The sequence below is a fragment of the Microcoleus sp. PH2017_24_DOB_U_A genome (genome assembly GCF_020738205.1).
In the GTDB taxonomy this organism is placed as follows: domain Bacteria; phylum Cyanobacteriota; class Cyanobacteriia; order Cyanobacteriales; family Microcoleaceae; genus Microcoleus.
Genome location: NZ_JAEQCT010000047.1, coordinates 1 through 57671 on the forward strand (window position 1 = coordinate 1; position 57671 = coordinate 57671).

At 45.5% G+C, this 57671-nt stretch carries 50 protein-coding genes, 1 tRNA gene and 1 pseudogene (1 of these 52 running past the window's edge); 25 read left to right on the forward strand and 27 right to left on the reverse strand.

Features of this window, described 5'->3' with window-relative positions; translation table 11 throughout:
- Window positions 1–171 precede the first annotated feature (171 nt).
- Window positions 172–837 carry a response regulator gene (locus JGK07_RS13955; protein WP_293177811.1) on the forward strand — a complete coding sequence of 222 codons (666 nt, stop codon included), beginning with the start codon at window positions 172–174 and terminating at the stop codon, window positions 835–837.
- A 143-nt stretch (window positions 838–980) separates the two neighbouring features.
- Here JGK07_RS13955 and JGK07_RS13960 read toward each other — a convergent pair whose 3' ends face one another.
- Both JGK07_RS13960 and JGK07_RS13965 read right to left on the reverse strand, forming a co-directional pair.
- Complete coding sequence (locus JGK07_RS13960; RefSeq protein ID WP_293177786.1) at window positions 981–1706, reverse strand: pentapeptide repeat-containing protein; 726 nt, start codon at window positions 1704–1706, stop codon at window positions 981–983.
- Window positions 1707–1871: 165 nt separating this feature from the next.
- Complete coding sequence (locus tag JGK07_RS13965; protein WP_293177783.1) at window positions 1872–3071, reverse strand: phosphoglycerate kinase; 1200 nt, start codon at window positions 3069–3071, stop codon at window positions 1872–1874.
- A gap of 185 nt (window positions 3072–3256) precedes the next feature.
- Between JGK07_RS13965 and JGK07_RS13970 the strand changes: the two genes are divergently transcribed.
- The 3 genes from JGK07_RS13970 to JGK07_RS13980 all read left to right on the forward strand — a co-directional run bounded on the left by JGK07_RS13970 (window position 3257) and on the right by JGK07_RS13980 (window position 6587).
- A complete protein-coding gene (locus tag JGK07_RS13970; RefSeq protein WP_293177780.1) occupies window positions 3257–3667 on the forward strand; it encodes a universal stress protein in 411 nt (136 codons plus the stop codon).
- 376 nt (window positions 3668–4043) lie between these two features.
- The gene (gene ylqF, locus JGK07_RS13975) at window positions 4044–4901 is read left to right on the forward strand and encodes a ribosome biogenesis GTPase YlqF (protein ID WP_293149305.1); all 858 of its coding nucleotides are present in this window, start codon (window positions 4044–4046) and stop codon (window positions 4899–4901) included.
- A gap of 72 nt (window positions 4902–4973) precedes the next feature.
- Window positions 4974–6587 carry an adenylate/guanylate cyclase domain-containing protein gene (locus JGK07_RS13980; RefSeq protein ID WP_293177777.1) on the forward strand — a complete coding sequence of 538 codons (1614 nt, stop codon included), beginning with the start codon at window positions 4974–4976 and terminating at the stop codon, window positions 6585–6587.
- 225 nt (window positions 6588–6812) lie between these two features.
- Here the strand turns inward: JGK07_RS13980 and JGK07_RS13985 are convergent, their stop codons facing one another.
- On the reverse strand, window positions 6813–7634 hold the full coding sequence (locus tag JGK07_RS13985; protein ID WP_293190001.1) for an MOSC N-terminal beta barrel domain-containing protein: 822 nt from the start codon (window positions 7632–7634) through the stop codon (window positions 6813–6815).
- 215 nt (window positions 7635–7849) lie between these two features.
- Between JGK07_RS13985 and JGK07_RS13990 the strand changes: the two genes are divergently transcribed.
- Window positions 7850–8563: a carbonic anhydrase gene (locus tag JGK07_RS13990; RefSeq protein ID WP_293177771.1), complete on the forward strand. Its 714-nt coding sequence runs from the start codon at window positions 7850–7852 to the stop codon at window positions 8561–8563.
- Between the two features lie 127 nt (window positions 8564–8690).
- Here JGK07_RS13990 and JGK07_RS13995 read toward each other — a convergent pair whose 3' ends face one another.
- Window positions 8691–9878: a glycosyltransferase family 2 protein gene (locus JGK07_RS13995; RefSeq protein WP_293242112.1), complete on the reverse strand. Its 1188-nt coding sequence runs from the start codon at window positions 9876–9878 to the stop codon at window positions 8691–8693.
- 461 nt (window positions 9879–10339) lie between these two features.
- On the opposite strand from JGK07_RS13995, the gene JGK07_RS14000 reads away from it, so the two are divergent.
- A complete protein-coding gene (locus tag JGK07_RS14000) occupies window positions 10340–10609 on the forward strand; it encodes a GlsB/YeaQ/YmgE family stress response membrane protein (protein WP_293177765.1) in 270 nt (89 codons plus the stop codon).
- Window positions 10610–10895: 286 nt separating this feature from the next.
- Here JGK07_RS14000 and sppA (JGK07_RS14005) read toward each other — a convergent pair whose 3' ends face one another.
- The 3 genes from sppA (JGK07_RS14005) to JGK07_RS14015 form a co-directional block, all read right to left on the reverse strand.
- On the reverse strand, window positions 10896–12716 hold the full coding sequence (gene sppA, locus JGK07_RS14005) for a signal peptide peptidase SppA (protein WP_293242115.1): 1821 nt from the start codon (window positions 12714–12716) through the stop codon (window positions 10896–10898).
- Window positions 12717–13102: 386 nt separating this feature from the next.
- A complete protein-coding gene (gene fni / locus JGK07_RS14010; RefSeq protein WP_293242127.1) occupies window positions 13103–14152 on the reverse strand; it encodes a type 2 isopentenyl-diphosphate Delta-isomerase in 1050 nt (349 codons plus the stop codon).
- A gap of 65 nt (window positions 14153–14217) precedes the next feature.
- The gene (locus JGK07_RS14015) at window positions 14218–14901 is read right to left on the reverse strand and encodes an SDR family oxidoreductase (RefSeq protein WP_293224873.1); all 684 of its coding nucleotides are present in this window, start codon (window positions 14899–14901) and stop codon (window positions 14218–14220) included.
- Window positions 14902–14979: 78 nt separating this feature from the next.
- On the opposite strand from JGK07_RS14015, the gene JGK07_RS14020 reads away from it, so the two are divergent.
- Together JGK07_RS14020 and fghA are read left to right on the forward strand one after the other, a co-directional pair.
- Entirely contained in the window at window positions 14980–16089 is a 1110-nt protein-coding gene (locus tag JGK07_RS14020; protein WP_293190009.1) for an S-(hydroxymethyl)glutathione dehydrogenase/class III alcohol dehydrogenase, read from the forward strand.
- Between the two features lie 90 nt (window positions 16090–16179).
- Window positions 16180–17034, forward strand: coding sequence for an S-formylglutathione hydrolase (gene fghA / locus JGK07_RS14025; protein WP_293190011.1), 855 nt, complete (start codon window positions 16180–16182; stop codon window positions 17032–17034).
- Between the two features lie 139 nt (window positions 17035–17173).
- On the opposite strand, the gene JGK07_RS14030 is transcribed toward fghA, so the two are convergent.
- Complete coding sequence (locus tag JGK07_RS14030; protein WP_293190013.1) at window positions 17174–18088, reverse strand: branched-chain amino acid transaminase; 915 nt, start codon at window positions 18086–18088, stop codon at window positions 17174–17176.
- A 288-nt stretch (window positions 18089–18376) separates the two neighbouring features.
- On the opposite strand from JGK07_RS14030, the gene JGK07_RS14035 reads away from it, so the two are divergent.
- The gene (locus tag JGK07_RS14035) at window positions 18377–18745 is read left to right on the forward strand and encodes a Lin0512 family protein (RefSeq protein WP_293177745.1); all 369 of its coding nucleotides are present in this window, start codon (window positions 18377–18379) and stop codon (window positions 18743–18745) included.
- Between the two features lie 259 nt (window positions 18746–19004).
- On the opposite strand, the gene JGK07_RS14040 is transcribed toward JGK07_RS14035, so the two are convergent.
- Window positions 19005–19421, reverse strand: a complete 417-nt coding sequence (locus JGK07_RS14040; protein ID WP_293177742.1) for a hypothetical protein — start codon at window positions 19419–19421, stop codon at window positions 19005–19007.
- A gap of 78 nt (window positions 19422–19499) precedes the next feature.
- On the reverse strand, window positions 19500–19802 hold the full coding sequence (locus tag JGK07_RS14045) for a hypothetical protein (protein WP_293177739.1): 303 nt from the start codon (window positions 19800–19802) through the stop codon (window positions 19500–19502).
- Window positions 19803–19946: 144 nt separating this feature from the next.
- On the opposite strand from JGK07_RS14045, the gene JGK07_RS14050 reads away from it, so the two are divergent.
- Window positions 19947–20411, forward strand: a complete 465-nt coding sequence (locus JGK07_RS14050; RefSeq protein ID WP_293177736.1) for a YqhA family protein — start codon at window positions 19947–19949, stop codon at window positions 20409–20411.
- A gap of 198 nt (window positions 20412–20609) precedes the next feature.
- Window positions 20610–20852 (forward strand): ChaB family protein, encoded by a 243-nt coding sequence (locus JGK07_RS14055; RefSeq protein WP_293190017.1) that lies wholly within the window; start codon window positions 20610–20612, stop codon window positions 20850–20852.
- 21 nt (window positions 20853–20873) lie between these two features.
- On the opposite strand, the gene JGK07_RS14060 is transcribed toward JGK07_RS14055, so the two are convergent.
- The gene (locus tag JGK07_RS14060; RefSeq protein WP_293190019.1) at window positions 20874–21041 is read right to left on the reverse strand and encodes a hypothetical protein; all 168 of its coding nucleotides are present in this window, start codon (window positions 21039–21041) and stop codon (window positions 20874–20876) included.
- 286 nt (window positions 21042–21327) lie between these two features.
- Here JGK07_RS14060 and JGK07_RS14065 point away from each other — a divergent pair, with 286 nt between their 5' ends.
- Window positions 21328–22047: a methyltransferase gene (locus tag JGK07_RS14065; RefSeq protein ID WP_293177730.1), complete on the forward strand. Its 720-nt coding sequence runs from the start codon at window positions 21328–21330 to the stop codon at window positions 22045–22047.
- Between the two features lie 123 nt (window positions 22048–22170).
- Here the strand turns inward: JGK07_RS14065 and JGK07_RS14070 are convergent, their stop codons facing one another.
- Window positions 22171–23271 carry an iron-containing redox enzyme family protein gene (locus JGK07_RS14070; protein ID WP_293224867.1) on the reverse strand — a complete coding sequence of 367 codons (1101 nt, stop codon included), beginning with the start codon at window positions 23269–23271 and terminating at the stop codon, window positions 22171–22173.
- A 309-nt stretch (window positions 23272–23580) separates the two neighbouring features.
- Here JGK07_RS14070 and JGK07_RS14075 point away from each other — a divergent pair, with 309 nt between their 5' ends.
- From JGK07_RS14075 to JGK07_RS14095, 5 genes are all read left to right on the forward strand, one after another.
- Entirely contained in the window at window positions 23581–24141 is a 561-nt protein-coding gene (locus JGK07_RS14075) for a Uma2 family endonuclease (RefSeq protein ID WP_293177724.1), read from the forward strand.
- Window positions 24142–24474: 333 nt separating this feature from the next.
- Window positions 24475–25533 (forward strand): TrkA family potassium uptake protein, encoded by a 1059-nt coding sequence (locus tag JGK07_RS14080; RefSeq protein ID WP_293177721.1) that lies wholly within the window; start codon window positions 24475–24477, stop codon window positions 25531–25533.
- Window positions 25534–26003: 470 nt separating this feature from the next.
- Window positions 26004–29288, forward strand: a complete 3285-nt coding sequence (locus tag JGK07_RS14085; protein ID WP_293224863.1) for a BPTD_3080 family restriction endonuclease — start codon at window positions 26004–26006, stop codon at window positions 29286–29288.
- On the forward strand, window positions 29272–29679 hold the full coding sequence (locus tag JGK07_RS14090) for a DUF5615 family PIN-like protein (protein WP_293177715.1): 408 nt from the start codon (window positions 29272–29274) through the stop codon (window positions 29677–29679). Before JGK07_RS14085 ends, JGK07_RS14090 begins: the two co-directional genes overlap by 17 nt.
- Window positions 29672–32473 carry a site-specific DNA-methyltransferase gene (locus tag JGK07_RS14095; protein WP_293224861.1) on the forward strand — a complete coding sequence of 934 codons (2802 nt, stop codon included), beginning with the start codon at window positions 29672–29674 and terminating at the stop codon, window positions 32471–32473. Before JGK07_RS14090 ends, JGK07_RS14095 begins: the two co-directional genes overlap by 8 nt.
- A 26-nt stretch (window positions 32474–32499) precedes the next feature.
- Here JGK07_RS14095 and JGK07_RS14100 read toward each other — a convergent pair.
- Window positions 32500–32571, reverse strand: a tRNA-Thr gene (locus tag JGK07_RS14100).
- Window positions 32572–32663: 92 nt separating this feature from the next.
- Window positions 32664–34451: a pyruvate kinase gene (pyk, locus tag JGK07_RS14105; RefSeq protein ID WP_293224859.1), complete on the reverse strand. Its 1788-nt coding sequence runs from the start codon at window positions 34449–34451 to the stop codon at window positions 32664–32666.
- Between the two features lie 428 nt (window positions 34452–34879).
- On the opposite strand from pyk, the gene crtR reads away from it, so the two are divergent.
- Window positions 34880–35770 carry a beta-carotene hydroxylase gene (gene crtR, locus JGK07_RS14110; RefSeq protein WP_293177805.1) on the forward strand — a complete coding sequence of 297 codons (891 nt, stop codon included), beginning with the start codon at window positions 34880–34882 and terminating at the stop codon, window positions 35768–35770.
- Window positions 35771–35903: 133 nt separating this feature from the next.
- Window positions 35904–36479 carry a Uma2 family endonuclease gene (locus JGK07_RS14115; RefSeq protein WP_293219123.1) on the forward strand — a complete coding sequence of 192 codons (576 nt, stop codon included), beginning with the start codon at window positions 35904–35906 and terminating at the stop codon, window positions 36477–36479.
- Window positions 36480–36822: 343 nt separating this feature from the next.
- Here the strand turns inward: JGK07_RS14115 and aroH are convergent, their stop codons facing one another.
- The 3 genes and pseudogenes from aroH to JGK07_RS33195 form a co-directional block, all read right to left on the reverse strand.
- Complete coding sequence (gene aroH, locus JGK07_RS14120; protein WP_366934289.1) at window positions 36823–37230, reverse strand: chorismate mutase; 408 nt, start codon at window positions 37228–37230, stop codon at window positions 36823–36825.
- A gap of 227 nt (window positions 37231–37457) precedes the next feature.
- Window positions 37458–38276, reverse strand: coding sequence for a signal peptide peptidase SppA (gene sppA, locus JGK07_RS14125; protein WP_293177588.1), 819 nt, complete (start codon window positions 38274–38276; stop codon window positions 37458–37460).
- Window positions 38277–38737: 461 nt separating this feature from the next.
- Window positions 38738–38797, reverse strand: a pseudogene (locus JGK07_RS33195) (hypothetical protein); the annotation flags it as partial.
- Between the two features lie 76 nt (window positions 38798–38873).
- Between JGK07_RS33195 and JGK07_RS14130 the strand changes: the two are divergent.
- A complete protein-coding gene (locus tag JGK07_RS14130; RefSeq protein WP_293177802.1) occupies window positions 38874–39944 on the forward strand; it encodes a DMT family transporter in 1071 nt (356 codons plus the stop codon).
- Here the strand turns inward: JGK07_RS14130 and JGK07_RS14135 are convergent.
- From JGK07_RS14135 to JGK07_RS14145, 3 genes are all read right to left on the reverse strand, one after another.
- Window positions 39941–40390 carry a PIN domain-containing protein gene (locus JGK07_RS14135; protein ID WP_293201069.1) on the reverse strand — a complete coding sequence of 150 codons (450 nt, stop codon included), beginning with the start codon at window positions 40388–40390 and terminating at the stop codon, window positions 39941–39943. The two genes, JGK07_RS14130 and JGK07_RS14135, sit on opposite strands and share 4 nt — an antisense overlap.
- Window positions 40357–40647 (reverse strand): hypothetical protein, encoded by a 291-nt coding sequence (locus JGK07_RS14140; protein ID WP_293177582.1) that lies wholly within the window; start codon window positions 40645–40647, stop codon window positions 40357–40359. Before JGK07_RS14140 ends, JGK07_RS14135 begins: the two co-directional genes overlap by 34 nt.
- A gap of 81 nt (window positions 40648–40728) precedes the next feature.
- Window positions 40729–41895: an AAA family ATPase gene (locus JGK07_RS14145; protein ID WP_293242131.1), complete on the reverse strand. Its 1167-nt coding sequence runs from the start codon at window positions 41893–41895 to the stop codon at window positions 40729–40731.
- 47 nt (window positions 41896–41942) lie between these two features.
- Between JGK07_RS14145 and JGK07_RS14150 the strand changes: the two genes are divergently transcribed.
- Complete coding sequence (locus JGK07_RS14150; RefSeq protein ID WP_293242133.1) at window positions 41943–42803, forward strand: M20/M25/M40 family metallo-hydrolase; 861 nt, start codon at window positions 41943–41945, stop codon at window positions 42801–42803.
- Window positions 42804–42873: 70 nt separating this feature from the next.
- The gene (locus JGK07_RS14155) at window positions 42874–46821 is read left to right on the forward strand and encodes a hydantoinase B/oxoprolinase family protein (protein ID WP_293242135.1); all 3948 of its coding nucleotides are present in this window, start codon (window positions 42874–42876) and stop codon (window positions 46819–46821) included.
- A 155-nt stretch (window positions 46822–46976) separates the two neighbouring features.
- Here the strand turns inward: JGK07_RS14155 and JGK07_RS14160 are convergent, their stop codons facing one another.
- The 3 genes from JGK07_RS14160 to JGK07_RS14170 all read right to left on the reverse strand — a co-directional run bounded on the left by JGK07_RS14160 (window position 46977) and on the right by JGK07_RS14170 (window position 49361).
- Window positions 46977–47588 carry a HEAT repeat domain-containing protein gene (locus JGK07_RS14160; RefSeq protein ID WP_293177573.1) on the reverse strand — a complete coding sequence of 204 codons (612 nt, stop codon included), beginning with the start codon at window positions 47586–47588 and terminating at the stop codon, window positions 46977–46979.
- On the reverse strand, window positions 47572–48501 hold the full coding sequence (gene rpsH / locus JGK07_RS14165; RefSeq protein ID WP_293190039.1) for a 30S ribosomal protein S8: 930 nt from the start codon (window positions 48499–48501) through the stop codon (window positions 47572–47574). Before rpsH ends, JGK07_RS14160 begins: the two co-directional genes overlap by 17 nt.
- 137 nt (window positions 48502–48638) lie before the next feature.
- The gene (locus JGK07_RS14170) at window positions 48639–49361 is read right to left on the reverse strand and encodes a DUF5131 family protein (protein WP_293177567.1); all 723 of its coding nucleotides are present in this window, start codon (window positions 49359–49361) and stop codon (window positions 48639–48641) included.
- Between the two features lie 223 nt (window positions 49362–49584).
- On the opposite strand from JGK07_RS14170, the gene JGK07_RS14175 reads away from it, so the two are divergent.
- Window positions 49585–50232 carry a sigma-70 family RNA polymerase sigma factor gene (locus JGK07_RS14175; RefSeq protein WP_293177564.1) on the forward strand — a complete coding sequence of 216 codons (648 nt, stop codon included), beginning with the start codon at window positions 49585–49587 and terminating at the stop codon, window positions 50230–50232.
- 233 nt (window positions 50233–50465) lie between these two features.
- A complete protein-coding gene (locus JGK07_RS14180) occupies window positions 50466–50786 on the forward strand; it encodes a 2Fe-2S iron-sulfur cluster-binding protein (RefSeq protein WP_293157012.1) in 321 nt (106 codons plus the stop codon).
- Window positions 50787–51036: 250 nt separating this feature from the next.
- Here the strand turns inward: JGK07_RS14180 and treS are convergent, their stop codons facing one another.
- Window positions 51037–54414, reverse strand: a complete 3378-nt coding sequence (gene treS / locus JGK07_RS14185; RefSeq protein ID WP_363319173.1) for a maltose alpha-D-glucosyltransferase — start codon at window positions 54412–54414, stop codon at window positions 51037–51039.
- Between the two features lie 471 nt (window positions 54415–54885).
- On the opposite strand from treS, the gene JGK07_RS14190 reads away from it, so the two are divergent.
- On the forward strand, window positions 54886–55113 hold the full coding sequence (locus tag JGK07_RS14190) for a hypothetical protein (protein WP_293177558.1): 228 nt from the start codon (window positions 54886–54888) through the stop codon (window positions 55111–55113).
- 171 nt (window positions 55114–55284) lie between these two features.
- Here JGK07_RS14190 and JGK07_RS14195 read toward each other — a convergent pair whose 3' ends face one another.
- The 3 genes from JGK07_RS14195 to JGK07_RS14205 all read right to left on the reverse strand — a co-directional run.
- Complete coding sequence (locus JGK07_RS14195) at window positions 55285–55656, reverse strand: DUF5615 family PIN-like protein (protein WP_293177555.1); 372 nt, start codon at window positions 55654–55656, stop codon at window positions 55285–55287.
- Window positions 55653–55883, reverse strand: coding sequence for a DUF433 domain-containing protein (locus JGK07_RS14200; RefSeq protein WP_293177552.1), 231 nt, complete (start codon window positions 55881–55883; stop codon window positions 55653–55655). The genes JGK07_RS14195 and JGK07_RS14200 overlap by 4 nt, the downstream gene beginning before the upstream one ends.
- Before the next feature lie 81 nt (window positions 55884–55964).
- Window positions 55965–57671: the 3' portion of an AAA family ATPase gene (locus JGK07_RS14205; protein WP_293177549.1), read on the reverse strand. It continues 1215 nt past the right edge of the window; the window shows 1707 of its 2922 coding nt (coding positions 1216–2922); the start codon falls outside the window, past its right edge; the stop codon is at window positions 55965–55967.

Here is a 57671-nt window from a genome sequence, read left to right on the forward strand (position 1 = left end):
CGCACGTAATATCCTGTTACGTGCTTTGTCGGATTCGACCTGTTCTGTCAGCCATGACGGAATTGCGATCGTTACATCTCCAGCATTGCACAGCTATGTAGAGAAATGTTCAGCGTAAAAGAATCAGCCGCAGTTTCAAGAACTGTCAACTGGAATTGGTGCAAGGCCCTCATGGAAAGAATATTAGTAGTTGACGACGAAGCAGACTGTCAAACAGTCTTGGCAATGTATCTCGAAAGCCAAGGATACCGGGTTGAATGCGCTAATTCAGGAGTTGAGGCGCTCTCAATTTTTGAAAATGCCCCCCCAGATTTGGTGATTTCAGATGTGATGATGCCGGAAATGGACGGGTTTGAGTTTTGCCGGCGCTTGCGTACTACACGTTTGGGACAGTTGGTGCCGTTTATATTTTTGTCTGGTCAAGGCGAAATTGAGGCAAAAGTTGAAGGTCATGCGATCGGCGCTGACGATTATCTGGTAAAACCTTTTCAGTCTGAAGAAATCTTGGCTAAGGTGAAAGCTCAGTTAGAGCGCTCCCACCGCATTCACGCCGAGATTGTCCGACTGCTGCAAACTTCTACCGCCCTGGCGGTGGAGCCCAAAGTTGTCGCAGTATTGCCACCACTAGCACCTTTGCCTCTAACACCAGCCGAGGAAAGAGTTTTTTGGGAGGTGATCCAGGGTTATACTAACAAACAAATTAGCGATCGACTGTTTATTAGCCCCCGCACCGTCCAAGCTCATTTAGGCAGCATATTCAGCAAACTACAGTTAGAAAATCGCGCCCAGCTTGTGAGATTTGCCCTAGAAAGGGGATACAAACCACCTCAAACTTAGCTCCGGTCTCAACTTACGGTGTACCAGCCCTTAATTACCCGCAATAAAAACGGTTTGTAGTGAGGACTTTAGTCCTCATAATCTGAGGACTAAAGTCCTCACTACAAACCCATCTGATTGTCGTCGTTCGAGAGAACCTGATATTATTCCAAATTCAAAACACAATAAGGAAAACTCGTCGTCACGCAAACCATCGGCCCCAAATTTGTACCCCGCAAATTTGCACGTTCCAAATCAGCCTGCCGCACGTCCCTCGCCGCATCGATATTTGTCCCGGTCAATTGAGCTCTAGGAAGCCTGGTATTTGACAGAATAGCATTCTGCAAATTAGTATCGCGCACGTCAGCAAAAGACAAATCAGCCCCGCTTAAATTAGCGCGATTCAAATTCACTCTAAACAGCAGCGAACGTCGCAAATCTGCATTCGACAAATTAGCTTGCAGCAAATAAGCTTCGCCCAAATTAGTATTAAAAAGCTTAGCACCGCGCAAATCAGCTCTCGTCAGATTTGCCCGCCCCAAAAAAGCATTAGACAAATCCGCATTTCGCAGATTAGCGCTGTCCAAGTCGGCACCATACATTTCAGCATTAACCAAGTTAGTATTTGCCAAATTAGCACCACTTAAATCTGCTTCTAGCAAATTAGCTTCGTAGAGATTAGCTCCGCTTAAATCAGATCCTCTTAAATTAGCTCTGTACAAACTCGCCTTAAACAAATCAGCATTTCTCAAATCGCAGCCCTCACACTCCTTAGTTTCTAGCAACTGTTGGACGTGATCGGGATTTTGAGCTTTCACGGGGGGTGCCAGCAAAAACGGCGCTAAAACTGCTACAGTTGCCGTTACACTTGCCAAGATTTTAAATTTCACAAACAAACCTCACTGCCACTTCAGATCGATCGTACTCGCAAACAGTAAAATTTCAACCCATTTCCCTCACTCTTTTCTCCCTCTCTGCGTTCTCTGCGCTCTCTGTGGTAAAAAGAATAGCATTCGCCGCAAGGCGGGCAACAAAGCCCGCCCCAGTCAACTTAATTAAGCCTCATCTAAAGCCGCAACACCAGGCAATTCCTTACCTTCTAGCAGTTCCAAACTAGCGCCGCCACCAGTAGAAATGTGGCTCATTTCTGGCCCCAGATTCAACTGTTCCACAGCCGCCACCGAGTCACCGCCACCGATAATCGTGGTAGTACCAGTCTTAGTAATTCCAGCCAAAGAATGAGCAATTCCTTCAGTTCCCGCAGCAAACTTTTCCATCTCAAACACGCCCATCGGCCCGTTCCAGATTACCGTTTTGCAATCAGCCAAAGCATCTTGGAAAGTTTTCACAGAATCCGGGCCGATGTCCAAACCCATCCAACCGTCGGGAATGCTCTCAACGGAGACAGTTTGAGTGTTGGCGTCAGCAGCAAACTTGTCAGCAACTACCACATCAGTAGGTAACAGGAAAGTAACTCCCCGTTCCTTTGCCTTCGCTTCCAAAGACTTAGCCAGTTCGAGCTTGTCATCTTCCACCAAAGACTTGCCAACGTTCAAACCGCGAGCTTTGTAGAACGTGAACACCATGCCGCCACCCAGCAGCAATTTGTCGCACTTTTCGAGCAGTTTTTCGATGACTCCAATCTTGCTGGAAACCTTAGAACCACCGATGATAGCAGCTAAGGGACGTTGCGGATTGTCGATCGCACTACCGAGATATTGCAACTCCTTCTCCATCAAAAACCCAGCCACCGAAGGACTCAGATACTTAGTCACACCCTCAGTCGAAGCGTGAGCCCGGTGAGCCGTACCAAAAGCATCATTGACATACAAATCAGCAACAGAAGCTAACTTCTTGGCAAATTCTGGGTCATTTGCTTCCTCTTCAGGGTAGAAGCGGACATTTTCCAGCAAAATCACATCGCCATCAGCCATCGCCGCCACAGTAGCAGCCACTTCATCACCAATACAGTCGTTAGTCTTTTTGACTTCCTTCCCCAACAATTCCGACAGCCGCTTAGCAACCGGAGTCAAGCGCAACTTCTCCGTCACACCCTTGGGACGCCCGAAGTGACTGCACAAAATGACCTTAGCGCCCTTCGACGCTAAATCCTGAATAGTCGGCAGAGCAGCCCGGATGCGAGTATCATCGGTGATATTGCCGTTGTCGAGCGGCACGTTAAAGTCCGCGCGCACCAATACCCGTTTGCCCGATAAGTCCGATGCCGATAAATTTGCTACAGTTTTTTTTGTCACAGGATTAACCTCCTAATATTTGTGTTTTTGTCTAATTCCGTTGAAATGGCGGCACTCGTCACTTGCACTTGGGGCCTCGGGCGCATTCAACCGCGCCCGTACAAAAAACGGAAGATGAAACAAACGGCACTGATTTGGCTCAACGTAAACATTTTATCGGAGTCCGTGTCCGGGAAATGCGAACTATGTTCAAGACTGTCTTATTTCCTGTAGATCAAAGCCGAGAAGCCCGCGAAGCGGCGGAAAAGGTTGTCAATATTGTGAAAACCTACGCTTCTCGTTTAGTTATTCTGTCGGTAGTCGAACCCCCAGCCGAGGAGGGTGAGGCACCGCGAGAGGTGATGAGTTCCCCCGAAGCAGTCGCCAAACTGCTGTCTGAAGCCCAGTCGATGTTTTCCCAGCAGGGAATTGAAGCTGAAATCATCGAACGAGAAGGCAAACCTGCTTTCACGATTTGTGATGTGGCTGACGAAGTTGGGGCTGATTTGATTGTGATGGGCTGTCGTGGGATGGGTTTAACTGATGATGGTGCGTCTGACAGCGTTACCAGTCGGGTGATCAATCTGTCTCCTTGTGCAGTTTTGATTGTGCCTTAGTCAGTTGACAGTTGACAGTTGACAGTTGACAGTTGGCAGTTGACAGTTGGCAGTTGACAGTTGACAGTTGGCAGTTGACTCCGAAAGCAGTTGACAGTTGGGGCGGTGCCCCGCCTTGCTCGCCCTCTTAGTTGACTCCGAAAGCAGTTGACAACTAACAACTGACAACGAACAACGAGAGCATCTCAGTTTTGATTTTGTAGTGCGAGCTTAAGAGCTCGCTTGCTGTTAAAACCAAGCGAGCTCTTAAGCTCGCACTACAACAAAAAAATGCTTTTTGCAAAAATTGAGATGCTCCCCGAACAACTGACAACGAACAACGAACAACTGATAACTGACCACTAACAACTAACAACTAACTAATAACTAATAACTAATGAAAATTCACTGGTATCCCGGTCACATTGCCAAAGCTGAACGGGCATTAAAAGAACAGCTAAAGCGGGTAGATGTGGTGCTCGAAGTCCGAGATGCCCGCATTCCACTAGCGACTTACCACCCCCAAATGCCTACCTGGGTGGGCGGTAAGGCGCGAGTGTTGGTCATCAACCGCATGGACATGATTACGCCTAGAACCCTCGATGCGTGGGAAACCTGGTTTGAATCTCAGGGCGAAACTGCTTATTTTACTAACGCCGAGCACGGTCAAGGAGTACACGATGTTTCCGATGCTGTCCAGGAGGCTGGGGTGCAGCTAAATAAACGCAGATTCGATCGAGGAATGCTACCCCGTCCAGTCCGCGCCGTGGTGATGGGCTTTCCCAATGTCGGCAAATCTGCTTTAATTAATCGCCTTTTAGGGCGCAGAGTAGTAGACAGTGCCCGCAGAGCTGGAGTAACTAAATCGCTCCGATGGATTCGCATTTCTGACGAAATTGAGTTACTAGACGCCCCCGGAGTAATCCCCACCCGGATTAACAATCAAGAAAATGCCATAAAATTAGCTATTTGCGAAGATATTGGCGAAGCAGCTTACGACAATCAGGTAGTAGCAGCAGCTATGGTTGATTTGCTCCTCGGGCTGGAGGCGGCTGATGACACATTGATATCAGTATCTGGTTTCAAATCTCGGTATAAATTAGATATAGGATCTAGCAATGGTGAAGATTATTTGCACGAAGTAGCAAAAGACAGGTATAAAGGAGATGTCGAACGAACGGCGCGGCAGATGTTAAACGATTTTAGAACTGGTGTGTTGGGTCAGCTTACTTTGGAGTTGCCGCCAGCTTTATAAGACTTGTAGGAGATTTGATCTGATGAATTCAAGTCTTATCAAAGCCTTGAAAATTCAACAGCGGTGCTGTCTATGAATGAACTGAATCTGGAACTTCAAATTAATGGAATCATCGAAAAAACCGTGCCTGTCGAAGGCGAGCAATTTATTATCGGTAGGTTGCTAGAATGCGATTTGCAACTGCCTTTTTCTGACATTTCCCGGCACCACACCCGCTTGTTTAAAATAGCTTCAGGGGAGTGGCTAGTTGAGGATATGGGCAGTACCAACGGGACGCTACTAAACAACAGTCCCCTCAACCAACCTCACTTAGTCAATCAGGGCGATGTGATTTATCTGGGACACCGGATTAATTTGATTGTCGTTTTGCCCGATCGCTCTGACCCCCAACTTCCTGAAATCGGCACCATGCCCGAAGGAGTGACTATCCTCGGCAAAGCTAAAGAACTGCAAAAACAGTGGATAGAACCAGACACAAAACTTGAAAAAAATTACGAACAAGCTATCTCGCGTTTAAAATACTTAGTCGATATTGCGAAGTATTTAAACACCGCTGAATCCATCGAAGCAATTTTCGATCAAGTCCAGCAAATCGTGTTCCGCGATATCAAAAATATCGAACGTTTGGCACTATTAATAGACTTTCAAAATAACGGCGAACTCGAAGTAGTTAAGACTGCCGCCAGACCCACTGCCAAAAATAAATATATCCCTGCTGACGGCAGTTGGATCGGCCGGACTATTTGCCGCAAAGTATTAGACGAACAAGTTGCTCTCAAAACTGCCGACGCTCAGTTTGACGAACAGTTTGACGACAATATAAGCATGATCGATAAAGGAATTCGCACGGCGATAGCTGTTCCTCTCTGGGATGAAAATACAGTTTTTGGAGTGCTTTACGGCGACGCTCAACTGACTTCTAGAGAGTGGTATCTGGGCGGAGATGAAGACTTGAGCTTTTTTTCAGCTTTAGGAAATATCGCTGCTTCTAGCGTGCAGCGGTGGCTGCTGACACAAAAACTCCGCACCCAAGAAACTATGCGGCAAAGATTGGAACGCTATCACTCTCCGGCTGTGGTGCAGCATTTAATGAATACGGGGACTTTAATTGACCACCGCCTGCCGCCTGTGGAACGCGAAATCAGCATTTTGTTTGCAGATATTGTGGGCTTTACTGCGATGTCTGAACGCTTGAGGCCCCCTGAAATTGCCCGGTTGCTGAACAATTTCTTTGAGGAAATGCTGCAAGAAGTTTTTGGGGAAGGAGGAACTTTAGATAAGTTTATTGGAGATTGTATTATGGCATTTTTTGGAGCGCCGGAACCTCAACCGGATCATGCCGATCGCGCGGTGGCTGCTGCTTTGGGAATGCTCAACCGTCTTGACGAACTCAATGCAAATAAGAGTTTGGGCGAACCGCTGCAATTGCGGATTTCTATTAACAGCGGCAAGGCAATAATTGGTGATGTCGGCAGTTCTAAAAGAGTTGATTATACTGTGTTGGGTTCGACTATTAATCTGGCTGCTCGGATGGAGGGAATTTGTCAGCCTGGGGAATGCGTGGTGAGCGAAGCTACTTACACGTTGCTGCGATCGCCCCAAAGTTTTGAGCCGATGGGAGATTTCCGCTTTAAAGGAATTGACAGACCGATCGTGGTTTATAGTACCAACAGAAATTTAAGGTAATGGGGCATGGGGCATGGGGCATGGGGCATGGGGCATGGGGCATATTGATTTGGACTAACGGAGGACACTCCAAAAGCCGTTTCCCTACCCCAAAATAATCGTCATGCTTGCAAGAGATGTAACTAACGCCCACTTAATTGTAGGGAAACGGCACTGCCGCGTCCTGACTCTGGGTAATATTAATTCCGGTGTTACCGGATTTGATATGAAGTCATCATAAAACTTTTATAACTGATCGGGAATGGTATTAAATAGGGAGTTTTTGACGCTGAGGATTTGAACTTCATCTCCTATGTGTACTATTTTTCCGGCTGATTGAAGTGGCACTCGCGTGTTAACGAGCAGCCGACTAAAGTGATTGAAATGCCCTTTTTTTTGCAATTCAGGCATGATTTCATTTTGCTTGGCTGTTAGCATAGTTTTCAAGTTTGGATAAGCTTCTTGAGCAGCAGAATTTCGGTTGGATTGCAGACAGGGCTGACCGGGATTAATACCTTCAAATATTACTGGCCCTATTTTAAACCTGACAACTTCATCGGCTGCTCCGAAAAGTCGATCTTCCCAAAAAGCCGGGACATCTCCTATTTCAATATTAGCTCGCAAGCGATGGCGCATTTCGTTAACGCAAACTCTCGGAAACCAAGATGCTACTTCGGCTATTGTTGCGGTACTGATAATGCTTGGCCCGGGTGCTGCGGTATCATCGGGAAAGCCTGCGAGCAAGTTTTCAATTAACTTGACCGGGAAACCGAAGTAGTTGCTCAACCAAGATTCTATTGCGGGGCGTTCTCTATCTACATGAAAAAATATTTCTTGTTCGGTGTCTTGAATTTTCAGACCGGCGATTCTCTTTTTTATGTCAAATGATAGGCGCAGAAAATGGACTCCGCTGTTGCGCTTAGCGTTAACAAATGCTCCGGAAAGATCGCAGATGGCAAAAGAGCGATCGCCTGCTAGAGCTCCGCTGGCAAGAATATTAGCTTGACTGACAGCTATGCCGTCAAGGGACTTGACCGGATAGATATGAATGCTGGCGACGTAAGACATTGTGATTCATTGATAAATAATTGTTGTTTTAGATACACTATAGCATCCTCCGCAGGCAGAATGATGACCGCAGTTAATTCCATGAAATTACAAGGGGCGATTTTTTATTAGTTTATATTTGGCAGCTACTTGTAAAGAAAAAGTAAAGAATTTTTGCTGGGCTGATGGCAAATATTATACTAATAAATATAAAACAATTAACCGAGTTGCAAGCAATGACCGACTCAAAAAAAATAGGCAAGATGTCGAGGCGGAGTGCGATCTGGATGTCAAGTGCAGGGGCGCTGGTGGCAACCATGGCCCCAGGGCTGTTCAAAACTGAACCGGCCTATGCAGAAGGAGTAGTCTCAAACATCACTCCTGAGGCCGCACTCAAGAAATTGATGAACGGGAATCAGCGGTATATTCACCAAAAACGGACATTTCCCGACCAAAGCCGATCGCGAATTACCGAAGTAGCAAAGGGTCAACATCCGTTTGCAACCATCCTTGCTTGTTCTGATTCGCGGGTAACACCCGAAATTATTTTCGACCAAGGATTGGGGGATTTATTTGATATCCGAGTAGCTGGAAATTTTCTCGACGACGGGGTTCTCGGAAATATGGAATATGCCGCATTAGAATTAGGCGTTCCGCTATTAGTAATTCTGGGTCACGAACGCTGCGGTGCTGTGAAAGCGGCTTTGGATGGTAAAGCTGTGCCGGGTCACATTAGCACTTTGGTGGCGGCGATTAAACCAGCCGTTGATGCTACAAAAAATCAATTGGGCGATGCTTGGGATAACGCAGTCAGAGCTAATGTAAAAATGAATGTAAAAAAGTTAAAATCTGCGTCGCCTATTTTGGCTGAAGCAGTGAAAGCGGGAAAGCTTAAAGTTGTTGGGGCGCGCTACGATTTGGACAGCGGCAAAGTAGAGATAATTGCTTGATTTTGTTGGTATTTTTCGCAATTTGTAGGGTTAATGCCAAGAGTGCTTACCCCTCTGGGATCGATGGGAAACTACCGACGATTGCCCCTACAAATGACCTACTTAACGAGAAAGTAGATATGCAGGTTTAGATTAAACCCATTTCTTGCAGTCCGCGGCGCAGGCGTTCTGCTTCAAAGGGGCGGCGCTGTTCGTGAAGGGCGATCGCTCTTTTGAATTCTGCTAAACTTTCGGGCATTTTGCCAATTTTCAGCAGCGCTACTGCCAAGTTTTGATGGGCTTCGGCGTGTTCGGGATCGATTTTAATGGCTTGTCGGTAATAGGCGATCGCATCTACCAAATTTCCGGTTGCTTTCAGTGTGAGTCCTAAATTGTAGTGACCTGGTGCAAAATTGGGATCTATTTTTAAAGCTGCTTTGTAAGCTTTTTCTGCTGCTGGCAAATCTCCTTCATCTTTGAGCAAATTGCCCAAATTATTGTAAGCACCTAATTTGAGCGCCGGGAAAACATCTGTATTAATTGCGAGTTGATAGTGTTCTTTGGCTTTGGCAAATTGCTGTTGCTGGCGGTAAGCAATGCCTAAATGATAGTTAAGTTCGTAAACAATAGAATCATCAATTGTCGCCGCAGTCAATCCCCTAGTTAATAAATTAATGCCCCGCGCGATTTGCCCGCTTTCTACGTACAGCGCGCCTAATTTGCTGCACGCATAAGCATCGTTTGGATAATAAGCTATATAGCGTTCCATTGCTGTTTGAGCTTTTTGGAATTTGCTTTTTGCTGCGATCGCATCTTTGTGATAACCAGAGTGCCAAATCGCCACATCGGGGAGAGAAGCTATTTTCCACTCTGGTTCGCGCTGCAAAATCTCAGCCACGCTGTCGTCTACCATGGCGTGGTAAGGGCGAGAAAAGCGGATGCCGGGGCGATTGCGAAACAAACGCGACACTAGGGAATAGGGTGATTGAGATGCACCGATTTCTTGGCGGATGAGATTGATTAGCAACAGTCGATCGCTCTTAATTGCCTGCTGGATCTGAGGTACAATCTCCGGTACCAGCACCTCATCGGCATCCAACACCAAAATCCAGTCGCCCTGGGCGTGCTTCAGAGACTCGTTGCGCGCCGCTGCGAAGTCGTCGCACCATTCAAAGTCATAAACCCTCGCCCCGGATTCTCGGGCTATTTCACGAGTGCGATCGCGCGAACCGGTATCTACCACCACAATTTCGTCAACAACACCCTTCACGCTGTCCAAAGTCCGCGACAGTGTTGCTTCTTCATTCTTGACGATCGTGCACAGTGTCAGATTCATCGGGGGCCAACTTTCCTAATTTGACAAAAATATTGTAATTTTTTTACCAGTAAAACACAAAAAGTCCCAGAAAAATTTTTCCTATTGCCCTTCGGCTTTGAGCATAGGTACCTTTCTTCCTTAGAAAAATTTGGTTGTACCAACCGCACCCAACGGTTGGGACGTTCTGAAATTGCACTTTATATGAGTAGTCGATTGCTTCTGTCCTAAATAAATAAAGCCTTCTATCCTAGATAATTAAAGGCTTCGTTCTTAGTTGTGCGCTCTACGTTATGCATTCTTAGTTGTGCGTTCTTCAATAACTCTTTTGACATATTAAAAAGCCTTAAATTAGGACGATTCATGAGAAATTCTACCTCTATCGGTTCATCCCTACGGTAGAGGAAAGGACGGGATATCAGTTGTTATTCTTAGAACATAAGACAAGGCAGACGAAAGTTAAACACTCAGGAGAAAAAGAAATGGGAATTATTGCTTGGATCGTTTTAGGACTGATTGCTGGTGCGATCGCCAAAGCCATTTATCCGGGAACTCAAGGTGGCGGTTTTGTCGCAACAACAGTTTTAGGAATTATCGGCGCGCTGGTGGGAGGTTATTTAGGCCAAGTCTTTGTGGGGACTAGCGCGGGAGCATCCTTCGGAGCATTAACTGTACCCAGCATAGCTTTTGCAGTCATCGGCGCGATCGTGGTACTTTTCATCTGGGGATTGTTGACTCAGCGTGCTGCATAATAAATATTTCCAATTCCCAGTCGATCGTATAGGGTATTCATAAACCCGGTTTCTTGAGGAAACCGGGTTTTTCAATATCGGAGTCGGCGGTTGAAACTCGGCGGTTGAAACTCGGCGGTTGAAACCGCTACTACACAGACAAAACCCGCCGACGCGGGTTGAAGAGTAAAGACAAACTCGGCGGTTGAAACTCGGCGGTTGAAACCGCTTCTACACAGACAAAACCCGCGCGGTTGAAACCGCTTCTACACAGACAAAACCCGCCGACGCGGGTTAAAGAGTAAAGTTAATTAATCCGCAAGTCGAAAGGTAAGCGAACGTAAATCCCTTGCGGGTCATTCATCGACTTGATAACAGCCAATTCATCCTGCATTTTCTTAACTTCTGCACTCAGCGGATCGAGTTTGGTGGCTGGTTTCAAAACGCGAACGCCGGATATTCTTTCCAAAATTTGCTCTTCCAAACTGCGGCGTTTTGGATATTCTTCTAACTGCCAATCGTCGCCTAGCTTAGCTTGCTTAGCTGCTTCTCTAACGGCATCTTCTAGGCCGCCAATTTCATCGACTAAGCCCAACTGTTTCGCAGCCGTACCAGACCAAACTCTGCCTTGAGCAATTTCTTGCACCTTGTTTTTTGGCAGTTTGCGGGAGTCGGCGACTTTGGTGATAAATAGATCGTAAATGCGATCGACTATTCTCTGAATATTCGCCAATTCTTGAGGATTTTTGGGGCGGGAAACCGTGTTAGTATCCGCAAAACGGGCGGTTTTTACCACGTCCCAAGTTATGCCGTTGTTAGCAGCCAACTTTTCGGCATTGAATAGCATCCCAAAAACGCCGATGGAACCAGTAATCGTACTGGCTTCGGCAAAGATTTTGCTAGAACCCATCGAAATCCAATAGCCGCCGGAAGCTGCTAAATTGCCCATCGATACGATAACTGGCTTTTTTTTGCCTGTCAGCGCGACTTCGCGCCCGATGACTTCCGCAGCCGTCGCGCTGCCTCCAGGGCTGTTGACGCGCAGAACTACTGCTTTTATGTCGTCATCTTCTCGGATTTTACGCATTTCTTCAGCGATGCGATCGCCCCCTACTTGAGTCGGGCCGCCTTCGCCGTCTACAATCTCACCTTCAGCGTAAAGGACAGCAATTTGGTTTTTCTTGTGAGCGCGAGTAGAGTTTTTACTCTCAGCAACTCTTGCGTAGTTTTTCAAACTTATTTGCTTGAAAGATTTATCTTCTGCATCGGTTCCTGTTAGTTTTTTCAGTTCTGTTGCAATTTCATCAAAGTAGACAACTTTATCAACTAACTTGCCTTTGAGAGCTTCGTTAGCCATCAAAGTTCCGCCATTATCTGCAACTGCTTGCAGTTGGGGAACGCTCAATTTGCGGCTCGGCCCGACAGTTTTTAAGTATTCGCCCCAAATATCTCCCAGCAATTTTTGAGTTTGCTGGCGATTTTCCGGGCTCATTTTTTTGAGCAAAAACGGTTCGACGGCTGACTTGTATTTACCGACGCGAGTGACTTGCACTCCGAGGCCGTATTTCTCGAAAGCACCGGTTAAGAACATTGCTTGACTGCTAAAACCGTTGATTTCAAGAGATCCGTAAGGATTGATAGCAATTGTGTTAGCAACGGAACCGAGGTAATAATCTCGCTCATTCCAGTCCATTTCGTAAGCAAAAATGGGTTTTTTGGCATCTCGGAAACGCTGTAATGCCGATCGAACTTCTTTGAGATTAGCAAACCCGCTGCTGCTGGAATCCGAACTGCCTTCGAGATACATCCCCACGATTTTCGGGTCTTTTTTCGCAGATTCGATCGCATCTAAAACAGTCCGCAGCGTCACAGCATCGCCGGATTCATCCGAAAGTGCTTCTTGAATCGCCGCGCTCGTGCTGCGGCTCGGTTTGCTATCGGTGATATTTAGAGAAAGGTCTAATACCAATACAGACTTATCTTTAACTTGCGGGCCTGAATCTTTAGACGACGATGCCGCCAGAGCAATTAGCAGTACCAGTCCTCCCAATCCGATGCCGCCCAGCAGCAACAATCCCAGGAAGGTTCCCAGCAAACTTGCACAAGTATATTTTAGGAAATCTTTCATTTAGATAATTAGTCAGTTGACAGTTGACAGTTGACAGTTGACAGTTGATAGTTGATAGTTGACAGTTGATGGTTAACAGTTACAGTTGGTAATTGGTAATTAGCAGTTGGTAATTAGCAGTTGTTATTTGTTATTTTTGAATCTCTCCCAATAATCAGTAACTACTGACTACTGACTACTGCCAACTGCCAACGGGAGCATCTCATTTTTGAAAAAAGCATTTTTTATATATAGTGCGAGCGTCCCCGCTCGCGAGTATTATACCGCTCGCGAGCGGAGACGCTCTATAAATGCAAAACTGAGATGCTCCCACTGCCAACTGCCAACTGCCAACTGCCAACTGCCAACTGCCAACTGTCTACTGCCAACTGCCAACTGACATACTTTTATCTTAACCTTTCCAAAACCCCAGAATGTTTTAACTCATCTAAGTTAGCGCAGCCCGTACAAAACATCACAGTAGCGATTTCTGCAATTAAAACCTCAGCTAGAACACCTGCTGCTGATTCCGATGCTGCGGCTGCTTCCAGAAACGGCCGCGCCAGCCCCGCCACATCCGCGCCGAGGGCGATCGCCTTGGCTGCATCCAAGCCGTTTTGCAAGCCCCCAGAGGCAATCAGGGGAACATCTGGCGCTACGGCGCGGGTGCTGACAACGCACTCGGCTGTCGGGATTCCCCAGTCGGCAAAGGTGGCGCCCAACCTCCGCTGCTTGCCGTCTTTGGCTCGCTCTCCTTCTATTTTGGCCCAAGAAGTGCCTCCGGCTCCGGCAATGTCGATCGCGCTTACCCCAGCCGATCGCAATTTCTGTGCCATTTTTCCAGAAATACCGTTGCCTACTTCTTTCGCAATCACCGGTACTGGTAATTTATCGCACAATTTAGCAATTTTTTCGAGCAGTCCTTTAAAATTAGTATCGCCTTCAGTTTGAACGCACTCTTGCAGCGGATTGAGGTGTAAAATTAGGGCATCTGCTTCCAGAATATCGATAATTTTTTGACACTCTTCCAAACCGTAATTGTAGTTTAATTGAACCGCTCCGATATTAGCAAATAGCAGAATATCGGGAGCGCGGCGGCGCACTGCAAATGTAGGAGCAAGTTGAGGGTTTTCTACGATGATGCGCTGGGAACCGACTCCCATCGCCAGTTTGTATTCCTGAGCGACATCGGCGAGGCGATAATTAATGGTCTGGGCTAGTTCTGTGCCACCTGTCATTGAGGAAATTAGCAGCGGAGCGCCTAGTTTTTTGCCGAGAAATGTGGATGTGAGATCGATTTGGGTGCGATCGATTTCTGGCAAACAGCAGTGAGTAAAACGGTAGTGTTCCAGTCCGCTGGTAGTTTCGCGAAATTGTACGTCTTCTTCGAGACAGATCCTGAGGTGGTCTGCTTTGCGGGTTTCGGTTTGCGAGGGCGAGGTTAATGGCAAGTTCACAGTGGCTGTTGGGGGAAAGAGTTATTAGTTGGATCATACAGGAATCTTATTTTACTATTTTATTGTTATCCTGGAACGGTCATCGGCATTCCATTATCCGAAGGTTTCAATTTCAGTAAAAAAGGCACTGCTTTTTGCACCCATGCTTTGACAGGCGTATAACTTGCCGCGTGTTCTCCGAAAGAAATTTCCAGCATATCGGTGTGAATTATGCCCGGATTCAAAGGAATCGCTGCCATGCCTCGCGGGAGTTCTTGGGCGAGCGATCGCGTCAATCCTTCGATCGCCCACTTAGAAGCGCAATAGGGCGCGACTTCCGGCGAAGTTGACCTTCCCCAACCCGAACTAAAGTTGACAATTATGCCACTTTTTCGAGCAATCATTGCCGGGACAAAGTGGCGAATCACATTAGCTGTACCTTTAATATTAACATCAATTACCTGAGAAAATTCTTCGCTGGTGATATTCCAAAGAGGCGCGGAATAATTAGTTATAGCTGCATTGTTAATCAGCAAATCTGGCAGTTGCTGCTTTGCCAAAATTTCTGTAGCCCAAGCTTTGACTTGCTCGTCGCTAGCGACATCCAAACAAGTAAAATGATGGGGCGCGCGATATTTTTGTTTTAGTTTTTCCACTGCTTCCGAAGAGCGGGCGCATCCTAAAACTGTGTGTCCCAATTCAATAAACTTTTCGGTCATCGCGAGACCGAGACCGCGACTGACTCCGGTAATTACAATTAATTTTGTCATAGAATTGGTGCAATTTTTAGATTAAGTAATAGAATACATATTGACGGAGCATTTAACAAATCATCCCAGGGGGAAAGCATGAAAGTAAAAGCAGCAGTTGCTCGCAGTGCCGGCCAACCTTTGACCATTGAAACGGTCGATCTAGATGGGCCGCGAGATGGTGAGGTGCTGGTAGAAATTAAAGCGACGGGTGTTTGTCACACCGATGCTTATACTCTTTCCGGCGCCGATCCCGAGGGTTTGTTTCCGGCAATTCTCGGCCACGAGGGAGCCGGGATTGTTGCGGAAGTTGGGGCGGGAGTGACAAGTGTCAAAAAGGGCGATCGGGTAATTCCACTTTACACTCCCGAATGTCGCAACTGCGCGTATTGTTTGAGCGGCAAAACGAATCTCTGTCAAGCAATTCGCCTCACTCAAGGGCAAGGCGTAATGCCCGATGGCACGAGCAGATTTTCAATTAATGGCGAGAAAATTTTCCATTACATGGGAACTTCTACCTTTGCTAATTATACAGTATTGCCAGAAATTGCGGTAGCGAAAATTCGCGATGACGCTCCCTTTGACAAAGTTTGTTTGATTGGCTGCGGCGTTACAACTGGCATCGGCGCTGTCATCAATACTGCCAAAGTAGAACCAGGTTCTAATGTCATAGTTTTTGGTTTAGGCGGCGTGGGTTTGAATGTAATCCAAGCAGCGCGCCTGGTGGGAGCCAACATGATTGTCGGCGTAGATATGAATCCCGACAAACGAGCAATGGCGAAAAAATTCGGCATGACTCACTTTGTAAATCCCCGCGAAGTTGAGGGCGATTTAGTGCCTTATTTGGTAGATTTAACCAAAGGCGGAGCTGATTACACTTTTGAATGTATCGGCAACGTTAATGTGATGCGCCAAGCTTTGGAATGCTGTCACAAAGGTTGGGGTGTGAGCGTGATTGTCGGAGTAGCGGGAGCCGGGCAAGAAATTAGCACCCGCCCGTTTCAATTAGTAACTGGTAGGGTGTGGAAAGGCACGGCTTTTGGTGGCGCCAAGGGCAGAACCGATGTTCCGAAAATTGTTGATTGGTACATGGATGGTAAAATTGATATTGATAGTTTGATTACCCAGATTATGCCGATCGAGCAAATTAATGACGCCTTTGATTTGATGCACCAAGGAAAAGTAATACGCACAGTTTTAACATTTTGAACAAAAATATTTCTCTCTTCTCTCTTCCTCTGCGCCCTCTGCGCTCTCTGCGGTAAAAAAAATCTAATTCACAAATGAAATAAAATTAACATGATCTCAAAATCCCTAAAACTGGAAAAACAATATAAAAGTTTGGGTGGCAAACTCGGCTTTTACAGCCATCAATCATCCGCCTGCAACAGCGAGATGAAATTCACTGTCTACCAGCCACCACAAGCCGAATCACAACCCGTACCAATCCTCTATTACTTGTCAGGATTAACCTGCACGGAAGAGAATTTTATGGCAAAAGCGGGGGCGCAACAATGGGCAGCCAAATATGGGTTAATGCTGGTGGCGCCCGACACTAGCCCGCGCAATACTGGCATTCCAGGGGAAGCGGACAATTGGGATTTGGGAAGCGGCGCGGGTTTTTATGTGGATGCGACAGCCGCACCTTGGAATTCTCACTATCGAATGTACAGTTATGTGGTTGATGAGTTGCCGAATTTAATCGCGTCAAACTTTCCGGTGATACGTGAAAAACAGGGAATTTTCGGGCATTCGATGGGCGGACACGGGGCTTTAATTTGCGCGTTAAAAAATGGCGATCGCTATCTTTCTGTTTCGGCTTTTGCGCCTATTTGCGCCCCTGTCCGCAGCCCTTGGGGACAAAAAATATTTGGACACTACCTCGGTGGCGATCGGGAGAATTGGAAGGCTTGGGATGCTAGCGAATTAGTTTTGGAACAGCAATACAAGCGCCCGATTTTGATTGACTGCGGTACGGATGATTCGTATCTAGCTGACGGGCAATTGTTGCCGGATGCGTTTGCGGTTGCTTGTGCAAAAGTGGGACAGATGCTGACTTTAAGGATGCAGGAAGGTTACGATCACAGCTATTATTTTGTGGCGAGTTTTATGGAGGATCACATTCGCCATCATGCGGCTGCCTTGTGCGAGTAAAAAAGTGACTCGGCGGTTGAAACCGCGACTACACACACGAAGTCTGCCTCCGCAGACTAAGAGATCGAGGGGGTATTTAACCGGATTTGGTATTTAACCAAATCCGGTTAATTTACTTCATGGATCCTTGAGTATCGCGTTAATTCAGACTAATCGCAAATACCCACTCTTTGTACTTGCTATCGCGATTTTCGATAATCCCCGTCAGTTTGTCCAAAATCTTTTCGGTGATGGGTCTGTTTTTAGGCAATTGATAGTTTTCTACTCGGTTAATTGGCGTAATTTTGGCGGCGGTTCCGCACAGAAAAATCTCGTCTGCAATCAACAGTTCTGATTTGTCAACTGGTCTTTCTGTGACTTCAATTCCTAAGTCTCGGGCGATGGTGATTACGCTGTCTCTGGTGATTCCTTCGAGAATATCTTGCTCGAAACCGGGAGTAACTAATTTGCCGTTTCTGGCGACAAATATGTTCATCCCAGAGGCTTCGCTGACTTTTCCTTGGGTGTTCATCATAATCGCTTCGTCGAAGCCGGATTCTACTGCTTCTGTTTTAGCTAGGGCTGAGGTGATGTAGGCGCCGCTAATTTTTCCTCTTAAGGGTAAGCTGCGGTCTTCTTGACGGTACCAAGAGCTAATTCTACAGTTGACTCCTTCTTTGGGTAAGTAGTCGGAAAGTTCTAATCCGTAAACAAAGAAGTCTGTGTCTACGTTGTGGAGTCTGGGAGCTATTCCTAAACTTGATGTGTAGATAAATGGACGGATGTAAAATGATTTTGTTGGCTGATTTTTTTTAACAAAATCAGTGATTACTTGTTGGATTTTGTCCGGGGGAATATCGCAGTGGAGGAAGCTGGCACTTTGACTTAATCTTTGACAGTGGCGGTCTAATCTAAATAGTAAGATGCGATCGCCATTTTGGGGGTCGGGAATTCCTCGCAACCCGCCTAAAACTCCGGTTCCGTAGTGCAGGGCGTGGGTGGCGATGGAGATTTTGGCGTCGGTAAATGGGAGAAATTGGTTTTGAAAGTAGGCGATGGGGAGAAAACTATCCATGATTCAAGCTGGCGATGAGTTGGGCAGTCCGCGAGGAATGGTGATTTTGGTTATATTACCATAAGTTATGCGATTTTAAATTTGGGATTTGGGATTTGGGATTTGGGATTGACTGATGAACTATGAGTTTTGAGATGGTCTGCTGTTGGATTGTTTTTTTTGAACTGGGATGATTGTTGTGTTGCGATCGTGATTTATAAAATAATATAAATTGCGGTCGGTTTGGTTGATAATTGTTTTGAGAAAGAGTGCGCTCGACTGCGAGCAAAAATCAAGGAAGGAGTAACTGTGGCACGTAAATGTTTCATCATTGAAATGGGGATGGGTATCGACCAGCACGGGCAGGAACCGACTGTCGCGGCGGCTAGGGCTGTACGAAATGCGATCGCCAATAATGCTCTGCTAGGCGTCTGGGAAGTGGCGGGTTTGACTGACCCCAATCAGATGATTGTTGAGGTAAAGGTGGCTGTTCCTTACCCGGAACAAGTGCGGCCGGATGATGTGTTGGCGGTGCTGCCTTTTGGTAGCAAAACTCTGATTGTGGAGCAAGGGGGCATGATTGTGCCAGGAAGGGCGATCGCCTCTCTGAATGATAAAAATGATGAAATGTTAATCGCTGTGGCGGCTGTGACTGTTTTTGTGGACAATCAGCAGTAACTAATAGTGTGTTGTTTGAATAAATCGGCGGGCGCGCAAGTGCGATCGCCCGTCGGTGAGAAAATTATTAATTTAGCCTAAGTTTAACAGCAGCAAAAATAGAGTCCGATCGCGTGAAAGTGCGATCGGACTCTAGCTAATTATTGCGGCTGAAGGACTGGATTATTAGACCTCTTGCAAAAATAGTTAGGACGGGCTAGAAGCCCATCCCACAAAAATCTTTTTTCTTGTGGGATGGGCTTCTAGCCCGTCCCAAAATTTAGTTGCTGGGGCTATTGCGAGTGTTGCTAGGGCCGCCGGCATCGTTATTGTTGCTGGGGACAGTAGAGTCGAAAGGACGGCCGCCCGGATTGGTATTGTTGTTCGGATCGCTCACAGGAGCTTCCGAAGAACGATCGGGATTGTTATTGTTGCTGGGGCTATTTGTAGAGTCCGAAGGACTGCCCCCCAAATCGTTAGTGTAGTTCGGATTAGTCGAGTCAAAAGGACGGCCGCCGGGATTGGTATTGTTGTTGGCGTCGATCGCAATCAAGCCCGCAGAATTAGAATTGTTCGAGTCGTTAGTCTGGCGGTTCAATTCTGCGAATCCGGGCACGGCGAGCAAGGAACTAACGCCGGCAATTCCGGCAACAGTAACCAATTTTACGAACAAATTTTGGCGATTTGGTGAAGTCATGAATTTCTAAGCCTCTATGTTTTCAAGTTTTCAATAGTACGCGCGTGCGAATCTATCCCGAGCGTGAATCGCCCGAAACTACCGACGAACCGACGCTGCATCGTCTTTTTTGCGAAACAAGTTGAGCAAACCTAACGCGCCCAAGGCACCCAGCCAGCCCAGATTGTTGGGGCGATCGCGCCGATCGCTCAAAACTCCAGAATTAGTCTCAGTCGGCGCCGAAGTTGTACCGCTGGTACCGGTTGTACCTGTCGTACCGCTAGTACCCGTGCCTGCACCGCCTCCCGACTGGGCAGAAGCAGGCACTGCTAAGGAAACCGTTGCTAAACCTAAAGTACAAGCCCCTGCTAAAACAACTTTCAACAATTTAGAAGATTTCATGGTTATGCTTGCTTTTGCCTTGTAGAGTCCTGCGATCGCTTTTGATTGCAAAACCTTATGGTCAAATTGACAACGGAACGTACAACTCTTTTCATATTCGCTACGGGATAATGAAGGTAAGAGAGCAAATTTAGTCCCGTTCCCTTGATTGTTTTTCCAATTGAAACTTACCCCACAGACTCAATAGTTTCTAAGCTATTACCTTTGGTCTACGGCGCGCTGGAAACAGTCGCTACCATCGGCCACATTCTAACTACAGGAGCGGTTTCCAGCGAAAACTCCAAACAACTGATTCTGTCCTTGATCGAAGTTGTAGATTTGTTTCTGTTAGCCACAGTATTTTACATTACTGCCCTCGGACTTTACGAGCTGTTCATTGACGAGCGCATAAAAGTACCCCACTGGCTGGAAATTCACAGCATCGAGGATCTCAAAACCAAGCTCACCAGCGTGATCGTCGTTGTATTGAGCGTATTGTTTCTCGCTGAGGTAGTTAGGTGGAAGGGCGATCCGAACATCCTTCCCTTGGGAGGGAGTATCGGTTTAGTAATCGCTTCGCTGACGTATTTTCTAAGTTCGCAGGTGAAAAAGCCGAAGTCAGATTTATAGCTGTGCGATCGGGTAAATTACCCAAATTCCGTGCCACCAGCAACGGCAAGCAAGTTCCTTTTTCTGAAACTAATAAATTTAAGATTACATCGGTCTTCGGACTGAGATAAATGCTGTCTTAAATTTGCTTTTAGAGAGAGGAAGGTAGTTGTTTATTCTATATAAAATAGCATTTATGTTAAAAAAAAGGAGACCATTATGCCAGAACAACAATTTGACACATTACCTTCAGAAGCACAAGAACTACCCCAAGGGGCGCAGAATATTTTTAAAGCGGCTTTTAAGAGCGCTAGCGAAGATGGAATGAGCCAAGATGCTGCTACTCGCGTTGCTTGGAACAGCGTAAAATCAGAGTATGTTCAAGGTGACGGTGGCACGTGGCATCACAAGGGCGACGATACTAACCAAACTCGCAAATCTGTACAGTCTGGTGGTAATTAGTCATTAGTCATCAGTCATGACTCAGAAGTGCGAGCGTCCCCGCTCGCGAACGTTATCAGTTCTATCGTGTCCGCTAAAATAACCTCGATCGGGTTTGAGCGTTGGGACTTGAGTCATCTCTCGTCTGATGAGGAATGAATTCCCAACGATCGAACCAATATGATTGAGGTTCGATCGTTGGGAATTCATTCCGCATTTTCCGAGGAATTAAGTCCGCATTTTCCGAGTAATGAATTCCTCACTACCAACCAAGCAGTGTATTGATAAGTTATAGCCTTTCTCAAAAAGGTGAGGTATGACTGACAGGTTATATAACCACTGAAACCAAGAGGGCCCAAGCCCAACAACGTCCGCGAATCTTTCTGAGAAAATAGCAAGAGAGAGATTTAAAAAGTTTATAAATAGCTCTTGCGACAGATGGCTTCACAATTATTTATTAGATAACTTTAAAAAAGTAAACTTTGTTACAGAATTTATGCTCACTTCATCCCATCCTCTAAAACAGGTATTTCATTGCCCTGAAGAATCTGATTTTTACTCGCACTGCTTGGAAAGTTTAGTGTTAGATACCGCTGACAATTCTCGACTTATAGTAGAATTTGGTTCCGGAGAGGGAAGTCCAGTTATTAAGTCTTTGGTCAGAACTAATTTTGACGGAAAAATACAAGGATTTGAGTTAAATAAGGTTGCGTCGAAAATTGCTGAGTCTCAAATTAAGCAATATCAACTGAGCGAACAATACACTGTCCAAAATTGCTCTTTTTTTGATTCGCCTTTATATCAGTCGGCGAATTGTATAATTTCAAATCCGCCTTACTTGCCGGCGGCGGATGACAAGCTCTATCAGCCGCTGTTGCACGGCGGGACTGATGGTTCTACAATTGCTAAAAAACTTTTATCTTTGGGCTGCGACAAAGTTTTGCTGATGGTTTCGAGCTATTCTAATCCTGTGGGTTTGATCGATGATGCCTTGGATCGAGGCTACTCGGTGGCGAATTTTGAGATTGCACCTCTAACTTTTGGCTATTACAGTTCGGAACCGAAGGTGAAAAGCGCGATCGCCAATCTGCAAAAACAGGGCATGGCTTTTTATTCGGAAAATATCTATCTGCTGGCGGGAGTTTTGTTTCAGAAGCAGCAAAAGTCGCCCAGAGATTTGTCGATCGAGCTAATTCAGTTAATGACAGCCTTGTAAAATACAGCACGGATCGATCGTTCGTTGTTTTATCGGTGGGGGCGGGTTGATTAGATTGTGGGTTGAGTGGCAATTATTGTCTGTGAACCCGCCCCCACCCAACGGCAAATCCCCATCTACGTGTCAATTGTGTTCTGCTGCTTGGATCGATCGCACTACAGCCAACGCAGCCCGATCGCCGATCGACTTCTCCTGATCGTAGCCCAACACCAATTCCCACCCATCCTGCGGGTATTTGTCAACCAGCGGGATCGCCACCTCATCAAGCATCCAGCGCCCGTGACGCTCATCTTCTCGGATGTGGAGTTCCCAATAACCCATCGCAGCCTGGGACAACCCCAGGCGCTGCGCGGCGCCTAGATAATTGCGGTAAGCGACGGGCCCAGCCACCTCAAAATAAGTGAGTCCGCCGTTGTAGCGCAGAAAGTGGCGCTTGCGTTCGGTAAGCAGGAAGTTGTGGTTGATGCTGGCGAGCACTTCCCAAGGTACTAAATCGAAATACGCCTCCGGTTCCGTGCTCATCCCGAATTCTGCCATCATTTGGGCAAAATAGGTCGAGTGCTTGCGGGGTAAGCGACCGCCGCCGTATTCTTCGATCAGCACCCGCGTCAGGGTTGACTGAATTTCGTTGCCTGCCCCGCCGAGGATCCGGGAAAGACGGCTGGCTTCCACTAAACCGTCGAAGGAGGCGATCGCCAGCAGGTGTCTGTATCCCCCTTCAGTCATCTGTTCTCGCAGGTAGCGATCGATCTCAGACAGCGGAGGATCGACATCGACGGCTGCACGATCGCGCAGGGCTTGCTTGACATTCTCGATGTTTTGCACGGCTGCAACGTCGATTTGGGCGAATTCCCACTGCTGCCAAGGTTGTTCGATGCGATCGCGCACAGAACGCAAATAGTGCGATCGTTCGTTGTTGTAGCGGCGCAAGTCGTCGTACCAAAACAAGTTGAGGCGGTTGATGCGGTACAGTACGCGCTGCAAGAAACGGTGCGCGGCCTCATCGCCCTCCGGTTGCTGATATGCCGATCGCAGCGCCACGGCGATCGCGCTTTCAAAATCGCTAACAAGTAACGGTTTTGCAGCCACCGTCTTGTCTAAATCATCCACTAGCAGCAAATTGACAAATTGGCGATCGGCTGCTTCGTAATTTGGAAGTGCGGGTTGCTTTTTAGGAAGACTCGGCGAGTCAATTTTGGGGAGTAAATCTGCGGTATTTTGCATGGAATCAAGTTATGTTAACTCAGATTATTGTGCTGCCTGCCAAAACAGCCAACCGTTGCAGATTGCTGAGGATTCTGGCTGCTTATTTTCAAGATACCGAATCATTCAGCCGGACACACCTTTCTATTGATAGATATTTGTGAGTTTCCCTTCTTCTCTCCTCTTCTTTCCTCTTCTTTCGTGTCCTTCGCGCCTTCGCGGTTCGTCAAAAACAAATCCCACCAAAGTTATAATTTTTTATAACCCCTGTTAATATAGCTATGTTTCGATCGACTATAATCTAAGAACTAATTAGAGGAACGGTAAGTTATGGCTGTGCAGTTGCTCAAAAGACTTTTCACAGTAGAAGAATACCATCAAATGGGTAAAGCTGGGATTCTTTCGGAGGGCGATCGCCTAGAATTGATAGAAGGAGAACTTGTTGAAATGGCCGCTATTGGAACTCGTCATGCTTCCTCTGTGAGGCGCTTAGCCAGACTGTGCAGCCAAATTCCCGAAAATTTGGCTACTTTTGACGTGCAGAACCCCGTTCAGTTGAGCGATCGCACTGAGCCGCAACCTGATATAGTATTGCTGCAACCTCGCGCCGATTACTATTCAACCGCCCACCCCCTCCCATCGGAAGTTTTACTATTAATAGAAGTAGCTGACACTTCCATAGACTATGACAGAGATGTGAAACTTCCTATTTATGCCCGATCGCAAATTCAGGAAGTCTGGATAGTCAATTTACAGGAAAACTGCTTGGAAGTTTACCGCCAGCCGACTGTTAACGGTTACAGTTTAATGCTGAGGTTTTGGCGGGGCGATCGAGTGTCGCCGCTGGCTTTTCCCGAATTTGTAGTTAGTGTGGATTTGGCGATCGGCTAAATCAGGATTATACCATTTTAGATTTGAGATTTGAGATTTGGGAATGACTTAGTGGATATGGGTTTTAAGTTTGCTTGCAGTTGCATTATTTTTTGAATTCAGGATTATTTGCATTCTAGGCGAGCGCGAAAATACTCCTCATACAAATTGCAGATCGCACTGCAATAATTGCCGCTCGCCAATTCCAGCAATCGCCACCTCTGCGACGGGATTGAAAGTCGCTCGGACAGTCGATTTTAGATTTTAGATTTGCTCCTATGAATCGGGTTTTTGCGTAAGTCTTGATATGCTTAAATTTGGTAGCAGGTAATAAATAATAGGTCAGGGCGATCGGTGTATTCAACTCTAGAGCAAAAGTACCAGCGCCTGCAAAAACAGTTAACGGGCGGCATCATCGCCCTTGGCGGCATTTTCTGCACGGGTACTCTTTGGTATTGGCTGGTGGAAAAATGGCCTTTGCTCGATGCCGCTTACATGACTGTATTTACTTTAGCAACTGTCGGCTACGGTGAAATTCACCCCCTCGGAAGACGCGGGCGAATGTTTACCATGTGCCTGATTTTGATGGGCGTGATGGTGATTGGTTATATCGTCAACCGCTTTACAGAAGCGCTGATTCAAGGATATTTTCAAGAAGGAGCAAGAATTAGGCAGCAGCGGCGTTTGGTGGATTCTTTGATCGAACATTACATTCTTTGCGGTTTCGGGCGCACGGGGCGACAGATTGCCTTGGAATTTGAGGCAGAAAATATTCCTTTTGTGGTGGTAGATTCGGCGCTACAGTCGGTGCAGGCTGCTTTGGCGTTGGGGTACACGGCGGTGCAGGGAGACGCGACACTCGATGAAATTTTGTTGAATGTGGGGATCGATCGCGCAATTTGCATAGTAGCAGCTTTGCCGTCGGATGCTGAGAATTTGTACACTGTGCTGTCGGCGAAAACTCTGAATCCGAAGGTACGGGCGATCGCCCGCGCCACCACAGAAGAAGCCGTAAAGAAGTTGCAGCGGGGCGGCGCCGATGCCGTTGTATCCCCCTACATTACGGGCGGCAAACGGATGGCAGCGGCTGCTTTGCGCCCTCAGGTGATGGATTTTTTAGACGGCGTATTGACGGGTACGGATAGTTCTTTTTATATGGAAGAATTTCTGGTAGATCCGAATAGTTGTGTCTACGTCGGAGAAACTTTGAGAAATGCCAAATTGCGATCGCAATCCGGGGCATTAGTGTTAGCAATTCGACGGGCTGGCGGCACTTTGATTGTCGGGCCAACTGGAGAAACTGCGATCGAAGGAGGAGATATGCTAATTTGTTTGGGCACCGCCGAACAATTGCGCGCCCTCAATCAAATCCTCAGCCCCCTAAGTTTTCGCATCCCCCGCCCTCCGAACTAAATTGAAGGACTAAAGTCCTCACTACAAACGGGTTTGTCGTCAAAAATGCCAGTCCTCTTTTGGGGCGGTTTCGGCGGGCGAAGGAGTTAACGCCGACGATCCTTGGGGAAGTTGGTGGGGTTGGGAGGTGCGATCGCTTTGGCAGATTTCACCTACGCAGGTTGGGAATGTCCCAATTGTGGGCCCAGGTTTAAGATTTCTGCTTTGTGGGTGCATGGCTGGTGTCAGCACTGTTTTATGAGGTTTGGGCAGATGAGCAATTTCCAGAAGTCCATCATTTTAGATAATATTTTATGTAGATATATAAATATAAGTAACTTATTTTCAGTTAAAATATAGATAAAAGGATGATTTATGATGGTAGTCTATTTGGAGGGAATTTGCTCTGACCTTGGGACAATTGGTTAGGGAATAAGGAATTCTCTATCATTGGCGATCGCTATGTCCATATAACAAGTATCAGGAAATAGATGAATCAAGTTGTCATTGAAAATCCTATTATTAACTCTGCCTTCTTGGAACCCAAGTACCACTTTCGCTTTGACGATGATGGTATTACCGATGAAATTCTCGAAGAGCGTCGCATCAGCCATTATTTTATCCCGATCGCCCAACCGAAGAAAAAAAGCAAGCAGTTTCAACAACTAGAGCTAAATCTAGGTGAATGGACACAAGACAGAGTAGCAGAAAACAAGTTTATTAACCAAATTCGCGATCGCGTTAGCCTGTGGAGACGTGGCGGCTATCTCTACGTTACCCCTACCACTAAAAAATTGTTGGCATATTGGACTAACCCCGATCGCGAACGTAAATTATATTTTTGCCAAATAGAAGCTTTAGAGACAGTTATCTATATCACCGAAGTTGCAAAAAAGTGCGGCGATAACTGGATTGAGAATCAACTCCGACAATTCAATGAAGATGCGAACCCGCTGCTGTTCCGCATGGCCTGTAAAATGGCGACAGGAAGCGGTAAAACAGTAGTCATGTCAATGCTGATGGCGTGGCATACTCTTAATAAAGCCGCCAACCCTCAGAACAATAAATTTAGCGATGCTTTCTTAGTAGTAGCACCAGGAATTACCGTGCGCGATCGCCTGCGGGTACTCCAACCTAATGATGCTGAAAATTACTACAAAAAACTTGACCTAGTACCACCAGATTTAATCCCAGAATTAGAAAAAGCTAAAATTGTTATTACTAACTATCATGCCTTTAAACTGCGAGAACTTAATTCAGCAGCTCGGTTAACTAAAGATATTCTCGCCCAAGGACAAAAAAGTGCTTTCACTGAAACCCCAGACCAAATGGTAAGGCGAGTTTGCAAAGGTTTAGGAAACAAGAAAAACATTATCGTGATTAATGATGAAGCTCACCACTGTTACCGTCGTCGCGTTGGTGATGACGATGCCAAGCTCAAAGGTGATGACCGCAAAGAAGCAGAAAAACGCAACGATCAGGCACAACTTTGGATTTCTGGCATTGAAGCTATAAAGTCAAAAATTGGGGTCAAAGTAGTTTATGACTTGTCAGCTACACCGTTCTTTTTAAAAGGTTCTGGCTATCAAGAAGGCAATCTATTTCCTTGGGTAGTTTCTGACTTTTCCTTGATTGATGCGATCGAATCAGGCATTGTCAAAATTCCCCGCGTCCCCGTATCTGACGACAATATGAAAGGCGAATTGCCTGCTTATCGCAGTATTTGGCCCTTAATTCGCGATCAACTCCCCAAGAAAGGACGCAGTACCCAAGATGAAAGTAAATCATCACCCGAACCAAAACTTCCTAAAGAGTTAGAGGGAGCCTTAGAAAGTCTCTATAGTAACTACAAAAAAGCTTTTGAATTATGGGAACAGGACACAGAAGCTACTGACAGAGGACAAACACCGCCTGTATTTATCGTTGTTTGTAATAATACCAATGTCTCTAAATTAGTTTATGACTATATTGCTGGCTGGGATACTGGCAAAAAATATCCTGATGGTAGACCTGTTTTAGCTCCCGGTAAACTACCATTATTTAGTAACGTCCAAAACGAAAACTGGACAGCTAGACCTAACACGATTCTGGTAGACAGCGAACAACTAGAATCAGGCGAGGCGATGAGTGCTGAATTCAAAAAAATTACAGCACAGGAGATTGAAGAATTTAAAGCCGAATATCGACAAAGATATCCAGGTAAAGATCCCGAAAAAATCACACCAGAAGAGTTACTGCGCGAAGTATTAAATACCGTTGGTAAACCCGGAAAACTGGGGGAACACATTCGCTGTGTAGTCTCTGTTTCTATGTTGACTGAAGGATGGGATGCTAGTACCGTCACCCACATTTTAGGGTTAAGAGCTTTTGGCACTCAGTTGTTGTGCGAACAAGTTGTTGGACGGGGACTGCGACGGATTAACTATGCAGTGAATAAAGAGGGAATGTATGAACCCGAATATGCCGAAGTTTACGGTATTCCCTTTGCTTTTATCCCCTGCGCCGGTTCTAATAAAACACCCAAGCGGGGAACACTCCCTACCCGTGTTCGAGCTTTAGCAGAACGAAATGAATCTGAAATTACTTTCCCTCGATTGACGGGTTATCGCTACGACATTAGCAGGGGCAAATTAACAGCTAATTTTACAGATGTTTGTCAATATGTTATTTCTACGGCTGATTTGCCTACTCTTACAGTCAATGCTCCCATTGTTGGTCAATCCAGTATTCATACATTGGATCAATTGAAATCCCACAGAGAACAGGAAGTCGCTTTTTTGTTGGCAAAACTAACCTTAGAAAAGTATTTTCGATGGGATGGGAATCAGAAACCAGAAAAAACTACAATACATTTTTTTGATGCAGATGTACAAGCTTGGTTGTTTCCCCAAGTTTTGCAAATAACTAAACAGTGGCTCAAAGAATGTGTCCGTTACAAAGACAATACCTATCCTCAGTTGTTAATGCTGACTGAATTTGCCCACGATGCGACAGACAAGATTTATCATGCCATTGTGGAAGGAGAGTTGCGAAAATCTTTAAAGCCAATTCTCCGCCCCTATGATACTTTTGGTTCGACTCGCTATGTAGACTTTGACACCGCCCGTGCGGTTTATACGACTAACCCTCATAAATGTCATGTTTCCCATGTGGTACTCGATAGTAATTGGGAATCAAAGATGGTGCAATCCTTAGAACAAATGAATGAGGTTATCTCCTATGTAAAAAATCACAATTTAGGCTTTACTATTCCCTATACTCTCAATGGGGAACAGAGAAATTATTTGCCTGATTTTATTGTGCGAATTAATGATGGGCAAAAAGAACTACTGAATTTAATTTTGGAAGTATCGGGGGAAGCGAGAAAGGACAAAGCCGCTAAGGTGGCGACTGCTAGAACTCTTTGGATACCAGCAGTAAAAAATCACGGGGGATTAGGGCGTTGGGATTTCTTAGAAATATCCGATCCTTGGAATGCCGAAAAATCTATTCGGATGTATTTGTCTAAGCAGACAGCACAAACGGATACGAATATTAGTACAATTCAAAAAACCGCTGGTGTCTGTGGAGGTAATGCTAGGATACGCAATACACGCATTCCTGTCTGGACAATTATTTCTTTTTACAAACTGGGGGCATCTGATGAGGAAATACTGAGGAATTATCCGGGGTTAACTCCCGCAGATTTAAGATTAGCTTCGTCATACTACGAACAGCATCAAACAGAAATCGATCGAGTAATTGCTGCCCAGGATGACGATGATGAAGATAGCTAGGCTTTACTCTAACGAAAATTTCCCCCTAGATATCGTCAACAAACTTCGTTATCTCGGACATGATGTGTTGACATCCTATGACGCAAAACAGGCTAATCAAGGAATTCCCGATGATGATGTTCTCAAGTTTGCCCATCAACAAGAGCGGGCTGTGATTACGCTCAATAGGCAGGATTTTATTGAACTACACAAGCTTGTCAAAGAACACAGTGGAATTATCCTCTGTAAAGAATGTCAAGGAGATTTTGATTATGAACAACAAGCCTTAAAAATTCATGAATTGATTTTAGATTTCAGTGAATTGAAGTCTCGATTGTTTCGAGTACAAAAGCAGAATGTCAAAGGCTGTAAAATTCAAACATTTATCTATAAGGAAATAACTAATGCCTAGGAAAAAGAATGACAAATCTACACCTATTGATAGTGTGAAACATCAGGATAAACGGGCTAATATTCCTACTGAAGAGTTGCGTGATTTTATGGCTGACGACGAGAAAAAACCTCAAAAAGTTCTCTATCCCCGCGATCCATCTTTAGATCCGCAGTTGGTGTGGCAGGGGAAAGACGAACAGGACAGTCAGGATTTAGAGGTTCCGGCTGTACCGATTTATATTCAGGAGAAAATACACCCCCATGCAATTATTGAGGATTTCAAGAAGCAGGTTAAAAAGGAACAGCCAGCGGAACAATTAAGTCTATTTAGTGATTTTAATGGTTTAGAATTTGACCAATTAATTGACTTTTATCAGCATAAGGATGGGGTGAAGTGGGCTAACCGGATGATTCTGGGTGATTCGCTGTTGGTGATGAATTCCTTGGCGGAGAAGGAGGGATTAAAGGGTAAAGTGCAGATGATTTATCTTGACCCGCCGTATGGGATTAAGTTTGGTTCTAATTGGCAGGTTTCGACTCGGAAGCGAGATGTTAAAGATGGGAAGGCTGAAGAAGTAACAAGGCAACCGGAACAGGTGAAAGCGTTTCGGGATACTTGGGAGTTAGGGATTCATTCTTATTTGAGTTATTTACGCGATCGGTTGGTTGTAGCGAGGGAGTTATTGACGGAAACTGGTAGTATTTTTGTGCAGATTGGGGATGACAATGTGCATTTGGTTCGGTGTTTGATGGATGAGGTTTTTGGGAGCGAAAACTTTATTAGTCAAATTTCTGCTACTACTAAAGTTTCTCTAGGCAGTAAATACATCGCTGGGGTTCAAGATTATATTATTTGGTACTCCAAAAACAAAGAAAGTGTTAAATATAGACAGCTCTATGAAGAAAAAAATTTAGTAAGCAATTCTGAATTTACTCTAGCACAGGATATTGATGGTAATCATCAGAGATTAACAACTGAAGACAAGCAGGAAAAAAGTCATATTAGCGATAACTTAAAAATTTTTCAACGCATCGATTTACTTGCGACTGGTTGGGGAGCTAGTACAAATTTTCCTATTGATTATCAAGGCGAAAAATTTTATCCATTAAGGGGCAAAAGCTGGAAAACGCATTTGCCAGGAATACAAAGATTAAAATTAGCTAACCGAATAATTAAACTAGGTGGATATCTTAGATATAAATCTTTTTTTGATGATTACCCTGTTAGCCAAATTACAAATGTTTGGGCAAAAACGGCTGGTGGTTTCTCGGAAAGCAAAGTTTATGTAGTTCAAACAAATCCCAAAATAATTGAAAACTGTCTTTTAATGACTACAGATCCCGGTGATTTAGTATTAGATCCAACCTGCGGATCTGGAACCACAGCGTATGTTGCCGAACAATGGGGAAGACGTTGGATTACCATCGACACAAGCCGTGTTGCCTTAGCACTAGCTAGAACTCGCCTCATGTCTGCTAAATATCCCTACTACCTACTAACAGACTCCCCTGAAGGCATCCAAAAAGAAGCCGAAATCACTAAACAACTGCCATCAACACAACCTAAGACAGACAACGCAATCAAAAAAGGCTTTGTTTATAAGCGCGTTCCTCATGTTACATTGGGATCAATCGCCAATAATCCAGAAATTGATACTATCCATGCCAAATGGCATTTACAACTAGAACCAGTTCGCACTCAATTAAACCAGTTGCTCAAAAAATCCTGGGAAGAATGGGAAATTCCCAGAGAATCCGATGCAAAATGGTCAGATGAAGCTAAAGAATTAATAGCTAAATGGTGGCAACTCAGGCAACAACGGCAGAAAGAAATCGATGAATCTATTGCCCGTAATGCGGATACGGAACTACTCTATGACCAACCTTATGAAAACAATAAACGCATTCGGATAACTGGCCCGTTTACTGTCGAAAGTCTTTCACCTCACCGCATTCTTTCTACTGATGAAGCATACCCAGCCTCAGAACAGGAAGGCGTTACCCAAGCATCAGATCAATTTGAAGTCAGAATCATTGACAACCTGAAAAGGGCAGGAATCCAAAATACTTTAAAAAATCAACGCCTCAAGTTTGAAAATTTAGAGTATTTAGAATCTCATGCGGGTACTTACATTCATGCTGTAGGCGAGTACGCAGAAAGCGATGAAACCATCAAGCGGGTAGCAGTCCACATCGGGCCAGAATACGGCACTGTCAGCGTTGATGATATCAAAGAAGCTGCCAAAGAAGCTGTTAAAGGCTTGGGGAATGATGTATTAATTGTCTGCGGTTTTGCCTTTGAACCTAATGTTAATGAAGAAGCAAAACGTTATGGCAAATTGCAAGTTTTAATCACTCGCATGAATCCTGATTTGTTACTGGGTGATGAACTGCTCAAGAAAACAGGGGCTGGTAATTTATTTATGGTATTTGGCGAACCAGATATTGAGTTAAAACGCCAAAATGGTCAGCTAGTAGTCACCTTAAAAGGTTTAGATATTTACGATCCCACTACCGGGGAGATTCGCAGCAGTTCGCCTGATGATATTGCTTGTTGGTTTATTGACACTGACTACAATGAGGAAAGCTTTTTTGTGCGTCATGCCTATTTTACAGGTGCTAACCAACCTTATGAAAAATTAAAGCGGGCGCTGAAAGCAGAAATTGATGAAGATGCTTGGAGTCAGATGTATTCTACTACTAGCCGTCCTTTTGATTCTCCCAAAGGCAAGAATGGTAAATCGGGAAAGATTGCGGTTAAGGTGATTAACCACTACGGGGATGAAGTGTTAAAAGTGTATGAAAGTCTTTAGAACTTTTGACACTTCACAAAACCTAAAGCCGATGGCGGGATTTGAACCCGCGACCGATCGATTACGAATCGATTACTCTACCACTGAGCTACATCGGCAAGACGATTATGAATTATAGCACAAATTCAACAAAAAAGCAATGAGCTGTAGAATTTCATGAAAAACTCCACAACCCAAAACTCAGAACTTGTTAAACCGCAAGTTCTCCGTCATTTGAGCCGCCGCGGGCACCGGAATAAACCAAGCCACGCTGCATATCCAGCGTCAGCATCGTGCCGTCCCGAATTACCCGCATGGCATTCTCCACACCCACCATCACCGGCACGCCCAAACGCAAACCGATAATCGCGGCGTGAGAAGTCAAACTTTCCTCCTCAGTTACCACACCAGCGGCTTTGCGAATCATCTCCACAAACTCGGCGCTGGTGCGTTCTACTACTAAAATGTCTCCTGCGTGGAAATTGGCTACATCCGCAGCAGTGCGAGCAACTCTGGCCATGCCGCTCACAGATCCTAAACCGACACCGGTGCCTTTGCCTAAAACGGCTGTGACTACCTCAATTTTGATCAAATCCGTCGAGCCGGCAACCCCTTGCTGAGTACCGGCTGTCATCACTACTAAATCTCCGTCGCACAGGAACTCTTTTTCTTGGGCGACATTAATGGCAGATTGAAATGTCTGGCCTGTTGAGGGCAAATCCAGCACCAGTAATGGTTTGACTCCCCATACTAATTGCAGTTGTCGGGCTACGTCTACGTGGGGAGTAACGGCCAAAATCGGTGTTTTGGGTCGGAATTTCGAGACGTTGCGGGCTGTGGCTCCGGTTTTGGTCAGCGTCATGATGGCCGCTGCGTTTAACTGTTCGGAGATTTGGCTGACTGCTTGGCTGATGCCGTTGGTGATCGATCGACCGACATCTTCTACATTTCTAATATTGCGCTTAATTCCTTCCCTCTCCATCCGCACCGCAATTCTCGCCATCGTCGCCACCGCTTCGACGGCAAATTTGCCCACAGCCGTTTCATTGGAAAGCATCACCGCATCTGTTCCGTCGATAATGGCGTTGGCTACGTCGGAAATCTCGGCGCGGGTGGGACGGGGATTGTTCACCATGCTGTCGAGCATCTGGGTAGCGGTAATCACCGGAATCCCCATGCGGTTGGAAGTTGCAATCAAGCGCTTTTGCAAAATCGGCACGTCTTCGGCGGGCAGTTCCACGCCCAAATCGCCCCGGGCGACCATCACGCCGTTGCAAAGGGCGAGAATTTGTTCCATTTGTTCGATCGCCTCGTGCTTTTCGATCTTAGCAATCACCGGTACTTGCTTGCCCGCACTGGCAATCAGCTCTTTAATTTCCAGCATATCCTGGGGATTGCGGACGAAGCTCAGAGCCACCCAATCGACACCTTGGTCTAGGCCGAACATTAAATCTTTGCGGTCTTTATCGGTCAGCGCCTTAATTGACAGGTAAACTCCCGGAAAATTCACGCCTTTGTTGTTGGAAAGCGGCCCGCCCACGACCACGCGACAGTACAGTTCCCCCGCGCCGCGGTCTACTTTTTCCACCCGCATTTCCACTTTTCCGTCATCCAGCAGAATCATTGCTCCCTCTGGAACTTCCGAAGCTAGAGGTTCGTAGGTGACGGAGGAAATGAGCTCTGTGCCGACTACCGGGCGGCTGGTCAAAATGAAAGGATCGCCGTTTTTGACAACTATAGAGCCTGTTTCAAAGCGCCCTAAACGAATTTTCGGGCCTTGAAGGTCTTGGAGGATGGCGACCGGCTGGTTGAGTTCAAAGGATGTTTGTCGGATTAAGCGAATGCTGCGCTGGTGGTCGTCTTCTGTTCCGTGGGAAAAGTTGAGTCGCAAAGTTGTCGCACCAGCTTCTATGAGGTTCCGCAGCACTTCTGGGTCGGATGTTGCTGGGCCAATGGTGGCGACAATTTTAGTTCGGCGTAGGGCTTTTGGCGGTTGCATGAATTGAGATGGGGTGGCTGGAGGATTTCTTGTTTAAATTTCGGCTAACGTTTCATCTTTCAGTACAAGCAATGACGCTAGTCTCAAGTCTTAAAAATTTTGATAGCGGTCAACACCGCAGGCATTGACCACTATATAGAATATCTGACTTTTTACCGATCGGTAATTTTTTCTTGGCGATCGGCTTTTTGGGAAATTATTTCCCCTCCCAGGCTTGACATAAATACAGATATACCCATTTATTAGAATTGGGCTGCTATGCTATGCGGCTATCTATCATTGGATATCCTTGCATAACAGCAATATTTGGCTTCTTGTCCAGAGGCTAGTGTCTGGCGATCGGACTCTGTTTTTTCACGAAACTTTACTATTGGCAGACTTGTATCTTATACTACGCAAGTGTGAAATATTAAGGAGTGTTAACAAAAATGTCGGAGGCAGGACGGCCGCTGACAGTGCCGAAAGAGTTTCTGAGTCCTCCGGGTGACTTGAATCCGACGCTGCTGTTGTTTTTGAGTGCATTAGCGATTATCGCGATTTCCTTTGTGGGTTACTGGTACGGGGACTGGCCGGATTGGTGTTGTTTTTCGCTGAACGTGCTGGCGTTGCACATGGCTGGAACGGTGATTCACGATGCGTCTCACAACGCGGCGCACCGCGATCGTACAATTAACGCTATTTTGGGACACGGTAGCGCGCTGATGTTGGGCTTTGCTTTCCCGGTATTTACGCGGGTACATATGCAGCATCACGCCCACGTTAACGACCCAGATAACGATCCAGACCATTATGTTTCTACGGGTGGGCCTCTGTGGCTAATTGCTGCGAGGTTTTTTTACCACGAGATTTTCTTCTTTAAGCGCAAACTGTGGCGGAAATACGAACTTTGGGAATGGTTTTTCAGCCGTTTGTTTGTGATCGGAGTGGTTTATCTCTCAATTCAATACGACCATTTAGGCTATGTGCTGAACTTTTGGTTTTCTCCTGCTTTGGTAGTGGGGTTAGCCTTGGGCTTATTTTTTGATTATTTGCCACACCGTCCGTTTCACGAGCGCGATCGCTGGAAAAATGCCAGAGTATATCCTAGTCCAATTCTGAATATTTTAATTTTGGGACAGAACTATCATTTGATCCATCACTTGTGGCCTTCAATTCCTTGGTACAATTACAAGCCAGCTTATGAAGCTGTGAAGCCGCTGTTAGATGAAAAGGGTTCTCCTCAAAGTCTGGGAATATTGGAAGGTAAAAAGGACTTTTGGAGTTTTATATATGACATCTTTTTAGGGATTAGGCTGCATCACAAGAAAGCCACTGATTGACAAAAAATCCGGTTTCTTCGAGAAGCCGGTTTTTTTATGTTTTTTATCTAAGCCAATCCCAACCGAAAAAGGTAAGCTAAAATAAATTTATCTGCTGGAGAAGCCTATTTCAATTCAGCAGATCCTAACTGCCATGACCCAAATTACTCTCGACCTCAACCCAATTATCAAACTTACCGAAGAACAGTTTTATTTACTCTGTCAAGAAAACCCAGATTTAAAACTAGAAAGGAACCCTAATGGAGAATTAATCGTGATGCCGCCGACAGGAGGAGAAACCGGAAAACGTAACGTCAAACTGATTGTACAACTGGCAATCTGGAACGAGCAAACTCAACTCGGCGAAGTTTTCGACTCATCGACAGGGTTTACTCTACCAAACAAAGCCGATCGATCTCCCGATGTCTCTTGGGTCGAAAAATCTCGCTGGGAGGCTTTGACTGCACAACAAAGAGAAAAATTCATCCCGCTGTGTCCCGATTTTGTGATTGAAATTCTTTCACCAAGCGATAGCCTGAAAAAAACTCAAGACAAAATGCAAGAGTATATCGACAATGGCTGTCGTCTGGGTTTGTTAATTAACCGCAAAAAGCAACAAGTGGAAATTTATCGCCCCGATCGAGAAGTTGAGGTATTGCAAGAACCTCAAACTGTTCCGGTAGATGTGTTGCCGGGATTTACCTTGAATTTACGGCAAATCTGGGATTAACAACAGACTGTTGCAATCCATAACAATTGCAGCTAATAGCTCAACTTCATCAATACTTAATCAGGACTATACCTGTACATTATGTGTTTTTCAGTTGGCTCGTAAACAATTGTGTTTTTCTGATTTATCAAAGGCTTAGTGTGTTTGATTTGCGCGTCAACAATTATTAAGGGAATTAGACCGGGATCGAAAGCCGGACAAGTTCCGTCTGCTCGAAAATGTTGGCAGTAGTTACATCCTTTGTAATCACTCATTTTGTTATTACATCTTTTCATTCCTCAGTTAAAAATCAACCCACCATGGCTGGTGGGTTTACTCTTGAATCAATCAAAAAGTGATTTTCTTATTTTTCCGCAGCAACTGCAACGGCTAAATTCCAATCGGGCCGCAAATTTTGAGCTCCGCGCAAATAAGGATGATAAATTTCGGTGTGTGCGGGCCAATTGATGTGAATTAAAAAGCGGATGCAGCGTTCTAATGAACCCTTAACGTACATTTGCTGCACGTCCAACAAAGGAACATTGCACCACCGAGGGCGTTCGCGGGCGATCGCAGCCGGAAAGACAGCATCCAAATCGCGGGTAACAGAAAACGTAACACTAATTATTAATTCCGGATCTAAATTATTTCTTGTTTCTAATTCATCTAACAGTTCTCTCACCGCTTCTCGAATTGCTTCTACCGAATTATCGCTGGCAGTTGTTGCCCCGCGAATCGCCCGCACTTGCCAATCCACGCAAATATTCTCCATTTTTTATCAGTTGTCAGTTGCTAGTTGTCAATGGTTATTGGTTATTTGTTACTTGTTATTTGTTACTTGTTATTTGTTATTTGCGTTGCCATGAGCGGAGTCGAAGGGTTACTTGTTATTTGTTGGTTTGTCAATAACCAACAACCAACAACCAACAACCAACAACCAACAACCAATAACCAATAACCAATAACCAATAACCAATAACCAATGACTAATTTATTTAATCACGGGCGATACAGCCACAGCGGCAAACCGCTAGTAGACAGCTCGAATTCCAGCAAATTCTTGTAAGCCCAAAGCCCGGATGTATCCAGACTACTCCCCAAAACGCGATTTAGGAAAGGTTTTTGTTTTTCTAGCGTGCAGCATTCGGTTTTTTCCGGGTCGAGGCCTGCGAGTTCGGCAGTCCAGCGGCGAGCGTCCTCTTCGGTTCCGAGTCGATCGACCAAACCCAATTCTAAGGCTTGCTGGCCGGTAAAAACGCGACCGTCGGCAAAAGTTTTGACGTTTTCAACGGGGAGTTTCCGGGCTTCGGCGACGGTTTCCACGAATTGCTGGTAGCTGCTGTCGATCAAGTCTTGCAGAATTTGCTGTTCGGGCTCGGTCAATTGTCGATCGAATGCCAAGATATCTTTATAGGGCCCGGATTTAATCACTTGAAAAGAAACGCCGACTTTTTCTAGCAGCCCTTCTAGATTGTTACCCCGGATAATCACGCCGATGCTGCCGGTAATTGTACCGGGATTAGCAACGATATGTTGAGCTCCCATGCCGATGTAAACTCCGCCAGAAGCTGAAATATTGCCAAAACTAGCGACAATTTTGATTTTTTCGCCCAAACGCTTGAGGGCGCTGTAAATTTCTTGGGAATCGCCGACAGTGCCCCCGGGGCTGTCTATCCGCAGCAGCAAGGCGGGAAATTTGCGCTCTTCAACGGTTTTGAGCGCTTCTAGAACTCGTTTGCGGGTTTCTCCGGCGATCGCTCCGGTGACTTCGATGCGGGCGATTTGTTTGCGGTAGCGGGGCTTGAATGGCCAAATCATGGGCAGTTTCGGGCAATGTGAAATTTTGTATCTCACTTCTAGTGTGCCTTATTCATTGGGTTAGATGTTGTGCTTGTGTTCGCAACAGGCAAGATGCCTGTTCCACAACCAATTTCACTGATTTTGGAACTGCAACAGGCAAGATGCCTGTTCCACAAACAATTTCACTGATTTTGGAATGCAACAGGCAAGATGCCTGTTCCACAACACATTTCACTGATTTTGGAACTGCAACAGGCAAGATGCCTGTTCCACAACACATTTCACTGATTTTGGAACTGCAACAGGCAAAATGCCTGTTCCACAACCATTGCAGAAATTGTGGAACTGCAACAGGCAAGATGCCTGTTCTACAACCAATTTCACAAATTGTCGAACCGCAACAGGCAAGATGCCTGTTCCACAACCATTGCAGAAATTGTGGAACTGCAACAGGCAAGATGCCTGTTCTACAACCAATTTCACAAATTGTGGAACGGGCATCTTGCCCGTTCGATCGCACTTAACCCACCTTCGATATATAATTGTAATAATTGCTTAACAAATCTACATCATTCCCGAGAGCGCCACTCTCATCAATTATTTGGAGCCTCCGCCATGCAGCTAAAACTTACCGATTCCAAACTGCCCTTTGCCCCGCTGTTACTCATTGCGCCGTTTTTCCTGTGGGGAACCGCGATGGTAGCGATGAAAGGGGTGATGCCACACACGACACCGCTGTTTGTGGCTGTCGTGCGTTTATTACCTGCGGGCGTGTTGGTGTTGCTGGCGGCGGCTTTGATGGGAAAAAAGCAGCCGCAGGGTTGGAAAGCTTGGCTTTGGATTTCGCTGTTTGCATTAGTTGACGGCACTTTGTTTCAAGGCTTTTTAGCCGAAGGTTTGGCGAGAACCGGTGCGGGTTTGGGTTCTGTAATGATAGATTCTCAACCACTAGCCGTGGCGATTTTGTGTTTGTGGCTGTTTCAAGAAAAAATTGGTTTTTGGGGCTGGTTGGGCTTAGTAATTGGCGTTATCGGTATCAGTTTGATTGGATTGCCGGATGGCTTTATTTTGGGGCTGTTTCATCCTGAAACCGTGCAGGTTTCTGCGGGTATCGAAAGTGTGTTTCAGGGCGGGGAATGGTTGATGCTGTTGGCGGCTTTGTCAATGGCTGTGGGTACGGTTTTGGTGCGCTGGGTTTGCCGTTATGTCGATCCGGTGGTGGCGACGGGCTGGCACATGATTTTAGGCGGTTTGCCGTTGTTGGCGCTTTCGGCGGCTACTGAGTCTGAGCAGTTTGTGAATATCGATTTGTCGGGTTGGATGGCTTTAGGGTATTCTACTGTGTTCGGAAGTGCGATCGCCTACGGTTTATTCTTTTACTTTGCTTCAAGCGGCAGTTTGACGAGTTTAAGTTCTCTAACGTTTCTGACTCCGATTTTTGCTTTGCTGTTCGGGAATTTGTTGTTGGGCGAAGTATTGAATCCGCTGCAATCGATGGGAGTCGGGCTGACTTTGGTAAGTATTTATTTGATTAATCAGCGGGATACTTTGGCTGAGAAATTGGGGAAAGGCCGGAATGGTGCAGCGAATTCTGAGGAGGAAGTGCAGTTATTAGAGTCGTCGGAGTTGAATGCAGTTGAATTTCCCGTGCAAGTGCGGGCTACAGAATTGGAGCCGGAGGTTTAGACAGAATTGGTTAACTCTTCAATTAACTGATTGGGAGTGACAATTCGAGGAGTTGTCACCGGAAAATCTCGCGGGTTGCGGGTGACAATGGCATCAATTTGATTGACTACGGCAGTGCTATACTGAATCGCATCTTCAAAATCCTTGAAGTTGGAAATTAATGCCATTGAAATAGCAGAGCTATCCACAGTCGCCACTTGACAAAATGTGGCTATATATTTCAAAAACTCAAGCGTTGAATCTCGACCTTTAACTTTACGTATGATGTAGTAAATATCGCCAAAAGTAGAGGCTGAAATATAACCTTCTACTTGTGCCTGTTCAACAAAGGACAAAACTTGTTCGCTTTCACCAAAAAATTGCTGTCGTTCAAGGGCGATATCTAAGATGATATTGGTATCTAGCAAGATTTTCATAGCTTGTGTTTCTCCTTCAAAGCTTCCCATCTAGCTTCCTCTGCATCGAAGTCAGGCGGGACAGGCTGAGTATTCTCAAACCAGGCTTGCAAAGCCTTGATTTTAGTTTTCACTTTTCTTTTAAGGTTAGCTTCTTCTGACTGGATTACTAGCTGTGGGGAACTGACAACCGCATCAGCCACCGGCCAAACGATGATTTCCACATCTCCGGCTGGCATATCCAGGGATTCCAAAACTACCAAATTCCCAGCCTCATCTATTTTACCTCTAAGTTTGTATGCTTGCATACTAATCTCCTAAGCTTTGTCTCTATTATAGGACATAAAAATTCGGTAAGTCCCTTTGTAATCAATCCAAACTTAATCATATTAAAAATTTTCAGGAAGTCCGCCGATATAGCCCCTCAAAAATGCCTCTGATAAATCTACAGGTTCTTGTCCATCCAAAGGTTCCGGGTTGAGAATACGTCTAGCTTTAGTATAACCTAATTGGTTGCGGGAAATCACAAACAACCGCTGTTCATCATCATCTAAATCTAAGCCGTCCAAAACAGCGGGGTTATGAGTTGTCAAGATGACTTGTTTATCGTTATTTTTTGCTAGTTCGACTAATTCTTCGATTAACCGGCGGCATAATCGAGGATTTAGAGAAGCGTCAATGTTGTCAATTGCAAAAAATTTAGGTGTGATATCGCTTATGAACAAGGTAAAGTAAAACAGTAAAAACAAAAAGCCTTCATTCGAGCTTCTTTGGTCGAAATAACTTAAATCTGTATCTAAGTATCTATCTGTAATTTGGAGAGAAGTTTGCATCGCTGATAGATTGTGAGGAATTTCAAAATCTTTAAACCAATCTATCAATTGCAGCTTGTCTTTGATTTGATTAAGTTTATCTGGGTTATCTGCATTCAAGATATTTATAAGTTTAAACAAACCTTGACCATTAATGCCTAATGGTTGAATTTGCCCTTCTTTTTCAAAGGTTCGTAAAGCTGGGTTTTCAGGGGAGTAAACAATAAACTTATTTAGATAATATAATTCAATAAATGAGTCTACATCCTTGTTGAATATTGATAATTCTTGTTCCGTTAGTTGAGTTGCTCCTTTTAAAATTGATAAAAGTTTGTCTTGTCCCCCGTATTGCTCAACAAAAAATTTAAGAGCATTCTCTGTAGATATTTCAGAATTACCAAAAAATTTTTTACTAATCCACTGAGAATAGGGAGAATTATCATTTTGTAAAATACAACTAAATTGTTCTTTATCATTCTGTCTTAATTCAATGCTGATATCTTTAGTAAGATTATCTTTTTCAAAAGCCGATCGCATAAATCGAGGTTCTGTCACCCGAATCCCCCGTGCAGCAAGAAACTCGTTATCCAGTTTATCATTAGCAGCCGCCGAAGCCAGGGCGATGGCTTCCAAAATATTGCTCTTACCGCAGCCATTTTCGCCAATCAGTACGGTGACTCGTCCTAATTCCAGCTTCAGCTTTTGAATAGACTTGTAATTTTTGATTCTGACTTCTTTAATCATAATTAAATCCCCTATAATCTGAATGTACTCATTGTATCTCGGATGTCATGGATCTAAAAGAACGCCTGCACAGCCACCTAATTCAAATTGTACGCGATCGCAATCCTTACTTGGCATCCGCAGGGCACTTCTATGTGCAGCAATACATTCGCGAACAGTTGGGACAGTGGGGCACTGTAGAAATTGACGATTTTGCGGTGCGCGGGCGAATTCATCACAATTTTATCTTGGATTTACCCCCCCTCAATCCCCCCCTTGCTAAGGGGGGGAAGCAAGAAAATTTGCCGATTGTAATAGGCGCTCATTATGATACTGTGCCGGGGACGCCTGGGGCTGATGATAATGCTACGGGTGTTGCTGTGTTGCTGGAACTCGCAAGGGCGATCGCACTTCAACCGCTAAAATATCCAGTACAGTTAGTTGCGTTCGATATGGAAGAATCTGGTTTTTGGGGAAGCAGGCATTATGCAGCTAAATGCAAGCAACAGCAACAGTCAATTCGGTTGATGATTTCTTTGGAAATGTTGGGTTATTGCGATCGCACTCCGAACTCCCAAAGCTATCCGGCGGGACTAAAATATTTTTATCCGAATATTGGCAACTTTATTGCTTTAATTGGGAACTTGCGGACTGTTCGCGATATGATTACTTTGAGCAGAAATATCCGCAAAGTCGGTCAGGATTGCGAGTGGTTGCCGGTGCCGAATCGAGGTTTGATTGTGCCGGATATTCGCCGCAGCGATCATTCTCCTTTTTGGGATAATGGTTATCCGGCGATTATGGTGACGGATACGGCTAATATGCGGAATCCGCACTATCATCAACCGAGTGATAAGATTGAGACTTTGGATTTGGATTTTTTGGCTGGTGTTTGTGGGGGCTTGGTTGAGGCTATTCGATATCTATAATTTTATTTTAATGAACTGCGAAGACGCGAAAAACGCGAAGGAATAAAGAAAGAAGATGATAGAAAAAGATATGAATGTTGATTTTCCCGATCGCACTTGCTGGCAATTTTGGATCGATCGCGGTGGTACTTTTACCGATATAGTAGCCCAAAAGCCCGACGGTAGGTTAGTTATTCACAAGCTGCTGTCGGAAAATCCCGATCGCTACACCGACGCAGCAGTGCAAGGAATTCGCGATATTTTGGGGATTGGGGCGGGGGAATCGATACCAGCGGCCCAGATTTCAGCGATTAAAATGGGGACGACGGTGGCGACAAATGCTTTACTGGAACGTAAGGGCGATCGCACTATTCTGCTAATTACTAAAGGTTTCGGCGATGCGCTGAGAATTGGCTATCAAAATCGCCCGAATATTTTCGCCCGCCACATTGTGCTGCCCGAGATGTTGTACGATCGCGTTATTGAGGTTGCAGAACGTTACAGCGCCCGAGGTGAAGAGTTAATTGCTGTCAATCCTGAGTTTATCCCGGCTTTGCAGCAAGCCTACGATGACGGAATTCGCAGTTGTGCGATCGTCTTTATGCACGGCTACCGCTATTCGGAACACGAAAAACAAGTTGCTCAAATAGCCAGAGAAGTTGGTTTCACTCAAATATCAGTATCTCACGAAGTCAGCCCTTTAATGAAATTAGTTTCGCGGGGAGATACTGCGGTTGTAGATGCTTATTTATCTCCGATTTTACGCCGATATGTCGAACAAATAACCAGTGAGTTAATTGAGGTAGATCCTCGGAATGAGGGATTATCAATGCCCAATTCCCAATGCCCAATTCCCAATGCCCAATTCCCCCAATTAATGTTTATGCAGTCAAACGGCGGCTTAGTTGATTCCGCCCAATTTCAAGGAAAAAATAGTATTTTATCAGGCCCGGCTGGGGGAATTGTCGGTGCAGTTCAAACGAGTAAAAAGGCTGGTTTCGATAAAATTATTACCTTTGATATGGGCGGAACTTCGACAGATGTTGCCCATTTTAACGGCGAATACGAACGCGAATTTGAGACTGAAATTGCAGGGGTGAGATTGCGATCGCCCGTGATGGCAATTCACACTGTAGCAGCCGGTGGCGGTTCGATCGTGTTTTTTGACGGCGCGCGCTACCGCGTCGGGCCGGAGTCTGCGGGCGCAAATCCAGGCCCTGCTTGCTATCGGAAGGGCGGCCCTTTGACGGTGACTGATTGTAATGTGATGTTGGGGAAAATTCAGCCTGATTTTTTCCCGAAAGTGTTTGGATTGACGGGAGATTTGCCGATCGCCTCTGACGTAGTTAAGCAAAAATTCGTGCAGTTAGCGGGGGAAATTGGGGGCGAGAGGACACCGGAACAGGTGGCGGAGGGGTTTTTGGCGATCGCGGTGGAAAAGATGGCTAATGCGGTCAAAAAAATCTCGCTTCAGCGCGGTTACGACGTTTCCGAGTATACCTTGTGCTGTTTTGGCGGTGCGGGCGGCCAACACGCTTGTGCGATCGCCGATAGTTTGGGCATGAAACGGGTGTTTATTCATCCCTACGCGGGGGTATTATCCGCCTACGGTATGGGTTTGGCTGATGTGCGGGCTATGCGCGAAAGGGCGATCGAGCAATTATTAACTGCTGAATTAATTGCGGATTTGCATGATATTTTAGCGCAATTGGAGGCGGAGGGAAAAGGGGAATTGAACCGCAGAGGCGCAGAGGGCGCAGAGGGAGAGAAAGAGGTTTTGGTTGTGAGGAAGCTGCATCTTAAATATCAGGGAAGCGATTCGGTTTTGATGGTGAATTTTGCTGGGAGTGTTGAGGAGATGCAGGCTGATTTTGAAGCAGCACACCGACAGCGTTACAGTTTTATTATGCCGGAAAAATCGCTAATTGTAGAAGCAGTTTCTGTAGAAGTTGTAGAAACAATGGATGTACTGGATAATTCTACAACTTCCCCATCTTGTGGCACAGGCATCTTGCCTGTGGCTGATAATTATACAACTTCCCCATCTTGTGGCACAGGCATCTTGCCTGTGGCTGATAATTATACAAATCCCCCATCTTGTGGCACAGGCATCTTGCCTGTGGCTGATAATTATACAACTTCCCCATCTTGTGGCACAGGCATCTTGCCTGTGGCTGAAGCATCAACAAATCCCCCATCTTGTGGCACAGGCATCTTGCCTGTGGCTGAAGCATCAACAACTTCCCCATCTTGTGGCACAGGCATCTTGCCTGTACAAATGTATGTTGCTGCTGAATGGCGGGAAACGCCTGTTTATCAGAGAGACGATTTGCGATCGGGCGACTGCATTACGGGCCCGGCGATGATTGTCGAAGCAACTGGAACTAATATCATAGAACCGGGTTGGGAAGGCGAAATTACCGAAAACAATGACTTAATTTTGAACCGCAGATCCACACAGATGAATGCAGTTAAAACCCATTCATCGGCGGTTAAATCAGATCCAGTTTTGCTAGAAATTTTTAATAACTTGTTTCGCGCGATCGCCGAACAAATGGGCGTGACTTTACAAAATACAAGTTCCTCAGTCAACATCAAAGAGCGCCTCGACTTTTCCTGTGCAATCTTCGATGCAAACGGGCAATTAGTTGCCAACGCGCCGCACATTCCCGTGCATCTCGGTTCCATGAGCGAAAGTGTTTCAGCTTTAATCCTAGCACAAAGTCATACTATTAAACCGGGCGATGTTTATGTTTCTAACAATCCCTACAATGGCGGCACGCACTTACCAGATATCACCCTAATTACTCCAGTATTTAATCGTGATTCCTCGCTTCCTTTGTTTTATGTTGCTTCGCGGGGACACCACGCCGACATCGGCGGCATCACTCCCGGTTCCATGCCTCCCAATAGTAAAATAGTCACTGAAGAAGGCGTATTGTTTGACAATTTTCAGCTAGTCAGCGAGGGTAAATTCCGAGAAACAGAATTACTACAAATTCTGACAGCCGGGGATTTTCCGGTTCGCAATGTCGCACAAAATATCGCCGATTTGCAAGCCCAAATTGCCGCCAACAATCGCGGTTTAGCAGAACTTGTCAAGATGGTAGAACATTACGGCTTGGAAACAGTACAAGCTTATATGGGTTTTGTGCAAGATAATGCTGAAGAATCTGTGCGGCGCGTAATTGAGGTTTTGACTGACGGCGAGTTTACTTATCCGATGGATAGCGGCGGACAAATTAAAGTAGCTATTACAATTAACAAGTCTGCGCGCAGTGCAAAAATAGATTTTACTGGCACTTCTTCCCAACAATTCAACAATTTTAATGCTCCCGCTGCGGTGTGTAAAGCGGCTGTGTTGTATGTTTTCCGCACCTTGGTAGATGACGATATCCCTCTGAATGCTGGCTGTTTGAAGCCTCTCGAAATCATCAATCCCGCTGGCTGTATGCTGAATCCGCGTTATCCGGCGGCGGTGGTGGCGGGAAATGTGGAAACTTCGCAGAATATTACGGATGCTTTGTATTGTGCGCTGGGTGCGATCGCATCTTCTCAGGGCACCATGAATAATTTCACATTTGGCGATCGACGCTATCAATATTATGAAACAATTTGCGGCGGTTCGGGTGCTGGTGCAAATTTCGACGGCACAGATGCGGTGCAAACTCACATGACTAATTCGCGTTTAACCGATCCAGAGGTGTTGGAATGGCGGTTTCCGGTGTTGTTGGAAAGTTTTGCAATCCGGGCTAATAGCGGGGGAAATGGAAATCATCGCGGCGGTAATGGAGTGGTGCGGCGAGTGCGATTTCTGGAAGCGATGACTGCGGGAATTCTCTCCGGGCGGCGGGTGATTTCTCCCTGCGGTTTGCATGGAGGTGAAGCGGGGAAAGTTGGGCGAAATTATGTTGAAAGATTTGATGGAAATGTGGAGGAATTGGGGAGTACGGCGAGTGTCGAAATGCGATCGGGGGATGTGTTTGTAATTGAAACTCCTGGCGGCGGAGGTTATGGTTTTCCTAGCTATCGCGGTTAATAGCCTTCATCGGATCGAGGGTGATAAGCTGTTAGTCATTTAAATTTATTGCCTCAACGCCTTACAGTATGGGGTCTGGCACACAAATAGTGCAGTTTGAATGTCGAACAGCTTAACTCCTGCGAACGGTATACAAAAAGTGCGATATCTTAATATTATTCAGCTTCTATCCAACCCTTAATTGTTTCAATAGGAACGCTGACTAGCGGATGATTGAAGATTGCTTTCAATGCTTCAATGCCACCTGCTTTTAAAGCACTTCGCAACCGCTGTTTAAGAGTGGAATTTTCCTTTATTTCATGCTGAATAGCTACAGCTACAGCGGATTCAGTCATAGTTGGATTAGTCTGAGCTATTTGATTCAACAATTGCTGAATTTCTGCTGCTGCATCAACTAAATTCTGAGGTGGATTATTGATGAAGTCACCTTCAACATTCCCCGCAGCACCTGTGACGGGGGCGTTAAAGTTCATTTGTACTTTGCGCTCTGACATAGTGTTAATGGCTTGATTTAGTACATTAAAAATTATAGCATTTCTGTAAATCTCTCCAAGGGCGGCAACAGCACTAGCCCGAACACTTGGATCGCTATCTTCCAATGCAGCTTGATATAGAGTAGCGATCGCCTCTTTGCTGTCAGCACCCATTTTAGCCAAAGCTTCAGCAGCGTTAATGCGAACAAGAGAAGACGGATCGTTTTGCAAAATATGACATATCAACTCAATTGTCCTGGTTTTTGACTCGGTGAACTCATTTTGTTCGCTCACTGTAGAATTCTCCCAATGACAATACAGCTTTAGCACGAACAGCAGGATCTTGACTTTCCAAATCTTGCAGTAAGGGAACTATCTCTTTTGGAAATTCCTGGTTGAGCCAGTCGAATTGACGATCGGTAATTTTGTTGTTGCTGCTGTTGTTCCCTTTAGAATTGAGGTGCAGGAGTAAATGTTTGTTCTTTGCGTCGGCTACTAACTCGAAGTTAGCGATTAATCCTTGACTCTTTATTATTTGTACGAGGTGGATAGTTGCCTCTGTTGCTGGAACTACGACGGTTAAATTCCCTGCTAGGTTAGCTTCCCGAATGCAGGCGATTGTCTGGGCGATCGCATCTTCATAATTTGCGCTTGTCTCGTATGTTGTGCTTGGCGGATTGAATGATGTATAGCTACCAAAATTTCCGCAGGTTATTTCCTGATTTTCGATATATCTTGCCAATGAGATATTTCGATCGTTAATATCTATGACACAATTTTCTGTTTCATTGTCACTCTCGATGAATTTGGATAATTCTGCAATTACTTCTTTGAGACCCTTTATATCATTTGTAGTAAAGACAGCTTTTTCACCAGAATTCATAGATACTTCCAGTCCATATTTTTTGAGCCAAATATTTGGCATTGCGTATAATGCTGTGACCATCAATAAAAATCCCAGACCTTTTATATCTGTAAAAGCCAAAACCAAGCCGATAAAAAACAAAACAAATATCCCGGTAGTTACTAAGGGATTTATAATATCAACTCCAGTTATTTTAAATCCACTAACGTTACAAAATTGATATACAACATCTCCAAATTTGACTATTTTCTTGGTAATATATATGGTCGTCAACTTAGAATATATCGTTCTAGAGCTAACTGGAGTATTCGCTTTGCCTCGCACTGCATTACTTATCAGCATACTTTTAACCTTCAAAGTAACTTACTAAATATTAATTAATAGTGCTAATTTCACACGATGAACTAACAAATAAGTTGATAAATCATTAATCTGTATGTAAGCTCTCCTATTATATCACAAATCGAATCTGTTGTTATTTATGCACTAGATTGATGTTTATCCCATCCTTCCGGCATCTCGTCCCAAATTTTCTCATGCAGAAGTCTCCCAGAAGCCTTAGGTGTTCTACCTCCCCATTGCTTGAAGAAAAATGCGACTTCAGCATCCTCGCACTGCTGCTTAATATTCTCAACCCACTCTGCTTGGATGGGACGGTGTTTTACCCCAGATTCTCCGCCAACAATCACCCAATTAATGCCTGTTAAATCTAGTTCTAAATTACCTAAAAGTGGTTCGCATGATAGAAATCTGACTTTAGCGGGTACTTGTCGCAAACAGTCAATCCTGTTAACGTAGTTTTGATTTTCAACAGAAACTCCCATCCAAATATTATCATGCCAGTCTAATTTGTCAGCTATTTCTCGAAGGCGTTCGTGTCTTTTGGTCAGAATTTGATATATATGCCAGGGAGTTTCACGCATTACCTCAAAAACTTCTTTGAGAAAATCTATTGGCACTTCTTCATGAAATAAATCGCTCATCGAGTTCACGAAAATACGGCTCGGTTTTCGCCAGCGTTTTGGTTCTTCCAAGCGATTCCTATGGAGTGTTAAATCAAAGCCGTTAGGAAAATTAGTGTGAAACCTTTTTGTTAATGCTTCTGCATAACAATGGGTGCAGCCGGGACTGACTTTATCGCAGCCAGTTGTTGGATTCCATGTGCGATCGCACCACTCGATACCAGTATTAATGCTAGACATACAAACACTTGACCCTTGAAACAACTAATTATCTTTTTAGATGCGCTGGATACATAGAATTTATATGTATCAATTTAGATGAATGCAGCATCACCTACAACTCCATTATATAATTAAAATTGACTTAAGTATCAACACTTTTTAAGCAGTTGCATTAAATGTAGATCGTAGTGTAGAATCGGGCTGCAACAGCATTGATACCCAAAACCTTTACAGAACAATTGTGCAAGCACCAGTTTTTTCCGAACTCAACCACCCTGTGGTCAAATCCCTGTTCCATCACAGCGATCAGGAATTATTGACCCTGTTTCAAAACCATCCCGATCAGGGCCGCTTCTTCACGGCGATTTTTTGCCGCTACGCTCAAATTGTACACTCCCTGATCCGCCATTCCGTGCGATCGCCCGTACAAGGCGATTACCTCTTCGCCCACACCTGGCAGCACATCTATCACGAGCTCCGAGGCCTCGATTTGCGCCGCGAAACCCAAGATCCTGATGGCGACAATCTCAGTCTCCAAAACTGGCTGATTAATGTCACCGCTGTCTGCATCAATCAAGCCGAATTACCCCCAGTTGAGTCTATTCACTACTCTTTGCAATCCGCTTCGCCTCCCCTGTGGTGTTACGTCAGACAAGCCTTAGAATTGTTGGCGCCACTGCCACGTTTAGTCGTGTTGATGGCCCAGACTTTCCGCTGGAGCGAAACTCGAATTGCAGCTTATTTGCAAGCAGAAGGTGAAGCTATTTCGCCCGCTCAAGTTAGGGCTTTGCTGCAAAAAGGATATCAAACTTTAGAGTCAAATTTGCCGCAGGATATTCGCGCTATTTATCTGGATGAAAATCTCGATTATCAACAAGCACTTGTCTAGCAGCCGAGAATTCCGCTAATATCAATTATTCTTCAGTCCCCCTCTGCTGCGGACTTTGTTTGACAAGAAGAGGTTTCAATCGCCGATATCAAGAAGCTAACATCAATTATTCTTTAGTCCGCGGAGGCGGACTTCGTTTGTGTAGACGCGGTTTCAACCGCCGAGTCTCGATTGTATTTGACAAAAATCGGTTTCAACCGCACTAATAGTCGGAAATAATATCAGAGGTGAAAATGGCAGTTTATCAAGTTCGGCTGGTGAATGAGGAGCGATCGCTCGATCGCACGATCGCAGTACCGGACGACCAGTATATCCTAGATATGGCAGAAGATGCCGGCATCCGCTTGCCGAATGGATGCAAGCAAGGAGAGTGTTCTGCTTGCGTTGCCAAACTGCTTAGCGGTGAAATCGACCAAAGCGAACAAAAGTTTTTGAAGCCCTCAGAATTGCAAGCTGGCTACGCTGTTACCTGTGTCGCTTACCCGCTTTCTGACTGCACTTTGTTAACTCATCAAGAAAAAGTTTTATATGAAGCAGCTCTCTATTTTAAGTAATGCCAGATGCGTATTATATATTGTCAGAGTCTCGCTAGCGATTCCACAAAGGTGTGCATATTATAGTGCTGTCCCGATCGCGAGCTGTCAAATTCCGTGACATCATAATTATATTATAGTGCTGTCTCGCTCGCGATGACAGCTCGCGAGCGAGACAGCACTAAATTCAGAGAATTATTATTCGTATACCAGCAGAAACGAGTTAATGCCAGGTGCGCCACAAGCACCCTACTCACTACTTAAAAATCAACTACGGCTTGCCATTAAATTTCAACAATTCCAGAATCCGCTTCAGCGGAATTTCCGCCCAATCCAAGCGGTAATTGAGTTCGTAGGCCAGCTCAGCAACCCCTTTTTCCAAAATGTAAGCATCCAGCAAAACTTGTAGTTCTGGTATAGATTTTGGCAAGAAACTGGCATCGGCTGCTGTTACCAAATAGCTGTTAAGAAAAGTGAGGCTGACCCAGCGGTGCCAAACATTCGCCCACTGCTGCATCTCCGGAAGATTTTCAGGGCGGATCATACCGCTTTCAACTTCATTTCGCAGTGCCAAAGTAACAGCATAATTGAAAGATTGTAGCATTCCCGCCACATCTCGCAGGGGCGATCTTTTCATCCGCCGCTCGCTTAACGGTCGATTCCGTTCTCCTCCGAAATCAATAATTACGAAGTCTTTACCTGTATAAAGAACTTGTCCGAAATGGAAGTCCCCGTGACAGCGAATTCGATCCGCCGTGATTCTCAAGTTCAAAATAGACTTGAAACGTTCCATCAGCAACTCTTCCCGGTTTAGGAGATTTTGTGCTAGTTTATGCGCTTCTGGCGGCAGTTTTGACAGCCGCTTTTTCAGCAGCAGCAAAGTTCTTCCTGCCATATTTCTCATGTGTTGGTAGATGGAACGCTGGTAAAATGAGGTGAAGTTTTCTGGAGCAAAAGCGGGATTTTCGGTGTCTGAAGCTAAAGCGAGGTGAAGTTCCGCTGTCCGCTGACCTAAAAGTTCGGCTGATGCTAAGTAAGAGCCGATTAGTTCGCGAGCTAAGGCCGGAATTTCTAGGGATAAATCGGCTACTAGAGAGTTTGGTTGCCGCATTTGTGCGGTCAAAGCGCTGGGTAAATAGTTTTCGGGATCTGTCGATAAATTATCGCCTAAATGCTTGGCTTCTACTGTCATTACTTGCTCGAAATAGTCGCGCAGCGTGTCTAATGTATAAGACCAAGCGTCCCTGCTGTCGGGGATTAGTTTTTGCAGTATTCCGACTGTAATTACTTGTTTTTCGGCTGTGTGATATTCCAAGGCTCCGGCAATTGGAGCGTAGTGTTGGATCGGGTTGCGATCGGTTAAAAACCGCCCGATTTCTAATTCGGGGTTGATTCCTTCTTCGACTTTTCGCAATATTTTTAGGACGTAGCGATCGCCGTAAGCTGCGGATGTATTGCTTTGTTCTTTTTTGAACAGGTGAGGTTCGAGCTGCGATAAATCTTGGTCTGAGTTGAATGCAATGTCGGCAATTCCCACCAGTTGACCTGCTGTACCTTTGTAACTGCGAGAATTGCCGATCGCCCCCAGCAGCGCGCTCAGCAGGCCTTTGTCCCCAGCAGCATCAAATAGCACCCCGGCTTCGTTGCTTTCAGGGAAGTGCAGGCGTGCGATCGCGCGATCGTCCGCATCGCCTTTCATCTCTTCCCAACCTACGGGCAAAACGTAAGTTTCCGGCATACCTTCTGTATAATTCAACAGCACAAACAGAATGTAAACTGTAGATTCTTCTCCCGCACCATTGTGACATTCTACAGGAATAATTTCACTAATTTCCAACGATTGAATCGTCCTATCTGCACCGATGAACCAGCGATTGCTGCGTAAATAGTTTGGCAAAAGAGAGAGTAGCATCTCGCTTAATTGACTTGTTACAAAAGCGGTTTTCCAATTGCCGATTACCGCCAAACTAGGCAAGTTTGTCTTAAAACCGTGCAGCGAAAATTCTTCGGGTTTAGGAGTAAGAGTAAACCAGTAAAATGTGTGAGGACTCAAACTCAAAAAGTAAGGTGATTCGCCAACAGGTGGAAACTCAGCGCGACCGAAAATCTCCACCGGCACAGCACCTTTAAACGGAGAAAGGTCTAATTCTGCCGTCTGCACGAAGCGCGACAAATTAGCGACTACGAGGATGTGTTCGTCTTGATAAGTGCGAACAAAAGCTAAAACTTTGCGGTTTTCTGGGTACAGAAACTCGCAAGTGCCGCGGCCGAATGCTTGGAAGCGCTGGCGCACAGCAATCAAGCGTTTCATCCACCACCAGAGTGAACTTGGATTCGCCCGCTGCGCTTCCACGTTCACAGATTCGTAGTGATATTCAGGGTCAACGATTGGTGGCGCGTACAGCCGCTGCGGGTTAGCGCGGCTGAAACCGGCATTGCGATCGCTACTCCACTGCATCGGAGTTCTCACCCCGTTGCGATCGCCCAAATAGATATTATCACCCATCCCAATCTCATCGCCGTAGTAAAGCACCGGCGTACCAGGAAGAGACAGCAGCAAAGCATTCATCAACTCAATGCGGCGGCGGTTATTTCCCATCAGCGGAGCCAAGCGGCGGCGGATACCCAAATTAATTCTCGCCTGAGTATCTTGAGCGTAAACCCGATACATATAATCTCGGTCTTCATCGCTCACCATTTCCAGCGTCAATTCATCATGATTCCGCAAAAACAATGCCCACTGACAATTATTAGGAATCTGCGGAGTTTGCTGGAGAATATCGCTAATTGGGAAGCTATCTTCCATGTGCAAAGCCATAAATAAACGCGGCATCAGCGGGAAATGAAAATTCATGTGACATTCATCGCCACCCGAGTAATATTCAACCGCATCCTCCGGCCACTGATTCGCCTCAGCAAGCAGCATCCGGTTCGGGAATTTCTCATCTACGTGCTGCCGCAAATGCTTGAGAAATACGTGAGTTTCTGGCAGGTTTTCGCAGTTAGTACCTTCCCGCTCGTACAGATAAGGCACGGCATCCATTCGCAGTCCATCTACTCCCAGTTCCAACCAAAAGTCTACCACATCTAAGATGGCTTGGCGGACGGCGGGATTGTCGTAATTTAAATCTGGTTGGTGAGAATAAAAACGGTGCCAGTAATAAGCTTTTGCTACCGCATCCCAAGCCCAATTAGAAGTTTCAAAATCTTGAAAAATAATCCGAGCATCTTGATATTTTTCCGGCGTATCGCTCCACACATAAAAATCTCTTTCGTTACTGCCTTTCGGGGCGCGCCGCGCTCGCTGAAACCATGCGTGCTGGTCGGAAGTGTGGTTGACAATTAACTCAATAATAACTCGAATTCCGCGCTGGTGCGCTGCTTCTAAAAGCTCTTTAAAGTCGTCTAACGTGCCGTAAATCGGGTTGACGGTGGTATAGTGAGATGTATCGTAGCCGTCGTCTCGGAGTGGCGAGGGAAAAAATGGCAGTACCCAAATTGCTGTTACTCCCAAGTTTTGCAGGTAATCTAGTTTTTCTGTGAGTCCCCGAAAGTCGCCGATGCCGTCTGCATTGCTGTCTGCAAAAGCGCGAATTGGTACTTCGTAAATGATGGCGTCTTTGAACCACAAGGGATCGTTATTTAACATTGAGTTTGGCATAATTTTTATGGGAGAATGGTAATTTGGATTTGGTAATTTGGATTTGGTAATTTGGATTTGTTAGTGAAAAATCCAAACTGATAAATCATAACGCATAATTCTATCGCGATTCGTCATGCCAGTGGTAGAGTTTTAATCGTAATTTATGAACGCAAAACTTATAAGTTCTTAACTAAAAAAATTAAACAATCTTATTTGTTATTGCGGATACAGTTCATGATTCGGATCTCGATCGCCGTATTACAGACCCGTGCTTGGCGGTGCACGCCCTACATACTTATATATAAATCCTTTCCCCGTGTCCCCTCTCCCCCTCGAACCCTCTCCGGCGGCCGTCGGAGTGACGGTTTTTACTACCTACCGGACGGTTTGCACGACACTACACTGCCTTGACGCTGTTTGTAAATTTTTGTTACATTTGTTTACATAAAGCAACAAAAGTTTAAGGAAATAGCAAAAATGACTATTGTAATCGCTCTTTTGGTCGTCGGTTGGGTCGCAGCATCTTTAATTGGCACTCAAGCATATTTCCTGGGCGAACAGTCCAAGCCCATTCACGATCGCAATTGGAGCAATGAATCTTTTGAACAACTGGCAAAATCGATGACTGGAACAGAAATTGATTACACTGTTCGCGTTCCCGCCTACAGCATGGATGCTTACACCAGTCGCACGATGGCTAATTAGTAATATTAAGCAGCAGGCTTGACTATTTTGAATAACAGGCTTTCTGGCCTGTTCCACAAGCAGATTTATTTTTGTGGAACAGGCCAGAAAGCCTGTTTTTAATTTTTGAATAACAGGCTTTCTGGCCTGTTCCACAAGCAGATTTATTTTTGTAGAACAGGCCATAAATAATTATCGAAGTGTAATCGGCAAAATTCTCACCCTAGAGCGCGTTTCATCCACAGAAATGAACGCCCCCGACTCAATTTGTGGCTCAAATTGATGTAACACTTCCACAATCAAACTCTCTATATTAGCAGGCAGCACGTCTTGAATACGCACTTGAATGACACTGGGAGCATCAGCTTGGGTTGCGGCCAGCAGTGCGCCAAAATCTAAATCATGAGTGAATACGGCATAGTCATTTACTCGCGCCCATTCCATAATAACGCGATCTGTGGCACGAGGATCGCCGACTGTAGACCAATGAAGAGACTCTATTCCGTATTTAGTAAATACGACAGTCCACTCAGGTGACAGGTTCATATCAATCAAAATTTTCACGCTATTTTGAGAGGAATTTCTACTTCTTCAACTCGCCACGCTGCATAGGCAAGCGCTTCATATATATCTGCTTCTTCCAGGTAGGGATAAGCCTGCAAAATGCCTGACGGTGAGTGTCCCGATGCCATCAGTCCGACTATCGTGCCAACAGTGACTCGCAAGCCGCGAATGCAGGGTTTTCCTCCCATTACTTCTGGATTCAGAGTGATTCTAGTTAGTTGTTTCATGATTTTAAACTACCAGGCTTTCTGGGAAACAAGAAGATTTCTTTTTTGTGGAACAGGCCGGAAAGCCTGTTCCTAACACAACTACAAACTGTTACCTACCAACGCGGGGAGAGAGTCTTTTTTACGAAACTGCAAATGGTTATTTACGCAGTCGATCGCAATTGTATCGCCTTCAACAAACGCATTTTCGAGAATCTTGTTAGCTAGCGGGTTTTCCAACTCCCGCTGGATAGCGCGTTTCAGGGGACGAGCGCCATAAACTGGGTCGTAACCGACATCTGTGATATGGTTTTTTGCAGCATCGGACAGTTCCAAGGTGATTTTCTGTTCCGCCAACAGCCGCTCGATCCGCTTGACTTGAATGGTGACGATTTGCCGCAGTTCCGTCTTGCTCAAAGTGTGGAACAAAATTGTCTCGTCCACCCGCTGAAGAAACTCCGGCCGGAAGTGCGATCGCAAAGCAGTCATCACCCGTTTTAACATTTGTTCGTACTCTTGGTCTGTCTCCCGTTCTTGAGTCGGTAAATCTTCACTTTCACTATTGTCTTTTTCACTCTTGTCTGAGATATCGACTCGCTGGGCAGATACCTCGACAGTGCCATCATCAGCAACTTTATAATCAGTCTTGGGAATTGACACCTCCTTCGGTTCCTGCTTCCTAGCAGCAGGTTTTTTGGTAGTTTTTCCCTTCTTAGCAAACACTTCTAAAATGTGGTCGCTGCCGATATTGCTTGTCATCACAATGACGGTATTCTTAAAGTCAACCACTCGACCTTGAGAATCGGTAATTCTGCCGTCATCCAACACTTGCAGCAAAATGTTAAAAATATCAGGGTGCGCCTTTTCCACTTCGTCAAATAGCACCACCGAATAAGGGCGTCTCCGCACTGCTTCCGAAAGTTGTCCCCCTTCATCGTAACCGACGTATCCGGGGGGAGCTCCTACCAACCGGGAGACATTTTGCTTCTCCATATATTCCGACATATCGATGCGGATAATCGCATCATCGCTGTCAAACAAAAACTCCGCCAACGCCCGCGCTAACTCGGTTTTACCGACGCCTGTGGGGCCCATGAACAAGAAAGAGCCGATCGGTCTACCGGGATCTTTCATCCCCGCCCGCGCCCGCCGAATCGCCGCAGCAACCGCCGTTACAGCCTCTTCTTGACCGATAACTTTCTTGTGCAAATGGCTTTCCAATTGCAGCAATTTTTGGCGTTCCGATTCTAACAACCGATTGACCGGAATTCCCGTCCATTTAGCAACAATTTCCGCAATATCGCCCTCAGTAACTTTTTCCCGCAGCAGGGAAGAACCTTGAGCTTGTTGTTTCAAAAGTTCGGCTTCCTTGGCTTCGCGATCGCGCACCGCAGTCTCCAATTTACCGTACTTCAACTGCGCCGCTTTATTCAAATCGTAAGCTCTTTCTGCTTGTTCGATTTGGACTCGCAACTGGTCTTCTTCTGCTTTCAATTTATTGATTGCATCCAACAACTGCTTTTCGCCCAACCACTGAGAAGACAGTTTTTCCTGCTTGACTTTTAAAATGTCAATCTCCGATGTGATGCGTTCGATGCGGGGGCCGATTCCCGGGGATAGAGCGCCTTTACCCTCACCTTCGATCGACAATTTTTCCATTTCCAACTGCATCACCCGGCGGTCAATCCCTTCCAATTCCACGGGTTTGGAGGTAATCTCCATTTTCAAATGGGCGGCCGCTTCGTCTACAAGGTCGATCGCCTTATCCGGCAAAAAGCGATCGGAAATATAGCGAAAAGACAGAGTAGC

Bases quoted from the DNA above. Each gene is read 5' to 3' on its own strand.
- JGK07_RS13955 (WP_293177811.1), top strand. From the start codon at position 172: ATGGAAAGAATATTAGTAGTTGACGACGAAGCAGACTGTCAAACAGTC.
- JGK07_RS13970 (WP_293177780.1), top strand. From the start codon at position 3,257: ATGTTCAAGACTGTCTTATTTCCTGTAGATCAAAGCCGAGAAGCCCGC.
- ylqF (WP_293149305.1), top strand. From the start codon at position 4,044: ATGAAAATTCACTGGTATCCCGGTCACATTGCCAAAGCTGAACGGGCA.
- JGK07_RS13980 (WP_293177777.1), top strand. From the start codon at position 4,974: ATGAATGAACTGAATCTGGAACTTCAAATTAATGGAATCATCGAAAAA.
- JGK07_RS13985 (WP_293190001.1), bottom strand. From the start codon at position 7,634: ATGTCTTACGTCGCCAGCATTCATATCTATCCGGTCAAGTCCCTTGAC.
- JGK07_RS13990 (WP_293177771.1), top strand. From the start codon at position 7,850: ATGACCGACTCAAAAAAAATAGGCAAGATGTCGAGGCGGAGTGCGATC.
- JGK07_RS13995 (WP_293242112.1), bottom strand. From the start codon at position 9,878: ATGAATCTGACACTGTGCACGATCGTCAAGAATGAAGAAGCAACACTG.
- JGK07_RS14000 (WP_293177765.1), top strand. From the start codon at position 10,340: ATGGGAATTATTGCTTGGATCGTTTTAGGACTGATTGCTGGTGCGATC.
- sppA (WP_293242115.1), bottom strand. From the start codon at position 12,716: ATGAAAGATTTCCTAAAATATACTTGTGCAAGTTTGCTGGGAACCTTC.
- JGK07_RS14015 (WP_293224873.1), bottom strand. From the start codon at position 14,901: ATGACAAAATTAATTGTAATTACCGGAGTCAGTCGCGGTCTCGGTCTC.
- JGK07_RS14020 (WP_293190009.1), top strand. From the start codon at position 14,980: ATGAAAGTAAAAGCAGCAGTTGCTCGCAGTGCCGGCCAACCTTTGACC.
- fghA (WP_293190011.1), top strand. From the start codon at position 16,180: ATGATCTCAAAATCCCTAAAACTGGAAAAACAATATAAAAGTTTGGGT.
- JGK07_RS14030 (WP_293190013.1), bottom strand. From the start codon at position 18,088: ATGGATAGTTTTCTCCCCATCGCCTACTTTCAAAACCAATTTCTCCCA.
- JGK07_RS14040 (WP_293177742.1), bottom strand. From the start codon at position 19,421: ATGACTTCACCAAATCGCCAAAATTTGTTCGTAAAATTGGTTACTGTT.
- JGK07_RS14045 (WP_293177739.1), bottom strand. From the start codon at position 19,802: ATGAAATCTTCTAAATTGTTGAAAGTTGTTTTAGCAGGGGCTTGTACT.
- JGK07_RS14055 (WP_293190017.1), top strand. From the start codon at position 20,610: ATGCCAGAACAACAATTTGACACATTACCTTCAGAAGCACAAGAACTA.
- JGK07_RS14060 (WP_293190019.1), bottom strand. From the start codon at position 21,041: ATGAATTCCCAACGATCGAACCTCAATCATATTGGTTCGATCGTTGGG.
- JGK07_RS14065 (WP_293177730.1), top strand. From the start codon at position 21,328: ATGCTCACTTCATCCCATCCTCTAAAACAGGTATTTCATTGCCCTGAA.
- JGK07_RS14070 (WP_293224867.1), bottom strand. From the start codon at position 23,271: ATGCAAAATACCGCAGATTTACTCCCCAAAATTGACTCGCCGAGTCTT.
- JGK07_RS14075 (WP_293177724.1), top strand. From the start codon at position 23,581: ATGGCTGTGCAGTTGCTCAAAAGACTTTTCACAGTAGAAGAATACCAT.
- JGK07_RS14085 (WP_293224863.1), top strand. From the start codon at position 26,004: ATGAATCAAGTTGTCATTGAAAATCCTATTATTAACTCTGCCTTCTTG.
- JGK07_RS14090 (WP_293177715.1), top strand. From the start codon at position 29,272: ATGATGAAGATAGCTAGGCTTTACTCTAACGAAAATTTCCCCCTAGAT.
- JGK07_RS14095 (WP_293224861.1), top strand. From the start codon at position 29,672: ATGCCTAGGAAAAAGAATGACAAATCTACACCTATTGATAGTGTGAAA.
- pyk (WP_293224859.1), bottom strand. From the start codon at position 34,451: ATGCAACCGCCAAAAGCCCTACGCCGAACTAAAATTGTCGCCACCATT.
- crtR (WP_293177805.1), top strand. From the start codon at position 34,880: ATGTCGGAGGCAGGACGGCCGCTGACAGTGCCGAAAGAGTTTCTGAGT.
- JGK07_RS14115 (WP_293219123.1), top strand. From the start codon at position 35,904: ATGACCCAAATTACTCTCGACCTCAACCCAATTATCAAACTTACCGAA.
- aroH (WP_366934289.1), bottom strand. From the start codon at position 37,230: ATGGAGAATATTTGCGTGGATTGGCAAGTGCGGGCGATTCGCGGGGCA.
- sppA (WP_293177588.1), bottom strand. From the start codon at position 38,276: ATGATTTGGCCATTCAAGCCCCGCTACCGCAAACAAATCGCCCGCATC.
- JGK07_RS14130 (WP_293177802.1), top strand. From the start codon at position 38,874: ATGCAGCTAAAACTTACCGATTCCAAACTGCCCTTTGCCCCGCTGTTA.
- JGK07_RS14135 (WP_293201069.1), bottom strand. From the start codon at position 40,390: ATGGGAAGCTTTGAAGGAGAAACACAAGCTATGAAAATCTTGCTAGAT.
- JGK07_RS14140 (WP_293177582.1), bottom strand. From the start codon at position 40,647: ATGCAAGCATACAAACTTAGAGGTAAAATAGATGAGGCTGGGAATTTG.
- JGK07_RS14145 (WP_293242131.1), bottom strand. From the start codon at position 41,895: ATGATTAAAGAAGTCAGAATCAAAAATTACAAGTCTATTCAAAAGCTG.
- JGK07_RS14150 (WP_293242133.1), top strand. From the start codon at position 41,943: ATGGATCTAAAAGAACGCCTGCACAGCCACCTAATTCAAATTGTACGC.
- JGK07_RS14155 (WP_293242135.1), top strand. From the start codon at position 42,874: ATGAATGTTGATTTTCCCGATCGCACTTGCTGGCAATTTTGGATCGAT.
- rpsH (WP_293190039.1), bottom strand. From the start codon at position 48,501: ATGCTGATAAGTAATGCAGTGCGAGGCAAAGCGAATACTCCAGTTAGC.
- JGK07_RS14170 (WP_293177567.1), bottom strand. From the start codon at position 49,361: ATGTCTAGCATTAATACTGGTATCGAGTGGTGCGATCGCACATGGAAT.
- JGK07_RS14180 (WP_293157012.1), top strand. From the start codon at position 50,466: ATGGCAGTTTATCAAGTTCGGCTGGTGAATGAGGAGCGATCGCTCGAT.
- treS (WP_363319173.1), bottom strand. From the start codon at position 54,414: ATGTTAAATAACGATCCCTTGTGGTTCAAAGACGCCATCATTTACGAA.
- JGK07_RS14190 (WP_293177558.1), top strand. From the start codon at position 54,886: ATGACTATTGTAATCGCTCTTTTGGTCGTCGGTTGGGTCGCAGCATCT.
- JGK07_RS14200 (WP_293177552.1), bottom strand. From the start codon at position 55,883: ATGAAACAACTAACTAGAATCACTCTGAATCCAGAAGTAATGGGAGGA.